Annotated in this window: 46 protein-coding genes and 1 pseudogene (2 of these 47 cut by a window edge); 22 read left to right on the top strand and 25 right to left on the bottom strand. The window is 41.0% G+C overall.

What is annotated here, in order from left to right:
* Positions 1 to 1126: the 3' portion of a glycoside hydrolase family 43 protein gene (locus tag KO530_RS19830; protein WP_216050186.1), read on the top strand. It extends 485 nt beyond the left edge of the window; only the last 1126 of its 1611 coding nucleotides appear in the window; its start codon lies beyond the left edge, outside the window; its stop codon occupies positions 1124 to 1126.
* Positions 1127 to 1155: 29 nt separating this feature from the next.
* Here KO530_RS19830 and KO530_RS19825 read toward each other — a convergent pair whose 3' ends face one another.
* Positions 1156 to 2112 carry a Gfo/Idh/MocA family protein gene (locus KO530_RS19825; protein WP_216050185.1) on the bottom strand — a complete coding sequence of 319 codons (957 nt, stop codon included), beginning with the start codon at positions 2110 to 2112 and terminating at the stop codon, positions 1156 to 1158.
* 164 nt (positions 2113 to 2276) lie between these two features.
* Between KO530_RS19825 and xylB the strand changes: the two genes are divergently transcribed.
* The 7 genes from xylB to KO530_RS22055 all read left to right on the top strand — a co-directional run bounded on the left by xylB (position 2277) and on the right by KO530_RS22055 (position 9584).
* Complete coding sequence (xylB, locus tag KO530_RS19820) at positions 2277 to 3734, top strand: xylulokinase (protein ID WP_216050184.1); 1458 nt, start codon at positions 2277 to 2279, stop codon at positions 3732 to 3734.
* A gap of 30 nt (positions 3735 to 3764) precedes the next feature.
* The gene (gene xylA, locus KO530_RS19815) at positions 3765 to 5084 is read left to right on the top strand and encodes a xylose isomerase (RefSeq protein WP_216050183.1); all 1320 of its coding nucleotides are present in this window, start codon (positions 3765 to 3767) and stop codon (positions 5082 to 5084) included.
* 39 nt (positions 5085 to 5123) lie between these two features.
* Positions 5124 to 6062: a transaldolase gene (tal, locus tag KO530_RS19810; protein ID WP_216050182.1), complete on the top strand. Its 939-nt coding sequence runs from the start codon at positions 5124 to 5126 to the stop codon at positions 6060 to 6062.
* Positions 6063 to 6120: 58 nt separating this feature from the next.
* On the top strand, positions 6121 to 8139 hold the full coding sequence (gene tkt / locus KO530_RS19805; RefSeq protein WP_216050181.1) for a transketolase: 2019 nt from the start codon (positions 6121 to 6123) through the stop codon (positions 8137 to 8139).
* Between the two features lie 78 nt (positions 8140 to 8217).
* Positions 8218 to 8601: a hypothetical protein gene (locus tag KO530_RS19800; RefSeq protein ID WP_216050180.1), complete on the top strand. Its 384-nt coding sequence runs from the start codon at positions 8218 to 8220 to the stop codon at positions 8599 to 8601.
* 15 nt (positions 8602 to 8616) lie between these two features.
* A complete protein-coding gene (locus KO530_RS22060; RefSeq protein ID WP_252729374.1) occupies positions 8617 to 8946 on the top strand; it encodes a hypothetical protein in 330 nt (109 codons plus the stop codon).
* Positions 8947 to 9098: 152 nt separating this feature from the next.
* Positions 9099 to 9584, top strand: a complete 486-nt coding sequence (locus KO530_RS22055) for a hypothetical protein (protein WP_354667887.1) — start codon at positions 9099 to 9101, stop codon at positions 9582 to 9584.
* A gap of 58 nt (positions 9585 to 9642) precedes the next feature.
* Here the strand turns inward: KO530_RS22055 and KO530_RS19790 are convergent, their stop codons facing one another.
* Positions 9643 to 10794 (bottom strand): endo-1,4-beta-xylanase, encoded by a 1152-nt coding sequence (locus KO530_RS19790; protein WP_216050179.1) that lies wholly within the window; start codon positions 10792 to 10794, stop codon positions 9643 to 9645.
* A gap of 382 nt (positions 10795 to 11176) precedes the next feature.
* On the opposite strand from KO530_RS19790, the gene KO530_RS19785 reads away from it, so the two are divergent.
* Entirely contained in the window at positions 11177 to 11620 is a 444-nt protein-coding gene (locus KO530_RS19785; RefSeq protein ID WP_216050178.1) for a cupin domain-containing protein, read from the top strand.
* Between the two features lie 179 nt (positions 11621 to 11799).
* Here the strand turns inward: KO530_RS19785 and KO530_RS19780 are convergent, their stop codons facing one another.
* From KO530_RS19780 to KO530_RS19750, 7 genes are all read right to left on the bottom strand, one after another.
* Positions 11800 to 14016 (bottom strand): endo-1,4-beta-xylanase, encoded by a 2217-nt coding sequence (locus KO530_RS19780; RefSeq protein ID WP_216050177.1) that lies wholly within the window; start codon positions 14014 to 14016, stop codon positions 11800 to 11802.
* A 734-nt stretch (positions 14017 to 14750) separates the two neighbouring features.
* Entirely contained in the window at positions 14751 to 15833 is a 1083-nt protein-coding gene (locus KO530_RS19775) for a glycoside hydrolase family 26 protein (protein ID WP_216050176.1), read from the bottom strand.
* 301 nt (positions 15834 to 16134) lie between these two features.
* The gene (locus tag KO530_RS19770; RefSeq protein ID WP_216050175.1) at positions 16135 to 16434 is read right to left on the bottom strand and encodes a fibronectin type III-like domain-contianing protein; all 300 of its coding nucleotides are present in this window, start codon (positions 16432 to 16434) and stop codon (positions 16135 to 16137) included.
* Entirely contained in the window at positions 16421 to 17893 is a 1473-nt protein-coding gene (locus KO530_RS19765) for a tryptophan halogenase family protein (protein WP_216050174.1), read from the bottom strand. The genes KO530_RS19770 and KO530_RS19765 overlap by 14 nt, the downstream gene beginning before the upstream one ends.
* Positions 17894 to 17937: 44 nt before the next feature.
* Positions 17938 to 18963 carry a cupin-like domain-containing protein gene (locus KO530_RS19760; RefSeq protein ID WP_216050173.1) on the bottom strand — a complete coding sequence of 342 codons (1026 nt, stop codon included), beginning with the start codon at positions 18961 to 18963 and terminating at the stop codon, positions 17938 to 17940.
* Between the two features lie 9 nt (positions 18964 to 18972).
* Positions 18973 to 19707: a SapC family protein gene (locus KO530_RS19755; RefSeq protein WP_216050172.1), complete on the bottom strand. Its 735-nt coding sequence runs from the start codon at positions 19705 to 19707 to the stop codon at positions 18973 to 18975.
* Positions 19708 to 19838: 131 nt separating this feature from the next.
* Complete coding sequence (locus KO530_RS19750; protein WP_216050171.1) at positions 19839 to 22949, bottom strand: TonB-dependent receptor; 3111 nt, start codon at positions 22947 to 22949, stop codon at positions 19839 to 19841.
* 430 nt (positions 22950 to 23379) lie between these two features.
* On the opposite strand from KO530_RS19750, the gene KO530_RS19745 reads away from it, so the two are divergent.
* Complete coding sequence (locus tag KO530_RS19745) at positions 23380 to 24072, top strand: GntR family transcriptional regulator (protein ID WP_216050170.1); 693 nt, start codon at positions 23380 to 23382, stop codon at positions 24070 to 24072.
* Between the two features lie 25 nt (positions 24073 to 24097).
* Here KO530_RS19745 and KO530_RS19740 read toward each other — a convergent pair whose 3' ends face one another.
* Positions 24098 to 25102 (bottom strand): substrate-binding domain-containing protein, encoded by a 1005-nt coding sequence (locus KO530_RS19740; RefSeq protein WP_216050169.1) that lies wholly within the window; start codon positions 25100 to 25102, stop codon positions 24098 to 24100.
* A 296-nt stretch (positions 25103 to 25398) separates the two neighbouring features.
* Between KO530_RS19740 and KO530_RS19735 the strand changes: the two genes are divergently transcribed.
* From KO530_RS19735 to KO530_RS19700, 8 genes are all read left to right on the top strand, one after another.
* Positions 25399 to 26229 (top strand): hypothetical protein, encoded by an 831-nt coding sequence (locus KO530_RS19735; RefSeq protein ID WP_216050168.1) that lies wholly within the window; start codon positions 25399 to 25401, stop codon positions 26227 to 26229.
* 9 nt (positions 26230 to 26238) lie between these two features.
* Entirely contained in the window at positions 26239 to 27237 is a 999-nt protein-coding gene (locus tag KO530_RS19730) for a Kelch repeat-containing protein (RefSeq protein ID WP_216050167.1), read from the top strand.
* A 390-nt stretch (positions 27238 to 27627) separates the two neighbouring features.
* Positions 27628 to 29280, top strand: a complete 1653-nt coding sequence (locus KO530_RS19725; RefSeq protein WP_216050428.1) for a glycoside hydrolase family 43 protein — start codon at positions 27628 to 27630, stop codon at positions 29278 to 29280.
* A complete protein-coding gene (locus tag KO530_RS19720; RefSeq protein WP_216050166.1) occupies positions 29267 to 31045 on the top strand; it encodes an IlvD/Edd family dehydratase in 1779 nt (592 codons plus the stop codon). The genes KO530_RS19725 and KO530_RS19720 overlap by 14 nt, the downstream gene beginning before the upstream one ends.
* Positions 31046 to 31077: 32 nt before the next feature.
* Positions 31078 to 32259, top strand: a complete 1182-nt coding sequence (locus tag KO530_RS19715) for a fumarylacetoacetate hydrolase family protein (RefSeq protein WP_216050165.1) — start codon at positions 31078 to 31080, stop codon at positions 32257 to 32259.
* Between the two features lie 10 nt (positions 32260 to 32269).
* Positions 32270 to 33859: an aldehyde dehydrogenase (NADP(+)) gene (locus KO530_RS19710; protein ID WP_216050164.1), complete on the top strand. Its 1590-nt coding sequence runs from the start codon at positions 32270 to 32272 to the stop codon at positions 33857 to 33859.
* Positions 33860 to 34110: 251 nt separating this feature from the next.
* Positions 34111 to 35439, top strand: coding sequence for an MFS transporter (locus KO530_RS19705; protein ID WP_216050163.1), 1329 nt, complete (start codon positions 34111 to 34113; stop codon positions 35437 to 35439).
* A complete protein-coding gene (locus KO530_RS19700; RefSeq protein ID WP_216050162.1) occupies positions 35436 to 36407 on the top strand; it encodes a D-2-hydroxyacid dehydrogenase in 972 nt (323 codons plus the stop codon). The genes KO530_RS19705 and KO530_RS19700 overlap by 4 nt, the downstream gene beginning before the upstream one ends.
* A gap of 29 nt (positions 36408 to 36436) precedes the next feature.
* Here KO530_RS19700 and KO530_RS19695 read toward each other — a convergent pair whose 3' ends face one another.
* The 6 genes from KO530_RS19695 to KO530_RS19670 form a co-directional block, all read right to left on the bottom strand.
* A complete protein-coding gene (locus KO530_RS19695; protein WP_216050161.1) occupies positions 36437 to 37444 on the bottom strand; it encodes an SMP-30/gluconolactonase/LRE family protein in 1008 nt (335 codons plus the stop codon).
* Positions 37441 to 38499 carry a Gfo/Idh/MocA family protein gene (locus KO530_RS19690; RefSeq protein ID WP_216050160.1) on the bottom strand — a complete coding sequence of 353 codons (1059 nt, stop codon included), beginning with the start codon at positions 38497 to 38499 and terminating at the stop codon, positions 37441 to 37443. The genes KO530_RS19695 and KO530_RS19690 overlap by 4 nt, the downstream gene beginning before the upstream one ends.
* Positions 38500 to 38529: 30 nt before the next feature.
* Positions 38530 to 40062, bottom strand: coding sequence for a tripartite tricarboxylate transporter permease (locus KO530_RS19685; RefSeq protein WP_216050159.1), 1533 nt, complete (start codon positions 40060 to 40062; stop codon positions 38530 to 38532).
* A 5-nt stretch (positions 40063 to 40067) separates the two neighbouring features.
* On the bottom strand, positions 40068 to 40871 hold the full coding sequence (locus KO530_RS19680) for a hypothetical protein (RefSeq protein WP_216050158.1): 804 nt from the start codon (positions 40869 to 40871) through the stop codon (positions 40068 to 40070).
* A 1-nt stretch (position 40872) separates the two neighbouring features.
* Positions 40873 to 41880: a tripartite tricarboxylate transporter substrate binding protein gene (locus KO530_RS19675; protein WP_216050157.1), complete on the bottom strand. Its 1008-nt coding sequence runs from the start codon at positions 41878 to 41880 to the stop codon at positions 40873 to 40875.
* 93 nt (positions 41881 to 41973) lie between these two features.
* Positions 41974 to 43080 carry an isocitrate/isopropylmalate dehydrogenase family protein gene (locus KO530_RS19670; RefSeq protein ID WP_216050156.1) on the bottom strand — a complete coding sequence of 369 codons (1107 nt, stop codon included), beginning with the start codon at positions 43078 to 43080 and terminating at the stop codon, positions 41974 to 41976.
* Positions 43081 to 43444: 364 nt separating this feature from the next.
* Here KO530_RS19670 and otnK point away from each other — a divergent pair, with 364 nt between their 5' ends.
* From otnK to KO530_RS19655, 3 genes are read left to right on the top strand one after another with little or no spacing between them, the layout of a single operon-like run.
* Positions 43445 to 44728 (top strand): 3-oxo-tetronate kinase, encoded by a 1284-nt coding sequence (gene otnK / locus KO530_RS19665; protein WP_216050155.1) that lies wholly within the window; start codon positions 43445 to 43447, stop codon positions 44726 to 44728.
* The gene (locus KO530_RS19660) at positions 44719 to 45357 is read left to right on the top strand and encodes a class II aldolase/adducin family protein (protein WP_216050154.1); all 639 of its coding nucleotides are present in this window, start codon (positions 44719 to 44721) and stop codon (positions 45355 to 45357) included. Before otnK ends, KO530_RS19660 begins: the two co-directional genes overlap by 10 nt.
* 8 nt (positions 45358 to 45365) lie before the next feature.
* Entirely contained in the window at positions 45366 to 45653 is a 288-nt protein-coding gene (locus tag KO530_RS19655; protein WP_216050153.1) for a putative quinol monooxygenase, read from the top strand.
* Positions 45654 to 45782: 129 nt separating this feature from the next.
* Here KO530_RS19655 and KO530_RS22255 read toward each other — a convergent pair.
* A pseudogene (locus tag KO530_RS22255) lies at positions 45783 to 45848 on the bottom strand (LuxR C-terminal-related transcriptional regulator); the annotation flags it as partial.
* 548 nt (positions 45849 to 46396) lie between these two features.
* The gene (locus KO530_RS19645) at positions 46397 to 47530 is read right to left on the bottom strand and encodes an endo-1,4-beta-xylanase (protein ID WP_216050152.1); all 1134 of its coding nucleotides are present in this window, start codon (positions 47528 to 47530) and stop codon (positions 46397 to 46399) included.
* Positions 47531 to 47647: 117 nt separating this feature from the next.
* Here KO530_RS19645 and KO530_RS19640 point away from each other — a divergent pair, with 117 nt between their 5' ends.
* Positions 47648 to 48622: an SMP-30/gluconolactonase/LRE family protein gene (locus tag KO530_RS19640; RefSeq protein WP_216050151.1), complete on the top strand. Its 975-nt coding sequence runs from the start codon at positions 47648 to 47650 to the stop codon at positions 48620 to 48622.
* A gap of 58 nt (positions 48623 to 48680) precedes the next feature.
* On the opposite strand, the gene KO530_RS19635 is transcribed toward KO530_RS19640, so the two are convergent.
* The 7 genes from KO530_RS19635 to KO530_RS19605 form a co-directional block, all read right to left on the bottom strand.
* On the bottom strand, positions 48681 to 49496 hold the full coding sequence (locus tag KO530_RS19635; protein WP_216050150.1) for a ThuA domain-containing protein: 816 nt from the start codon (positions 49494 to 49496) through the stop codon (positions 48681 to 48683).
* A gap of 7 nt (positions 49497 to 49503) precedes the next feature.
* Complete coding sequence (locus KO530_RS19630) at positions 49504 to 50205, bottom strand: DUF6445 family protein (protein WP_216050149.1); 702 nt, start codon at positions 50203 to 50205, stop codon at positions 49504 to 49506.
* Between the two features lie 5 nt (positions 50206 to 50210).
* Entirely contained in the window at positions 50211 to 51695 is a 1485-nt protein-coding gene (locus KO530_RS19625) for a tryptophan halogenase family protein (RefSeq protein ID WP_216050148.1), read from the bottom strand.
* A 22-nt stretch (positions 51696 to 51717) separates the two neighbouring features.
* Positions 51718 to 52728 carry a cupin-like domain-containing protein gene (locus KO530_RS19620; RefSeq protein WP_216050147.1) on the bottom strand — a complete coding sequence of 337 codons (1011 nt, stop codon included), beginning with the start codon at positions 52726 to 52728 and terminating at the stop codon, positions 51718 to 51720.
* Positions 52729 to 52740: 12 nt separating this feature from the next.
* Positions 52741 to 53484, bottom strand: coding sequence for a SapC family protein (locus KO530_RS19615; protein WP_216050146.1), 744 nt, complete (start codon positions 53482 to 53484; stop codon positions 52741 to 52743).
* Between the two features lie 178 nt (positions 53485 to 53662).
* Positions 53663 to 56692, bottom strand: a complete 3030-nt coding sequence (locus tag KO530_RS19610; protein WP_216050145.1) for a TonB-dependent receptor — start codon at positions 56690 to 56692, stop codon at positions 53663 to 53665.
* A 311-nt stretch (positions 56693 to 57003) separates the two neighbouring features.
* Positions 57004 to 57671, bottom strand: the 3' portion of a protein-coding gene (locus tag KO530_RS19605) for a glycoside hydrolase family 43 protein (RefSeq protein WP_216050144.1). The gene runs 412 nt beyond the window's last position; only the last 668 of its 1080 coding nucleotides appear in the window; its start codon lies beyond the right edge, outside the window; its stop codon occupies positions 57004 to 57006.

Raw genomic sequence — 57671 nt, 5'->3', positions numbered from 1 at the left:
TTGTTTAGAAACGAATAAATTAGTTGGCGACGTTAAGCTCATTTTTGCCGGCACAGAGCTTGGCTGTACCGAAGGTCCGCACATTTTAAAACGCGATGATTACTACTATTTGATCACTGCTGAAGGCGGCACCGGGTACGAGCACTGTATTAGCGTGGCGCGTTCTAAAAACGTATTTGGCCCATACGACGTACATCCGCATAACCCAGTTATCACAGCAGTTAATGAGCCTAGTAATCCGCTACAAAAATGTGGCCATGGCGACTTTTTTCAAACACAGAACGGTGATTGGTACACGGTATTTTTAACCTCAAGACCGCTGTCTGAGCGCGGTCGCTGTATTACAGGTCGTGAAACAGGGATTGAGCAAATAATTTGGAATGACGATGGTTGGCCCACCGCAAAACACGCAAACAAAGCCCCTAGGTTGCAGGTACCTGTTGAAGGCTTAACACTAAATCCACAGCCTCAACCTAGTAGACATATTGATTTTAGCAAAAATGAGCTTACTGTTGATTTTCAATCATTGCGCATACCCATGTGCAAGAGTTGGGTATATAAAAATGCCCAAAAATCATCGCTCACTCTAGTGGGAAAAGAATCTCTAAGCTCATTACACCAGCAAAGTTTTATTGCTCGACGTGTGCAGGCTCATCATACAATTAGCACAACGCATGTTGATTTTATGCCGACAAGTTTTCAGCAAATGGCGGGGTTGGCGTGTTATTACAACACCGCACATTACTACTATTTGCATATCTGTGGCGGCGATGTGGGCGATGAAACCTCACCGCGTTATTTAAATATAATAAGCTGCGATAAATATCAAACAAGCACACCGATTGCGCCGCTTAAACTAAACACTGATGGACCTATATATTTAAAAGCTGATTTTAATGGGGCGCAACTGCAGTTTTACTATGCCATTGAGGAAAATTGCTGGATAAAATTTGGCCCTACGCTCGATGGCAGTATTTTATCTGACGATTACGTACAGCAATCACCGCAAGGGTATCGCCCCTGCTTTACAGGGGCATTTGTAGGAATGGCATGCCAAGATTTATCGGGGCAAAATAAAGAAGCACACTTTTCATTTTTCAATTATGACGAACCTAGCGGCGAATAAATCACCGCCAGTTCAGTCTAATGACTTATTTAGAACAACGCTTTAATGCGTTCCATTTGCGATTGTAAAAGTAAACTTTGAGAGTGACTCATAATATCACTCTCTCGTTTATTTTCACTCAGTAAGCGCCCAACTTCTTGGGCTTCAAAGCTATAACCTTGGGACTGCCTGCCATCTTCAAAATGCTCAATTAAATCATCAAGCTCATACAATGAGCACTCGTAAGCTCTAAACGCATCGGGTATTTTTATATAGCCTTTATCGCCAATAATATACGCGCTATTTCCTAACCGGCATTGAAATGACGTTGCTAAGCTCACCATTACATCACCACAATTGGCGGTAATAAGTACATCATCTTCCACGCCTTTGTATCGAATATTCGCTCTTACGTGCAAATTTTCAAGGTCGCTATTTAAAAAGTAATTGGCAATCGCGAGCGGGTAAATTCCCATATCAAGTAAGCACCCGCCAGCTAATTCAGGATTATATTCACGCCCGTCGGGATTAAAAGGGACAGGGTAACCAAAGTCAGCTTTTACATGCTTAATCGTGCCAATCCTCCCTTGCTCTACCCATTGTTTTGCTTTTTGCATTGCAGGTAAAAAGTACGTCCACATGGCTTCCATTAAAAATACGTCGTGCTTTTTAGCCAATATAGACAGCTGCTTACACTCATCAACCGAAACCGTAATGGGCTTCTCGCACAATACATGTTTGCCTGCCTTAATGGCATCACTGGCATTTTCGAAATGAAAGTTATGTGGTGTCGCAATGTAAACTACATCAACATCTTTATCGTCAAATAACGTCTGATATCCTTCATAAGCATGTGTTGCCCCATACTTACTAGCAAATGCATTTGCATCATTCCCACTTCTTGCGGCAACGGCATACGCAACTCCGCTGTTGGTATGTGCTAAGTCTTCACAAAATTGTGAAGCAATTCGACCGCAGCCAATAATACCCCAGTTTATTTTTTTCATACTGTTTCCTTATGATCTTAAAAAGAAATTTAAGTTAACCTTAATAATCACACAACCATTGAAAATAAATTGTTATCGCCAGTTTAAAAAACCAGCTTGACTTAACAATACCAAATCATTAATGTTAGCGCTAACAATACAACAACATTTGAGTATAACAATTTATGTTCCTTGGTATCGATTTAGGCACTTCGGGTGTAAAAGTAATTATTTTAGACGAGCAAGACCGTTTACTTGCTCAAGCGAGCGGATCTTTGAGCGTTTCACGCCCTGCACCACTATTTTCTGAGCAAAATCCTGCGGATTGGTGGCTTGCTACATGCACCGCTATTGAGGAGCTCAAAAATACTCACTCTGCACTACTACAATCCGTAAAAGCGATTGGGCTTTCTGGTCAAATGCATGGCGCTACGTTACTTGATAAAGACAATAAAGTTATCCGCCCTGCCATTCTATGGAACGACGGACGCAGTGCATCACAATGCTTAGAACTTGAAAAACGCGAACCCAACTCTCGAAGCATTACTGGCAACATTGCAATGCCAGGTTTTACTGCGCCTAAATTGGTGTGGTTAAAAGAGTATGAGCCTGAAAACTTTGCAAAAGTCGCTAAAGTATTACTGCCAAAAGACTATCTACGCTTTTTAATGACTGGCGATTTTGCATCAGATATGTCTGACTCTGCAGGAACACTGTGGCTAGATGTTGAAAAAAGAGCATGGTCAGAAAAAATGCTTACTGCAACCGGCTTAACCGAACAACACATGCCTACTCTTTTTGAAGGCACAGAAATTACCGGCACGTTAACAGCTGACGTTGCGGCTAAATGGGGCATGCAACAAGTGCCTGTGATTGCCGGTGGTGGCGATAATGCTGCGGGTGCGGCGGGTGTAGGTGTTATTACGCCAAATAAAGCATTTCTATCATTAGGTACTTCGGGCGTTTACTTTGTCGCCAACGAAAGATATCTGCCTAACCCAGAGGGCGCAGTACATACTTTTTGCCATTGCATTGCAAACACTTGGCACCAAATGTCAGTGGTGTTAAGCGCAGCAAGCTGTTTAACCTGGGTAACTAAATTAACCAATTTTGAAAGCGAAAGCGCACTGCTTGAACAAGTTAGCAAATGTGACTTTAGCAAACCAAGTTCAGTGATATTTTTACCATATTTAGCAGGCGAGCGTACCCCCCATAATAACCCTGAAGCTAAAGGCGTGTTTTTTGGTTTAGACAGTGATACCGATGCCGCCGTCCTTGGCCGTGCAGTTTTAGAAGGCGTCGCTTTTGCCTTTGCCGATGGCCAGCAAGTACTGCTTGATGCTGGCGCACAAATTGATGATGTCACTGTCATCGGAGGTGGTGCGAAGAGCCCTCTATGGGGAAAAATCATCGCAAGCGTACTAAACCGTCCGCTAATTTACCGAGAAAGCTCAGAAGTTGGCCCAGCATTTGGCGCTGCGAGACTTGCTCGAATAGGGGTAGAACAAATCCCTGCACAACAAGTATGTGTAAATGGAAAAGTAACGAAAACCATCGAGCCAGATACAGTTATGCAAGATTTTTACACACAGCAATACAAAACATACAAAGCACTTTATCAAAGTGTAAAAGCATATTTTTAATACAATAATTTAAGATTAATGGAGCACATTATGAGCGAGCAATTTTTTACTAACGTTGAAAAAATAAAATTTGAGGGTGAAAACTCTAAAAACCCATTTGCATTTCGTTATTACGACGAAAACAAAGTCGTTCTTGGCAAAACAATGAAAGAACATTTACGTTTTGCAGCCTGTTACTGGCATAACTTTTGTTCTACGGGATTTGATATTTTTGGTGAAGGTACGTTCGATCGTCCTTGGATCCAACCTGTGGGCAATCAACTTGAACTTGCAGAACAAAAAGTAAAAGTAGCCTTTGAATTTTATGAAAAACTAGGCGTACCTTACTTTTGTTTTCATGATGTTGATATTGCCCCTGAAGGTGCAACATTGCAAGAAAGCCACGATAACGTAACGCACATAGCAAACATTATTGAAAAAGAAATGCAACGTACCGGTGTAAAACTACTTTGGGGTACTGCTAACTTATTCTCAAACAAGCGTTTTTGTGCTGGTGGAGCAACTAACCCAAACCCAGACACTTATGCATACGCAGCAGCGCAGGTGAAACATGCTATGGAAGTTACCCATCGTTTAGGCGGTGAAAACTATGTACTTTGGGGGGGGCGTGAAGGTTACGATACGCTACTAAATACAGATCTTGCACAAGAAAGCGAACAGTACGCACGCTTCTTAAAAATGGTTGTTGAGCACAAGAAAAAAATTGGTTTTAAAGGCACATTACTAATTGAACCAAAACCACAAGAACCAACTAAGCATCAGTACGATTACGATACTGCAACAGTTGCAGGATTTTTATATAAGCACGGATTACAAGACGAAATTAAAGTAAACATTGAAGCGAACCATGCAACACTCGCAGGTCATAGTTTCCACCACGAAATTGCAGTTGCATGTGCCGAAGGCATTATGGGTAGCATTGATGCTAACCGTGGCGACATGCAAAACGGTTGGGATACAGACCAATTCCCTAATGATGTAGCAGAATGTACGCTCGTTATGTACGAAATTTTAAAAATAGGTGGTTTAACGACCGGTGGCTTTAACTTTGATACTAAGCTACGTCGTCAATCATGTGAACGCGATGACTTATTTATTGGTCACATTGGCGGTATGGATACGATGGCTAAAGCATTACTCAATGCAGCAGCTATGCTTGAAGGTGGCGAACTCATTGATTTTGTTGAAAAACGCTACGCAGGTTGGAAAGACGACCTAGGTCAAAGCATTCTTAAAGGCGAACAGTCACTAGATAGCCTTGCCGCGCTAGTACACGAAAAAAATATCGATCCTAAGCAAGTTTCTGGTCGTCAGGAACTACTTGAGAATATTGTTAACCGCTACGTTTAAGGACATCGCCTTGGCTTTAAAGCCAAGGCGTACATCATTATGAATTTGTTAGAACAACTCAAAAAAGTAACCACAGTCGTTGCCGACAGTGGTGATGTAGAGTCAATCAAAGCCTTACAACCAGTTGACGCCACAACTAACCCATCATTAATTTTACAAGCTGCAAAATTACCTCAGTATAAACATTTAATTGATGATGCAATTAAAAAAGCTGGCAATGACGTTGACGCAATTTGCGACCAACTAATTGTTAATTTCGGTTGTGAAATATTAAAAGTGATACCAGGGCGTATATCAAGTGAAGTAGATGCGCGTTTATCCTTTGATACCCAAGCTAGTATAGCCAAAGGGCGTAAACTCATTTCGCTTTACGAGCATGCCGGTATTTCAAAAGACCGCGTTCTTATTAAGCTTGCTTCAACATGGGAAGGTATTAAAGCCGCTGAGGAACTAGAAAAAGAAGGTATTAAGTGTAACTTAACGCTGCTTTTTTCTATGGCTCAGGCAATCGCCTGTGCACAAGCAAATGTAACGCTTATATCACCGTTTGTTGGTCGTATTCTTGATTGGTATAAAGCCCATGAAAACAAAAACTACACCCCAAACGAAGATCCCGGTGTGCAATCGGTTACGGGTATTTATCAGTACTACAAAAAATACGATTATAAAACCGTGGTAATGGGCGCAAGCTTTAGAAACATTGAAGAAATAATCGAACTTGCTGGCTGCGATTTACTGACTATATCGCCAGCACTGTTAAATAGTTTACAAAGCCAAGAAGGTGAACTGGTTACTAAGCTTGACGCTGCAAACATTACAAAAGCACCGCGAAGTGAAATAACCGAGCTTACCCATCAGCAGTTTTTATGGCAGCACAACGAAGATGCTATGGCCAGTGAAAAGCTCGGTGAAGGTATTCGTAACTTTGCTAAAGACCAGCGTATTTTAGCTAAGTTGGTTGAAGACTTACTAAACTAAATCCCTATAAGCCTGCCCAATTACGCGCAGGCTTTTTTAATGATATTTAAGGTAATATATGACTCAGCTTTCTTCTCGTGCCCCCTTTGCAAATGCCATTCGCGCACTCAGCATGGATGCGGTCCAGCAAGCAAACTCAGGGCATCCGGGCGCACCGATGGGTATGGCCGATATAGCCGAAGTACTGTGGAACGACTTTTTAAACCACAATCCAAACGATCCAAATTGGCCAAACCGAGACCGCTTTGTACTCAGTAACGGTCACGGATCTATGCTTATTTATTCTTTATTGCATTTAAGTGGGTACGAACTACCACTAAGCGAGCTTAAACAATTTAGGCAAATGCATTCAAAAACCCCAGGTCACCCTGAATACGGTTATACCCCAGGTGTTGAAACAACAACAGGCCCGCTTGGCGCAGGTGTATCAAATGCAGTGGGCATGGCTATTGCCGAAAAAGCCCTCGCCGCACAATTTAACAAAGAGAGTTTTGATATAGTAGATCATTACACTTACTGTTTTATGGGCGATGGCTGTTTAATGGAAGGCATATCGCACGAAGCATGTTCGCTTGCAGGCACATTAGGCCTAGGTAAACTTATTGCCTTTTGGGATGATAATGGCATATCCATCGACGGTCACGTAGAAGGCTGGTTTACCGACGATACAGCGAAACGCTTTGATGCTTATGGCTGGCATGTAATAACAGATATTGACGGACACGACCCTGAGCAAATAGCTAACGCCATTTCACAAGCTAAACAAGTAAGCGATAAACCCACCCTACTTTGTTGTAAAACTGTGATTGGTTATGGCTCACCAAATAAATCAGGCTCGCACGATTGCCATGGCTCGCCACTGGGTAATGATGAAATAGCGGCTGCGCGCAAATTTTTAAATCTACCACGTGAAGCATTTAGTATCAGCGATGATATTTACGCCCATTGGGACGCAAAAAAAAGCGGTGATGAAAAACAACAGCAATGGCAGCAACTGTTTAGCGATTACGCCAGCCGCTACCCTGAGCTTGCCAAAGAATTTGAGCGCCGCGTTATTAAACGTACTCTGCCTGAAAACTTTGAAGACATTGCAAATAACTATATTGCACAATGCAATAAAGACGCGGCCAACATTGCCACCCGTAAAGCATCGCAAAACACTATTGAAGCCTTTGCCCCGTATTTACCAGAGTTACTGGGTGGCTCTGCCGATTTAGCCGGTTCTAACTTAACACTTTGGTCTGGCTCTAAAGGCATAAGCGCAGATGACGCCAGCGGTAATTACCTGTTTTATGGTGTGCGCGAATTTGGTATGAGCGGCATTATGAATGGCATATCTCTGCACTCTGGCTTTATTAATTACGGTGCAACATTTTTAATGTTTATGGAATATGCCCGTAACGCAGTAAGAATGTCGGCACTCATGGGTATTCAAAATATATTTGTGTATACTCATGACTCGATTGGCCAAGGTGAAGACGGTCCAACTCACCAACCTATTGAGCAACTAGCCAATCTGCGTATGACGCCAAACCTTGTAACATGGCGCCCATGTGATGCGGTAGAAACCGCCGTTTCGTGGAAAAACGCAATACAAAATCAGCAACAACCTACAGCACTTATTTTTAGTCGCCAAGGGCTAAACCACCAGCCACGTACAGCTCAGCAAATTAACGACATAGAAAAAGGCGGCTATATACTTAGCGATAGTAGTAAAGCGCCTGAGCTTATTTTAATTGCAACGGGATCTGAGGTTGATTTAGCAATACAAGCCGCAAAAGAGCTCACAACTCAAGGTGTTGCAGTACGTGTAGTTTCAATGCCAAGCACGACCTTGTTTGATCAGCAATCAGATGATTACAAGCAAAGTGTATTACCAAATTCGGTAGTAAACCGCATTGCAATTGAAACATCACACCAAGATTTCTGGTTTAAATATGTTGGCTTACAAGGCAAAGTGATTGGTATGAGCACCTTTGGTGAGTCGGCGCCAGGTAACGTGTTATTAGCGCACTTTGGCTTTACCACCCAAAATGTAGTGAGTACCGCGCAGGCGTTAATAAAAGCCAACACTTAATAACAAATTTTGTCCAATTAATGCGCTAAGCCTCCCAAAACTCGGCGCATTTTCATAGTTAAATAACAAAGGTGAATTATGAAATACTTACTATTAATTATGCTCTTTAGTGCTAGTACTAGTTTTAATACATGGGCAAATGACACCCAAAATGATGAATTAATGCTAACGATTTTTTTAAAGCACGACCAATCAAAAAACCTCCCTGAAATAAAACAAATACTCAACGACGCTAACTTTTACAAACACTTCCCGCCAGAGGGCGCAACGGTAGAATCTTGGAAAGTAATGATGGGCATAGGGCAAGTAGTGACATTACGTTTCCCAGCAGCGCTATTACCAAAAGTAAACTTATCAATAGAACGTTATGGTTGGAAAGCCTACAGCACTGAGTTTTATCCAACATACGACCTTTACCCAATCGTAAAAGAAGAAATAAAAAAGGCCAGAATGAATAATTAGAAAAAAGTGAAAACCATGACAACTTCAATTGTTCAATACACACTAAGTAATGAGGCAAACGACACTATTTCTATTATTAACTACGGTGCCCGGCTTACCAGCTGGGTTACCCATGTTGATAATAAAAAGCGCAATATCATACTTGGCTACGCTAATATTAATGACTATTTGAGCGATCCGTTTTACTTGGGTTCTGTAGCCGGGCCTTATGCAAACAGATTAAGTAACGCTCAAATACACATTGATAATATAGCCTATGCGCTTAATAAAAACGAAGGCACCAACCAACTCCATGGTGGTGACAAAGCATTAAGCGACTTATTTTGGCAACTCGATTACCATTAAAAAGATGCGCTAAGTTTAAGTATTACCCTACCCAATGGTTACAACGGCTACCCCGGTAAAACCACATTTAATGTGCTATATCGTTTTACAACCAATAGCAAAAATCAAAGTAACCTTGAAATTAAATTTACGATTACCAGTAATAAAAAACTATTGCGGGGCCTACATCGCACCCGTATTTTAATTTAAATGGCATTAATAACTGTGCTCAAGGCCATACGTTAAAACTGGCAGCAGCGCATTATACGCCTGTCGATGCACAGTCCATTCCTACAGGCTCAGTAACGCCGGTTGATAATGCGCCTTTTGACTACACAAGTGCGCGCATACTCAATAAAGCCGATAAAATTGATCACAACTTTGTGAGCGAACAAACACTCAACCTACAAACCATAAATCAACATGCAGAGCTTACTAGCCCCGACAATAAACTAATGCTTAACGTGCTCTCTAATTACCCTGCTATTCAGGTGTATACAGGGCATCATTTAAAAGATACTTTTAATGCCTTTGACGGTATTTGCCTTGAGCCACAGTTTTGCCCCGACAGCCCTAATAATCCACATTTCCCATTTACCTTTTTAGCCCCAGAACCCCCTCTGCAAACACATATTAATTATTGTTTAACAACACTATAAAACCAAAAAAGGATCGCTATTTAGCGATCCTTTACGGGAGATGAAATTTTATTTGCGATTATAAATCGTTTACAAAGCTTTTCAGTTTTAACTCTCGGTCGATTAATAATGGGTAATCTGTGCGTCCTTGCATTGGCCAATCATTACGCCAAGTGCGTGCATCGCTTACGCCCCAAAATGTCACGCGGCTTATTTTATCGCCATGTTTTTTGAGGATTGCAAACACCTCTTTGTAGCGCTTGCCCAACTGCTTATTTACCTCAGAAGGCAAACCATCAGGGTATGGATTAAAACGCTCTTGCAGGGCAATATCTAACGAAATATCAGCCCCTTGTTCTTCACTTTCTGGGAACGGCAATACCGAAATATCAAGTTCTGTGATCATCACATCAATCCCTGTTGCAGCGTACGCGACAATAGAATCTTCCATTAACGAAAGTTCAGGGTTATCTAACGAATAATGTGCTTGCATTCCAATACCATCTATTTGAATGCCTTTGCTTTGCAAGTTTTTAATAAGCGCTAATGCGCCAGCTCTTTTTTCTGGCTTATACAAGTTGTAATCGTTGTAATATAGCTTGGCATTAGGCGCAGCCTGCTTGGCATATGTAAATGCGTATTCTATAAAGTCATCACCTATAATGGTGCTCCATTTAGACTCGCGCAGCGTGCCGTCTTCGTTAAGGGCTTCGTTTACAACGTCCCAGGCAAAAATGCGGTCCCTATAGCGCCCTGCGACTGTAAAAATGTGGTCTTGCATACGTTTAAGTAATGCTTCCCGAGTAAGCGGCTCGCCTTGTTCATCCTCAAAAACCCAATCTGGTGTTTGTGAATGCCACACTAATGTATGTCCAACTAACTCTTGGTTATTCTCTTGTGCATATTCAACTAAGGCATCAGGGGCTTCAAAATCATACACATCAGGCTGTGGATGAATGCGCTCCCACTTCATTGAGTTTTCAGGAGTAAATGTATTAAATTGCGCCTTTGCCACATTTAAATCATCAGGCAATACACCCAAAATTTGATCACGACTAATGGCAGTACCTATTTTAAAGTGATCTTTAAATCGAGCCTTGAGTGTTGATTGCTCTGGAGCTTTTTCAACAATGGGGGTTGTTGCAGCATTCTGCTCTGTAGAGTTATTACAGCCGAGTGTAAAACTCGACACTCCAAATAAAATAGCGATAGTCAGTTTATTTTTGTGCATGTTGTACCTGTTTTCTATTTTTATGTTGCAAAAGTAAATTTAGCACCTAATTGTCAATCAGACCATTACTTTTAAACAAAAATATTTACGAAATTTTGCTATTCAAATGCACAATTTTAGATATAGTCCTTTTGACAACAATTATTTATTAAAATAGACTGAACAATCAATGCCTCCAGTTAGTTTGTTGATCAGAAAAGACATATATGAAAAACAACAATAAAGCTGTCATTAATCATTAGCGCATTTATCGTCTCATTGATATTTAGTCTTTATATCCGTGCAGAGCAAACCAGCATCCGCGTTACACCACTAAATTCGACCGATAACGACTGGGTATACCGAATAAAACTAAGCAGTAAATATAACAAGGATAATCACCATGAATCATTCAACAGTTAAACATATAGTAAACGACGTATTGCTGACATCCGTTGCTGCATTTAGTCTTGCATTACCCGTGAGTGCTACAGATAACCCCACGCAACTAACATCAGCGATTGTGAGTCAAAAAGAAGCGCACATCACTCACTACGAAGGCGCTGATTTTCATACTTACTTTTATGGGGATACGCCACTCACTAAGGGCGCTATTACCGGTGTTGCCGTTATTAAACCCCATAACGAAATACACCCCGCTCACCAGCATCCTGATGAAGAATATTTAATGATTATCGAAGGCTCAGGCACTTGGACACTCAATGGAAAAAGCCAACCAGCTAAAGCTGGAGATATTTTATTTGCAGCCCCTAATGACATGCACGGCATTTATAACGACGGCGATATACCGCTTAAATTTGTAGTCGTGAGATATCAAGCTAAGTAAATTTCGGTCGCTTTTAACTGAAATAGATCAAGAGAGTTATGTGCGAAGAGATTAAGTAACACTTCGCTTTAGAAGAAAAATAGCCTGATCTCATATCAGGCTTTTTTATACAAAAAAATAGCCTGCATAAAACAATACAGACTATTTAATCTGGGTTTAATAACTTTTATTTAGCTTAATTACTCTTCTATCAATGTTACCGATACATCATCTACATAAAAGTCTGCAGTGAGTTCATTTGATTCAATATAGAGTAAGGCTACGCTTTCTTCGGTTGTGTACGAATGAGTATAAGTGCCTGTTAGCTGTACCCAGTCACCGGCGGCAACAGTTGTCACAGGCGTTAGCTCAAGGTACTCGGTGCTAGCGTGAGCTATTTCTAGCGTTAATTTGATTCCTGGCGACACTGTAGCACTGTCATCAGATAACTTGACCCAGGCAGAGACTTTATACATTTCACCTGCTGTGAATAAGCCTTTTACATCTTTTTGAATTCCGTTCCATGTTTCTGTTCTCCCTTGCACTAAAGCACTATTATTGCCACTATGCGCCTGTGTTGTTGCGAGCGTAATATTGGCACTGCCTCGAGTTTGCCATGACGTAAGTCCGGCTTCAAAGTCACCATTGGTTAATTTATTTTCAGCCACTGGAGCGTCTACGACTTCAATTAGCTCTTCTAACGCATCTGCAACACCTTGTAATGCTGGCTTTGCCGTGTAATCATTAAAGAATAACAGCGGCCATTCGGTAGTCGGGGCTGGCCAGTTTTGTAACCAGCTATCTCCATCAATTACGCCCCAAAAAGTAATACCACCGCGCTGATCTACAGGCACTGTTTCCAGATATGTTTTAACAACATCGTAGTAATACCGCTTTTGTTCATCAGCCCTTTCACTACTTAGGTAAGTTAAGGGCGTCCCACCTTCGTTGTTCATACGAACGTCTAGTTCGGTGATTTTTACTTTGATTTTAGGGCGAATATCAACCACTTTTTGTAGCTGAGCTTGAATTGTTGCAATGTCTGGGCTATTGAGTGAAATATGAGATTGAAAACCTACACCATCAATAGGTACGCCATGAGCGTGAAAATCGTTAACCATCGCTATAACAGCATCTAATTTATCAGCATTCCAAATAAGGTTGTAATCGTTGTAGTATAAATCAGCATCGGGATCGGCTGCTCTTGCGGCTTTAAATGCTAACGGCAAAAATTCAGCGCCTATATTTTCAAACCATACAGATTCATCGGCACTATCATTCGTGGTTTTTTCACCACGGTATTTGCCATTTTCCATAAAGGCTTCGTTAACTACATCCCAACTAACAACGGTATCGTTTTCACCTGCCTCTTCAAAGTGGGTGGCGACTTGTGTTATATGCTCTTCCATCATAGTCACCCAATCGTCTCTATCACCTTCGAAGCTTTGCATCCAAGGTGCTATTTGTGAATGCCAAATAAACACATGACCGTGTACAGTGAGTGCATTATCTTTCGCATAGTTAACAAGTTCATCAGCATCATCATAAAAAAACTCGCCTTGCACTGGTTGCATATAAGTAGGCTTCATAATGTTTTCAGCAGATAACTGATTAAAATGCTGTTCAATGATAGTTTTTACTTCTGGTCTGTCTATTATACTGTTATCAAATCCACCGGCAGGAACGGCTGCCCCCAAGTTAAAGCCAGGAGCGATTGCTTTTAAGCTTTGTGCGGTAACCGGGCTATATTGAACCTCAGGTATTTCTTCAGCAGGCACATCCTCTAAAACAAAGCCGGAAAATTCGTCAATATAAATCGGTTTATTGATGTTCTCTGTTTTCGAAAAATGGATCGCTAACCTAATTAAAGAATCAGCTTCTGCCGTGCTTGCTGTCAATGTGATTTTTTGCCACTCACCAGTGAGTGTTTCCTTTACTAAACTGCGTTGACCATATGCAGGCGCGGGGGTTTGCACCCAAAAATCGGCACTGGTACCCTTTTCACCTTTGACCCAAACACTAAACTCATAGTTTGTACCACCAGTGACAAGAATATCTTCATAGGCTATTTCAATACCCCAAGGATTATCCCCTAATGCACTAACAACAACCTCAACAGCTTTTGTGCCTTTATAGCTGTTTAGCCCTTGTTCCGATTCGATTACTTCAATAGTAGAAGCCGCGTTTGGCTCTTGGTCTGGTCTGAATACCCAATTTCCTAGCGGAGACGTTTCACCAGCGGTGTCTTCCTCAAAGCCGCCATTGGCTATTTCTACTGCTACAAGTTCTGGTGTTTCAGGCACTTCGACTATAGGAGTTTCCGCTTCAGAGTCTTCCATGCTGTTATCATCTCCGCATGCCACTAATAGCAACAATAAAGTTGCAAGCCCAGTGTAACAAATGATCGATTTCTTCATTTTTTATTCCTTATACTAAAGCAATAAATGAGTTGTTTTTATCAAGGTGCAATAGTCGTCATGTAAATTCAGCGGTTATAAAAGGCTATTTTTATCGCATTACACACTAGTTTTATTCATTATGACTACAACTTAATTAGATAAAATACAGCTATTTATTCTTCTTTTTATAACATCTCTTATAAAAACAGCGTCTCTCAATAAAAAACAAAAGGGACTATTTTTTTATTGAGATACTTATAGTTAAGGCTAAAATTAAATTATTTTTATCCTTACATTTTAAATGTAAATATAAAGTTATAAATTTAACTTAAAACCAACACTGTTATAGTCTATTTAACAATAACCATCAAGATCAAAATTTGACCTATTTGTATAATCAGCATCGTGGAGTAGTAATGAAAGAATACTTTGATCGCGGCTGCTTAAGCTTGTTTGCCCTCATAAAATGAGGCATATTTAAAAGCTGTTAATATCTAATGCAATGAGATAATTATTAATTTTATCTGGATGAAATTCCCCAAACACATCGAGTAGGGTGAGGCTTTTACCTAATCCAGCTTTCAGAACTGCGTAAGTATACAAATGAAATGTAATTAAAAACGAACAGCCCTGATATCTAAATAAAAACTATGCTAGAACTCATCCATTTGTTCGAGTCTTTTACCTTTAGTTTCGCTAACAAATTTAAGAACAAATATAATTTGAAAAGCCAGCACACATAGTTAATTCGTTTATTTATCTAAAGGAATAGCATTAAAGTTCTGAGAGTGTAACCAAATAGGGTCATTCATTTCTTGAATATACGCTTCGCGAACAACATTATTTTTCTCTAATCTAGCATCTTTCCAATTGTGCCAAGGGAAATCTAGAAATTTAGCCCAATAGTCCCAATCCCAATTAATATAGCTAATAGCTTTTATTTCAGGATGTTGCTTTACCATATTAAAAAATGGCCCGTACCAAGCGTCCCAGCTTTTTTTACCGTTGTTAACACCTACATGACGAGGAGTTGTTTCGCCGATCATCACCGGTTTTCCATGTTTTGCAGATAACGCATAAAATTTACCAAGCCAAGGATTAGAGATTTCTTCTGGCGAAAATATATCGACTCCCCACCAATCAACATATTCATCTCCAGGATAATATTTCATAAGTTCGTCGAAGGTAATGAAATTTGCAGAACCGCCACCAGAGCACCAAACATAGGCTATTTTTTTAAGTCCTTGATCTCTCGCTTTATTCACTATGCGTTTAAAAGTAGCAACATAAGCATTTGGAGTATATCCATTCCAACTACCTTCAAACTCGTACCCTATTCTTAAATACGCAGGACGATTTAACTCAATAAGTGATTGTATAACTTGGTCAATAGCCTCGTCGAATTCACCACTGGCAGCATCTTCTGCAAGACCTTTTCCTTTATCATTACCACCAGTAAAACTCAAACCAATTTGCAACACGGTATTATGTTTAACTTGGCTATCTATTTCCTTTTTTAATTTACTTTTCCATTTCTCAACTTCCGCACTTCCTTTACTAATACTGACATATGTCATGTAGATAAGTGGTTTATGCTCATCAGTAAATAATGAAGAATAATGATTGAAACTTTCTACGTCCTGACCTGCCCCGTGAATAATTCCACTTTCAGGCTCTAATACTGCACCAAAATACTTGCGAGGCATATATTCAGATACGAAAGCCGCAGAGGCAATTGGTTTTTTTGCCTCAGGTGAATCTATGCCTTCTTGTAGGATCTTTTGGCAACTGGCAATAGCAACCAACACACTTAGAATAAATAATTTAATTTTCATGGTAATAATTTCTTCGCTCTTTGTTTTTCGTCGGCTTCACTAAGGAATCAGCTTCCTATTCTATTGATCCATAATCTCAGGTTGCCATTTGTACTTTCCATCAGCACAAATAGAAACCCAACCAGTTTTTAAATATTTAAATAGAGCTCCTTCTGATTTTACTGGTGCCTAACTAAAATATTTGCACCTTGCTCAAATAAACTTTTTGTTCTTGATAGATAACTCAAGTATCCCTTGACACTTTTAAAACTACACTTTGCCGGATAACCATTGATGAACTTCCCACCATTAATTCTATGTCTCAGGGTTCGACAATAAGCTGCATTTGCGCATCGTAAAACGCCAACATATTTACCGGAAAACTAAATTCGAGCTTCGCCGACTCTTCGGTTTTTAAAGTAACACTCTTAAAGCCTTTTAACTGCTTAACCGGACTGGTAACAGAGGCGAATTTGTCGTGCACAGAAAATTGCACTACTTCCTCGCCATCATGTTGCCCAGTATTAGTTATGTTTACTCTGGCTTTAATGACGCCATTGGCTTGTGCCTTGCTATCGTCGATAATCAAATTTGAATACTTGACTGGACTAAAGAACGCCATATTGATTCAAAAAGTCATCATGCATCGGCATGCCTTCAACCAATATTTTGATGTTCTTGTGTAAGTCGTTAAACGCTTGGCGTAAGTTATCGTTTGCAACTAAGCGACCCATTTGATGATAGCCTTCAACTTTAGCCCCTTGACCCATCATTACTTGGTTCCAAGAATCCACACGAAATAGATCTGCATCATTTTGATACGCGATTGAGGTTTTAGTGTATAGCTCCATCCTATGTCGAAGTGAGTCCGGAATTGCCATAGTTGCAACATGTTGCCAAAAAGGCTCAGGCCGTTGGTTCAAGTTATAATGCAAAATAATGAAGTCTCTTATGCTATTTACCTCACCATCAACGCTATTGTTGTAATGGGTTTGGAGGCTTTCATCCATGCCATTAAAAGGAAACATCTGTACTAATCTTGTTGCTGCTATTTGACTAAGATGAATGCTAGTTGATTCAAGAGGCTCGAGAAAGCCACTAGCAAGGCCCATAGCCACACAATTTTTAAACCAGGCTTTTTTACGTTTACCTGTTTTGAACTTTAACAAACGAGGCTCGGTGATCATATTACCCTCAATGTTATCTGTGAGTAACTGTAGCGCATCTTGTTCAGAATTATATGCACTGCAGAAAACCAAGCCGTTTCCCACTCTGTTTTGCAGAGGGATCCGCCATTGCCAACTAGCATCGTGAGCAATCGATTTTGTGTACGGTGGGATTGGCTGCATTCCTTGGGTTTGCACAGCCCATGCACTATCCATAGGTAACCAATGTGACCAGTCTTCAAACCCCACTCCCAAGGCACCGTTAATGAGTAGTCCTTTGAAGCCAGTACAATCTATAAATAAATCCCCCGCAACACTAGTACCATTACTTAAGACAAGGTGGCTAATATGGTCATTTTTACTATCCATTGTTACGTGCTCAATTGTGCCTTCAATTCGCTTAACGCCCCGCTGTTGACTAAATTCACATAAAAAAGATGCGTATAAACCTGCATCTAAATGATAGGCATAGTTAATGTTGGTTTTATTGTCTATGCCAAATTTGCCTGCTTTAGCCGCTTGAAGTTCGACGCAATAATCTTGTAAGTCGCCAGCCCAACCTAGTGTCTTGGCGTGTTGCCACAAGTGTTGAAAGTCGCCCATCCATGTAGAACGTCCAATCTGACCAAAGGTATGAAAGTAACTATCACCTATATTGCCCCAATTACTAAATTCAATACCTAATTTGAAGGTCGCTTGGGTTTTTTGCAAAAATTTTTGCTCGTCAACGCCAATAAGACGGTGAAAGGCTTTATGTGTCGGTATGGTTGCTTCGCCCACGCCAACGGTTCCAATATCGGCAGATTCAATGAGGGTGATATCAATTAGACTACCCAATTGACTTGATAGGGTCGCTGCTGCTATCCATCCCGCTGTACCGCCACCCGCGATGACCACTTTTTGTACCTTTTTCATTTGAAACTTCCTATGAGCTAAGCAATAAATACTTGCCAAAATCTTTAGCGATTAATCTTTTTCAACACTTTATTACGCAATACCCGAGAACCTAATTCATCTAAATCGCGTAAGGCTCCCCATGTATGCTGAGGTAAATGTTGTCGTGCCTGCTGCTTGTCTTCAAAAATGTAATATTGAAATAATGCCTGCCATGCGTCTTTTTCACTTTGTGGCCGATCACGCAAACTCAGCATGCCATGTAATAAGGTAGCCATTGGGTCATCAACATAATCAGGAGTGCTATTCCACCAGTAGTTGAACATCACGTTAAAGTCATCTAATGCTTCAACTTGATGCCACCACAATGCAGGATAAACTAACAAGTCGCCTGGCTCTAAGTCTACAATGATTGCATGTTTAAGAGCCTCGCGTGCCTTGGGGTAACGTTCAAAGTCAGGTGCTGAAATATCTACCATACTTAATACTTGTCCACCGGGTGTTGGTTCTAAAGGTCCTGGATATAAGTTGCCACTTTGGGTCGGTGGAAACAAAGTAAATCTGCGCCGACCAAGCATACAGGCCGCAATATTATTTGAAGTATCAAAGTGAGTAACCGCTGTAGTTTTATTACCAAGCCAAATTCCAGCTTGGGCTGAATGCCCAGAAAGGTTGTTATGATCGATGGGTAAATTAGTCTTCAGTAGTTCTGGAAAATAGTCATTCAGTCTGGCTGAGCCGATATAAAAAGCCTTGTTACTATGAGTCTGCTGTTCCTGTTCTATATCGTTAAAAAAATCTGTTAATTGCGCAAAGTTTGTTGTGAAGTTCATTCCATCAAATTGTGCGTTATAGAAAAATCGACCTTTTGCCTCAGCTTCGCATTGATAAACCAACATAGGTTTTTGCGTATAAAAAGCTTTTAAATACTCTTGTGCCAAGCTTAATGAGTGTTTGCCTTTAAGTACTAAAGGAGAGTCAGCAATCGCACCTTTTATTAAACATGGTCGCCCTAATTCAGTCAGGGCATTAAAGTCTATTTCATTAAACTGACACGCTTTAATTGTATGGAGGGTATTATCATAGTTCATTGTCTTTACCTATGATTTGGACGATACAGAGCTACGTATTTTCATATTCACTAGGTGCGACATGTTGCCAGCAGACGATACCACAGAAAAACAATGTTCGAGTAATCCCAAACTATTTAATTCATGCAATTCATCAGAACATAATTCTGCTAAGCGCTCACGGCTTATCGTGAACAGATCGGCTATGTTATAGGTACCTTTCTCTGCCATATCGACCTTTATTTCAATAGGCTCTATCAGTTTAAATTTATCTAAAATGGCAAAGAAAGATTCTGTACTTTGATTACCCACATGGATCTTACGCATGGCTTGAAGTATCTCCTTAAAATATGGAGTATAACCGCCATGAGCTTGAAATATTGACTCTCCAACATCTGGATTTATGCGTGCGTTATCAAGGTCAACCATTACTATAGGCTCAGCCTCTGTCTGGAGCGCATTTTCATTATGTGTGAGTTGCAGTGCAAATGGCCCTCGCATAAACATAGCGGGGATAGAGCGTGCAGCCCAATTCCCATTCTCTAGAAAAAGGTTTTCATTTTTATCAAATCCTAAAATACAGATAGCGTAATAACCTGAAGTTTCCTTACGACGGAAAAAAATCGGATATTCTCTGTGTAGGACTTCAAATTCGGTAGGAAAAACGAGTGCATGATTGGTGTTACCCCCAAATACCTCATCGTATTGAGTACATACTTTCAGGTTTTGGTGAGCCACACAATCTAGTGCTATATAATTCGACATTTAACACCTATTTACTTTTTATTACATCAAATAAGATACTTAAATAATATTTATTGCACTCAAAAACATGATATGCATCGTTTTAATAAAATAGTCAAACCGCTAATAATAGCGGTTTGACTGATCATTTATTAAAACTTGTATCTTACGCCTAAGTAATAACGCGCTGCATTTTCGCGAATAAAGTGTAAATCTGTTTTCGAACGCGAAAACGATCTCGATCTTTCTTCATTTAAATTAATTGCATCAAAAGATACTGCTAATTGATCATTAAACGAATAACTAAGGTTGAAATCTAACTGACCATAATCTTCAACAAAGACAGGATTGTTAAATCCGCTGCCATCATTGGCTGAAGCAAGGAATTCATCTCTCCAGTTGTAGGCTAAGCGACTTGACCAACCATTCTTTTCGTAAATCAAGGTAACGTTTGCAGTATCACTCAAGCCTTGTAATGCAAATTGAGATACATTAGGAGCTCCAGAGATATCGTATCCAACATCTCCGTTAACTACAGTATAACTACCCACAATGCCAAATCCTGATTCACCAAAAAAGTGCTGAGCTTGAAGCTCTAGCCCGTTAATTTCAGCTGAATTATTGTTGATAGGTTGATTCAAAGCAAAGTTGAATAAGGGATCATCACTGTTTGGTACTATCTCAAAGCTACCTTCGAGACGATCATATTCTGCATCCTCTATATTCCCATCAGCATCTTGATTAGCCATAAACAACGCCATTGCTTCGGCCATACTTTCTGATTGGTCAACGTATACAGCTGCAGCAAATAGATTAATTTCGTTTGCTAGCACCCCTAAGTTGTCAAGTATTTCCAGTGCCATACCTGAACGAGTACCTGGTGCGCCAGACGAAGCATCACGTAAACCAAACAAGTTACCATTAACCGTTTCACGACCAACAAAGTTACTTACACGCTTAGAAAACAAGCCTGCTGAAACATAACTAGTTTCATCGAAGTACCATTCTACAGACACATCATAGTTATCTGATTCTAATGGTTTTAACCCTGGATTACCTTTACTGCCCGTTACCACGTTTCCTAAAGCCGTAGGACCTGAAGGGGAATTTGCATTGTCGCTAGCGTATAAATTGTTATATGTCGCTCTTGCAAGTGTTTTACTGTATGACGCTCGTACTTTAACTTCATCAGTTAGGTTAATCGCAAGATCAATGTTTGGTAACAAGTTACTGTAAGATGAATCTGAAGAAAATCCAGAACTCGATGCAGCCGCAGACTTAGCAAAATCATTATCGCCTTGCCAAATAATGGCAGATGTTGGAGATGATTCAGTTGTTGCAGTAACATCGGTTTGTTCATATCTAAGCCCCACGTTCAAATATGCGTCTAAGCCGCCAATTTGAAATTCATTTGTAAGCTGAACAAAAATAGATGTAACATCTTCTTCAATAACATCATAAGCGCTACTTGTAACGCGAAGAGGTCTAGAAGATGCACTTGAGTATCCGGCTTCATAAGCTGGCGAAAGTGCAGCAAAAATATCCGCAGCATTTCCTCGAACAGCATATACTTCATTGTTAGTTGCTCCACCAACAGAAGTCGTGCCACCACCTATTGTGTGATCATTAAATTTACAAGATAGGCAAAAAGTTTCAAGCGAACCAGGAGCTAAATTTTCTACGTCTCCAGGGTATTCAGACCCCCAATTTCCTAAAATTTGTTGGTAATCAGTTCTATCGGCAACATTCTTCTGGGTTCGGTAATTAGCACCAACCGTTAAGTTTGCTCCATCCTCTAACACCCAATCAGCACGAAAATCGTATTGATCAATTTCGTTAATTTGTGTGACCTTACGTAAACTAGCAACTTGACTTGCAACTATTTCAGGACGAATAACTGTCGCTCCTGATATTGTTTCAACTGTACGCACGGGAATTGCACCACTATAATCAACCGATTGAAATGCTGAATCTGTTGGTGAGTTACCGTATTTATGATCTAAACCAACATTAATTTCTGTATACCCCATTGGAGAGTCAGGCGTTACTTCAGCCTTCGAAGAGTGACCATCGAACGTTAACGTAACTGAATCATTTAAATAGTATTCAGCGTTGAAACCAAAAGAACTTAACTCATCTTTTGTTGCACGCATAACCTGAGGCATTCCGCCGCCTTTATTGATTGCTCTTTCTTTTATGAAAATAGTAGTTGGCACCGGACTATCGTCAAATACCACCTCAGTGAAGGGACGATTGAACCAATTATAAAATTCTACTTTTTCTTCCACTCCTTTATTCACAGCAAAAGTGTAATCTGCTGTCATTGACAAATTTTCGCTCGGTGCAAACTGTAACACTAACTGACCATTACTACGCTCGCGTTCAAATTCTGAAAATTGGTAGCGACTATCTCTTGGTAAAGTCACATATTGGTCTAAAGAAGCAGGTGCATTAGTAATAATAGTATCTTCGGTAGTTAGCCCTAAAAACTCAGAATATGGGATCACATTCCACGATGACGATGTAGCTCCTGCTGCAGCACTATCTCGATTTGATATCCCACCAAAAAAACCAATACCAAACGTATTATCTTCATTTGCCCAACTAAAAGAACCACCAATTTCAGGAGTAATACTGCTTCCTCCATCTACCGATGTATCATGTATTGCTTTAGCACTTATTGAGCCTTGCAGACCCGCAGTTCCCAGTGGACGTCGTGTCACAACATTAACAGTTGCCCCAATACCACCTGAAGAAATATCTGCACGGCCGGTTTTAAATACTTCTAGTATCTGCACCCCATCAGAGGATAAATTTGAAAAATCAAACGCTCGTCCTGAAGCACCTGAAGCACTGCCACTACTACCTGCACCGACTATTGGCACATTCGCGGTGGGCATGGTACGACCATTCAGTGTTACCTGATTAAAGTCAGCACCAAAACCACGTACTGTAACCTGTGATCCTTCTCCGTTTACTCGGTCGATCGATACACCAGGAATACGTTGTAATGATTCAGCTAAATTCGTAGAGGGGAATTTACCAATATCTTCCGAAGAAATAGCGTCAACTACTCCTTCTGAATCTCTTTTAAGATTCATCGAGTTAAACAAACTACCGCGAATCCCAGTAACGGCAATGACTTCAGTTCCGTCATTGGGTGGAGACTCTTGTGCAATGGTCGGCATGATGACTGATGACGTCAACAACAGCGATATACTCTTTGTCAGCACTGACTTTTTAAACTTATTGTGTGTGTTCATATTTTAAGCCTTTTGCTCTTCTTCCTGTTAATTAGATTATGTGTGACGGTAGACGAAAGAGCCTGCACACCACAGTGTATACATTATCATTCATCTATGTATACATTAATCACAAATAGTTAACATGTCAACGCCAAAAATTAACACCCAACTTACAATCGATAAAAAATTACCACCCTTTTAAATAATTCCGTACTATATGTCCCCGACATTAAGAAATGTGGAGTTCATAAACTCATAGTAAAACAAGCTATATTAAGTTTTTAATAAGGATCAGATGAGTTAAAATATATTCAAATATTCTTTAGTGAAAATAGCCAATAAATGGATGACGAAAATTGAAAGCAAGGATAATCCCCCTAATATTTTCACCCAGAAAAACACCTATCTATTTAAAACGATCATCTGCAACTAGTAAAAGAAGACATGTATGAATATACCAATGAAAACCAGTGCATTATCCCTTTCTGAAAAGGCCTATCAGACTATCCGTGCTTTGATTTTGGAAAATGAGTTCAGAGCAGGCGATCAAATACTAGAGAAAGTATTGGTAGAAAAACTCAACATTAGTCGAACACCCATTCGTGAAGCGTGTGTACAGCTTGAAAAAGAAGGTTTGATAGAAATCAGACCTAGACGAGGTATATTTATTAAGCCTATATCCGCTACTGACATGAACGAAATTTATGACATCATGACCGCATTAGAGGCTCAGGCCGCTAAGATACTAGCTGAAAAGGTCGCAAAAAAGACTATTACAGAACAAGAGCTTAAGCAGCTTGAACTGCCTACATTGCGGATGGAAAAGGCATTACAACAAGACAATTTGAAAGAGTGGGCCGAAGCTGATGAAGAGTTTCATCTGTGTTTATTAGAATTATGCGGAAATGTTCGCTTGAAGCAGGCGGTTCTTCAGTTCTGGGGGCAAGCCCATAGAGTTCGCTACTTTACACTTGAACTACGTAATAAACCCACAGATTCGACAGCTGATCATAAAGCAGTTGTAGAGGCTATTCGAGCTGGGAATGCAAAAAAAGCAGCGGAAATACATAGCTTACATCGTCAGAAAGGTAAGCAAAACTTACTCAATATCATCGAAAAGTATAGGTTTGATAATCTATAGAGCCGAAATGCTGTATAATCATATTTTAAATACTCTCACCATCGTTAATTTCGAATCCGAGATCGATGCACTCATCGATAACTTGCACACCATCAATACGAGACAGCAGTTGCTCTGCAGCGACTTTACCAATATTAAACCTCGGCGTAATGACACTTGCCAGCTTGGGAGAATATAGCTGCCCCATCTCATGCCCATGCATGCCAGAAACCGCAAGTTCATCAGGGATCAGAATCCCCTTTTTCTTACAGCTCAATAACACTCCCATGGCCACATCGTCATTGGTACAAATTGCCGCATCTACTTTAGGACGTACCCTAAGAATGCTATCCAGTATTTCTGATCCTAAACGAATCGACGATACATCCGGAGAACGAAATATCAAAGGCTTAAGTGCATGCTCTGCAATGGCTGCTTCATAACCTCTTTGCCGCAATATATCCCGTACATCCCCTTTCGCGCCAATATAAGCGATATTCTTGTATCCTTTTTGAATAAGCTTTTCCGTCATTTTTTGTGACGCTTGCATATTATTGAACCCAACAGCCTGTTGGATCGGGGGAGTACAGGTATCCATTATTTCTGTCACCGGAACACCAGATGAACTGATCATCCGTAATGTATTTGCAGTATGTACATTCTCAGACAAGATAAGGCCGTCCACATGATATCCAAGTAAGGAGCCTATACGTTTTTCTTCGAGTTCTTTTGAATAGCTGTAATGAGCAATCATAATTTGATAACCCGCGGGCTCAGTAACCGACTCAATACCACGCAATACTTCATCAAAAACATGATTAGATATTGATGGAAAAAGTACACCAATTGCGTGGCTCTTCCCCTTCGATAAGATATTTGGGGCTCGATTAGGAATGTAGCCTAATTTGTTTATCGCTGACTCAATCTGAATACGGGAAGAAACTTTGACCAAATTGGGATTCTTCATATAGCGACTGACGGTCATTTTTGTCATGCCAACTACGTCTGCAATGTCTTGTAATGTCGTTCTTTTTGCTTTGTTTTTACTCATCTATCTCAATCACAAATATTTTTAGCATTATTTACTCACAATAATCTATTAAATAAGCACTGTCAGGAAAAGTCTCTTATGAAAATAAACTATTGAACATAGTTTATGTTACTGGTAACTTATTAATGTATACATTAATATCGCTAAATTGAGACTACCCGCTCAACTTAGTTATTGAAGTGACTCAATATAAAGTAAAAGGTGAGTCAGGCTTTCAAAACCATGTTGGCTGTTAAGTCATGTATATGATGACTTAAATACAATAAATCTAACCCGTTTCTTTAAGGAATTTTAAAATGAAAAGGCTTTACTTACTTACCCTCTTTACAGTGTCTGTTTTATTCTCACTATTGAGCCACGCCGCTAACGATGTCCCCCAGTTCGATAAAACTAAAGACTTACTATTGCTAAATTTTGACCTCAAAACTGACGTGGATGATATACATACCATCGCCGCTCTGGATCTTATTATAAAAGCTAAAGCTTTTGAAAATATTAACTATTTTGCTGTTAGTGGCACCTATGGTGTGCAAGGTGGTTTATATGTGCCAGCAGATTCGCTATTTGATTTAGTGTTTAAAAACAATTGGACCGATGCCCATATGCAACGTAAACAGGCACTTGCTGCCACCGCACAACGCATTACGCAAACTATCGCATCAGGTGGACGTGTATGGGTTGCAGAAGCCGGTCAAAGTGATTTTACTCAAGAACTACTTCACAACTTGGCGCAAATGAATAAACCGCTAACGAAAGACCAAATTATTGTAGTTCAACACAGTACATGGAATGAAAATGAAACCAGTAAGGATGCCCTAGCCTTTGTTAAAGCCCACACTACTTATGTCAAAGTACCTGATGGCAATGTCGCAGCAAATGGCTCCCCGGGCTTTAATAACACTTCTTTTTCAGTGAAAAAACTTGAAGCGGACAATTTACCATCATCACAGGTATGGAAAATAGCTAACGCAATTAGTACCCAATATAACGGTGTAAATGAGCGATACCAGAATGATAGTATTCACTATGGCGGCGCTGATTTTTCAGATTTAGTAGAAGTAATCTGGATTTTAGGTATTACAGAGGTCGACACCGTTGAGCAATTTTTTGCTAAATTCAACAGGTAGCCGTAGACAATGTTGACTCTTTTCAATCCAAAACGACTCATTGTAGGTTTGCTGTATGCATGCAGTGTGATGGCTTTTGCGGCACAACAAACCTGGGACCAAGTAGAAACTAATGGCACATTTTCAGTGCGCCATGAAGCTGGATTTGTACAATTAAACAACAAGGGGTATTTAATTGGTGGGCGAGGTATTAAGTCAGTTGATGAGCTTGAACCTAGTAACCTAAATTGGCGAAACCTATCACCTTCACCTCTTGAACTACATCATTTTCAACCTGTTGTGTGGCAAGACCAAATCCTTATTGCCGGCGCGCTGACGGGTCAATACCCTGATGAAAAGCCAGTAGCACACATTTACTTTTTTTCACCCCATAAAAATGCTTGGCAACAGGGCACGGCCATTCCCAAAGAGAGACTAAGGGGTAGTGCTATTGCAGTGGTAAACCAAGACATACTTTATTTGATTGGTGGAATTACAAATGGTCACCTCGACGGTAACGTAAGCTGGGTTGACAGCCTAGATTTACGCACCCAAAAGTGGTCTATCTTACCCAACGCCCCCCATTCTCGCGATCACGCTCAAGGGGTATTGATAGACAATAAAATCTATGTGATTGGTGGGCGGCGAACGTTGGGTGCGCAAAATAAAGTATTTGAATTAGTTGAAGAAAAGGTCGATGTATTCGATATAGCTAGTCAAACATGGTCGACCCTCCCTCAGGAGCTACCAATACCTAGAGCAGGTCTTTCAGTGTACGCTGAGCATAACAGCTTCATCGCGGTAGGCGGAGAAAGTGCCAACCCAAATAAAGCCCATGAAGAAGTTCACCGTTACGATATATTGCAAGGTCAGTGGTCATCTGCCCCATCTTTGATACAAGGAAGACATGGTAGTGGTGTCATAAAGATGAACGGCTACCTTTGGATAGCATCAGGCTCGGGTATGCAAGGCGGCTCTCCTGAACTCGATTCAGTTGAACGGATATTGGCCGACGATATGTTTAAATAACACTAAGTGATAGGTAGAAGCTCATAAACTAAGACCCGTTTATGAGCTCTTCGTAGCAACTACTAAAAAGTCAGCTTTATCGCGCCTAGCAAAACACTATCTGCCTAATAAGCTGATTAAACCTACAAGCAATAATTGTCTTCAAGATAAAATGCCACACTGCTCCCCATCTTATCTGCAATGTTAGATAGGGGAACAGAGTCAGATAGTAAATGCATTATGGAAAGGCATTTAATCTTTACGTTAGTTACTCATAGTGACATGACGCCTTGAAATGTTACCGGGAACATTTTAGATTGGTTAACAAATTAGTAACGTAAAGCGTTTGTATCTCCATCACCTATTGGCTGAACAAAACGAAACATAAATAGAGAGACTGCTCTGGTGCAAATGATTAGCAACCCTATTATTAAAGGCTTCAATCCCGACCCCGTCATCTGCCGTCAAGGTGACAACTACTACTTAGCCACTTCCACATTCGAATGGTTTCCTGGGGTTCGCATTTATCACAGCAAGAACTTGCAAGATTGGCAATTGGTTGCATATCCACTCGATCGGGTAAGCCAACTAGATATGCGAGGTATCCCTAACTCTGGCGGAGTTTGGGCTCCCTGCTTAACTCATCATGATGGTCTTTTTTGGTTAGTGTATTCAAACGTAAAAAGTGTAGAAAGCCCATGGAAATGCGGTGATAACTTTTTGGTAACCGCGTCTAACATAGAGGGACCATGGAGCGAGCCTATTCAGCTACCATTTGCAGGGTTTGACCCCTCGTTGTTTCATGATGCATCAGGCAAAAAATATATTACCTATCGAGAATGGGGTCCTCGTCATCATAGCAACCCTCACAATCACATTGTATTACAAGAGTATTTTCATGATACGCGTAGCCTGTCTGAAAAAAGCAGCATTATATTCACCGGTACTGAGCGAAAACTAACAGAGGCGCCACACATTTATCAGGTAGGAGGCTACTACTATCTATTCGTCGCAGAGGGCGGTACAGCTTACGATCATGCAGTTATTGTACTGCGAAGTCGTGAACTAACAGGACCTTTTGAGTTACATCCCGACGAGACGATTTTAACCAGTGCTCACATGCCCGAACATGCATTGCAAAAAGCCGGGCACGGGGCAATGTTGCAAACCCATAATAGCCAATGGTACATGGTGTTTTTAGTAGGCCGTCCGTTAAATACTAATACTCAATCCGCGCCAGAACAAACAAAGGGCTATTGTCCCTTAGGTCGTGAAACCGCAATTGATCAAATTGAGTGGCGAGATAATTGGCCCTATGTAGTCGGTGGCCAACATGCAAAATCAGCGATAACCGCTCCTGACTTTTCAAGCTCAAACGATGCTCCTGATGAAATCTTTATTGATCGGTTTGACTCAGAGAAGTTAGATGCAGAATGGCAGACACTGCGCGTGCCATTTAGTGAAGAGTTAGGCGAGATATGCTCTGACAATAAGTGCTTAAGACTATTTGGTCGTGATCCTCTTATCTCACAATTTACCCAAGCGACCGTTGGCCACAGATGGAAACATTTTCAGTTTGACGCCTTAACCACTTTGTCGTTCAAACCTGTCAATCCACAACAAAATGCGGGGCTCGTTTGTTACTACAATACCCAAAATTGGATTTATTGTTTCATCGATTTTGATAGTGCTCTTGGCTCGCGCAGCCTAAAAATAATCCAACTTGATAACAACGATGCCAAATATTTTCTATACGACTGCCCCATAGCACTACCCGCATGGCAAGAGTCGGTAGCACTCAAAGTAAGCGTTAGAGCGCAAACACTATCCTTTAGCTACGCCTTAGAAAAAGACAACTGGAGTCCTATCGATTTGACTTTCGAGGCGTGGAAATTATCCGATGATTATGTCAAAGGCAAAGGCTTTTTCACCGGGGCATTCGTCTGTTTACATTGCAGTGATTTAAGCAACAGAGGTATTCATGCCGATTTCCAACAGTTTGAATATCGCCCCATTCCCTCTAGTAACAATTTAACGAAAGATGTAGACCATGACCGCACATAAAAAAACGCGTTTTCGCTCTCAAGATTGGTTCGACAACAAAGAACACATTGACCTCACTGCTTTATATTTAGAGCGCTTTATGAATTATGGCATTACACCAGAAGAGCTACGCTCCGGTAAACCTATTATAGGTATTGCCCAATCAGGCAGTGATCTTGCGCCTTGTAATCGTATACATATAGAGCTTGCTGCCCGGGTAAAAGACGGTATTCAAGCAGCCGGTGGCATACCCATCGAATTTCCAAGTCATCCGATTTTTGAAAACTGCCGCCGCCCTACCGCCGCTTTAGACAGAAATCTGGCCTATCTAGGCTTGGTCGAAATATTGTACGGCTATCCCATTGACGGCGTCGTATTTACCACCGGCTGCGACAAAACCACACCTTCAAGCCTTATGGCGGCGTCTACTGTTGATATACCATCCATCGTTTTGTCTGGAGGTCCAATGTTAGATGGTTGGCATAATAATGAACTAGTCGGTTCTGGGACCGTGATCTGGCGTTCAAGAAAGCGACTCGCAGCGGGTGAAATAGACGAAGAAGAATTTCTCAATTTAGCCATGAGTTCAGCGCCTTCAGCGGGACACTGCAATACGATGGGCACCGCCTTAACTATGAATTCGGTAGCAGAAGCACTGGGCATGTCTCTAACCGGATGTGCTGCGATTCCTGCTCCTTATCGAGAGCGAGGTCAAATCGCCTATCGTACCGGTGAGCGTATTGTGAAAATGGTCTACGAAGACTTAGTGCCATCACGTATTCTCACACGCGCGGCTTTTATCAACGCAATGAAACTTATTGCCGCTATAGGTGGTTCTACCAATGCACAGCCTCATCTTATGGCGATGGCAAAACATGCGGGCGTCGAAATAAGCGCCCAAGATTGGAATGAACTAGCCAGACCCATTCCACTGTTAGTCAATGTACAACCTAGTGGGGAATTTTTAGGCGAACGCTTTCATCGTGCTGGCGGTGTGCCAGCCGTATTATGGGAGCTACTAGAAGCCGGTGAATTAGACGGAGATGTGCTGACCGTATCTGGTCATTTATTGAAAGACAATATACAAGGTAAACAAACCAGCGATAGAGCGGTTATAAAACCCTTCAACGCCCCCATGTTAGACAATGCTGGGTTCGCGGTACTCTCGGGAAATTTCTTCGATTTCGCGATAATGAAAACCAGTGTTATATCTCCTGATTTCAAACAGCGTTTTCTATCGCAACCCGGTAGTGAGGGCGTGTTTAACGCTAGGGCTGTGGTGTTTGAAAATGCTGAGGACTACCATAAAAACATCAATAATCCTGCCTTAAACATTGACGCATCTTGCATACTTGTATTGCGCGGTGCAGGCCCCGTAGGCTGGCCTGGCTCTGCTGAGGTAGTCAACATGCAACCCCCAAACTACCTTATAGAGAAAGGGATCACGAGTTTACCCACACTGGGGGACGGCAGGCAGTCGGGAACCTCTGACAGCCCCTCGATCTTGCACGTTTCCCCTGAAAGCTCCACCGGTGGAGGACTCGCCTATATCGAAAGCGGCGATATGCTGCGCATCGATTTGATTAACGGAAAATGTGATGTGGCTTTAAGCCAGGAAGAAATGGCAAAGCGTAAACAAAATAAGACTCTCTCGACACCGGTATCTGACACGCCCTGGCAAGAAATCTATCGCAGCACGGTTAGCGATCTGTCTCAAGGCGGGATTATCGAATTGGCAACAAAGTACCATAAAATTTCACACAAACTACCTCGTCACAACCATTAGTGTGACTTACATTATTTAATAGGTTTACTTAAATGAACATAGAAAAATATCTACCCGAAGACGGGTTTGCAGGCACATTGATTGCGAGGGCATGGCTACCAACTTCGTCTAACAATGCTGTTGCTGGTCCAGCGCCGGTTTGGTTATCACAATCGGGCGTTTATGACTTGTCAAATTTAGCCCCCACCTGTTCCGCATTAATAGAAAAAAGCATAACTAAAGCTGACTTAGAAGATATGGCTTTGCCCTATCTGGGTAGTGTTGAAGCACTCTTTAACAACTCACTAGACAAACCATTAGATAAAAGCTACCTGCACTTGCTATCACCTTTTGATTTACAAGCGATTAAAGCATGCGGTGTGACATTTGTGGGCTCCATGCTTGAACGCGTAATAGAAGAAAAAGCCGGAGGCGATCCACATGTAGCAAAAACAATACGCGATAAAATCACTCATACTCTAGGTACGTCGGTTGATAATTTAGTACCTGGTTCAGTAGCCGCAGAAGAGTTAAAACGAGTACTGATAAAAGAAAATATGTGGTCACAATACCTTGAGGTTGGCATTGGCCCTTATGCTGAGGTTTTCACTAAAGCACAACCGCTTTCTTCCGTTGGTTTTGGCGCAGAAATAGGTATTCACCCCATATCAACTTGGAATAATCCGGAGCCGGAAATTGTTTTAGCGATAAACAGCCGAGGAAAAATAGTCGGTGCCACCCTAGGGAATGATGTTAACCTGCGCGATATTGAAGGTCGTAGCGCTTTGTTATTAGGTAAAGCAAAGGACAACAATGCTTCCTGCGCAATTGGCCCCATCATTAGATTATTTGATAACACTTTTACCCTCACCCAGCTTAAATCCGCTCAGGTAAAACTTAGTGTTAGTGGAATACAAGATGACTATCAACTTAATGCGACTAATGACATGACAAAAATCAGTCGCGACATTGAAGATTTAGTTTCTCAAACGATTTCTGATTGCCATCAATATCCCGATGGATTGGCCTTGTTCACAGGCACGTTGTTTACTCCTACACAAGACAGAGACGAAAAAGACAAAGGTTTCACCCATAAGCCCGGCGACATCGTTAGCATTTCAGCACAAAAGCTCGGCTCTTTGGTCAACACGGTGCACTTTTCAAATGAAATTCCGCCTTGGGAATTTGGTATCAGTGTCTTAATGAATAACCTCGCACAACGCAACTTAATATAGGAGTCGAACTATGACCCAAGTCAATCAACAGTCTTACATAGCCGGTGAATGGGTTTCCCCAACTGGGCCAGCTTTTTGCGCACAAAACCCAGTTACTTCAGAGCTTTTAAGCCCATTTTACAACTGTCAAACACAGGAAGTAACTACAGCAACTCATGCCGCATGGTCGGCGTTTTTGCAATTCTCACGTATAAGCCCTATAAAACGCAGTGAATTTTTAAGCACCATTGCTGAAGAAATCCAAGCTTTAGGCGACGATTTACTTACCTTGTGCAACGAAGAATGTGGCCTAGGTATACCAAGATTAACCGGTGAGCGAGCTCGTACTCTCAACCAAATTAACGCATTTGCTAAAATCGTAAAAGACAGCAGTTGGGTTCAAGCTAGCATTGATACGGCTGAGCCACAAAGGCAACCACTACCCAAACCAGACCTGCGTAAGATGCTAAAGCCCATAGGACCTATTGCGGTGTTTGGTGCATCTAATTTCCCTTTTGCATTTGGCGCACTTGGTGGTGATACCATATCAGCATTAGCGGCTGGTAACACCGTGGTATTAAAAGGGCACCCTACTCATCCAACAACAAACGCCCTTTTAGCCCGTGCAATTGACAAGGCCATCACTAAATGTGGCATGCCCAATGGTGTATTTTCCTTGCTGCAAGGCAACGAGATTTCGCTGTCTGAGCAATTAGTCACAGATCCTTTGATCCAAGGCGTTGGTTTTACCGGCTCTTTGCAAGGTGGCCGTGCCATCATGAACGCGGCGGCTAAACGGGATACGCCTATTCCCGTATTTGCAGAAATGGGTAGCACTAACCCAATGTTTTTCACCCACAAGGTGCTGCAACAAGACGCAAATAACTTAGCAACTAAACTTGCCGCGTCAGTATGCATGGGCACAGGCCAATTCTGCACATCACCAGGAATCATTGTAATTGAAAAGCACCCCGACTTTATTGAGGCTTTCACTCAAGGACTTAATAGTCAACCCAAAACTCCGATGTTGAATAAAAACATCGGCACTGCCTTTGTTGCAGGAGTAAAAGATTTCATCGCTTACAATGATGTTCAATGGCTCAATAAAAAAGATAATGCCTTGCTCGAGCCTCTAATGCCCGCAAGTATATTGCTTAGTACATCCGCTACCGCATTCTTAAATAATGAGGCTATGCAAAACGAAATATTTGGCCCCGCAACTTTGCTTGTCGAATGTGACAATGAACAGCAAATGTTAGCAGTGGCCAATGTACTAAAAGGAAACCTTACCTCTTCAATCCATGCCACCGAACAAGACCAAGGGCTTATTGCGGAGCTACTGCCGGTATTAGAGCAAAAAGCCGGCAGAATTATATTTAATGGTTTTCCTACTGGCGTTGAAGTTTGTGGTTCACAGCATCATGGTGGTCCCTATCCCGCTTCGTCAAATGGGGCATCAACCAGTGTCGGCATTGACGCAATTCATCGATTTGCTAAATTTGTTGCCTACCAAGATACGCCTGCTTACTTGTTACCCCCAGAATTAGCAGACGAAAATCCGCGCAAAATAGTCCGTCGAATTAACGGTTGTTTTACCGCTTCGCCAGTGAAGCAATCTTAGTTTGCGATCATTATGTCTAACCCCCTGCTGAACTATCAGTGGGTTAGACAGCTTATTTATAACCAGCGGAGTGTCAGCAAGTGGAATACTTGATAGCCCAGCAGTAACTGGGAGCCTGTTTTCCCTAAGGACATAGTCACATGGATAGACCAAGAATAGATTTTCAATAATATAACTGGCCACGCCAACCAACTAAACGAGCGGTACAGATACGTGCCAATAATAATTATTCACGTAAAGGAAAAGGTGACATGGGATCCAAAGTTAAACTAACAACAAAAGAAAAGTTAGCTTACGGACTTGGAGATACAGGTAGCAATATCGTTTTTCAAGTAGTAATCATTTATATGATGTTTTTTTACACCGATGTTTTTGGTATATCTGCCGCTGCTGCTGGCACATTGATGTTGGTAGTTAGAGTATTTGACGCTATTACCGATCCGTTAATGGGTGCGTTAGCTGACAGAACCAAATCTCGTTGGGGACGTTATCGCCCTTATCTTTTATGGATGGCTATTCCCTATGGAATTCTAGCAGTGTTAGCCTTCACAACACCTGATACGAATGAGTCAAATAAGTTAATTTATGCTTATATTACTTACGCATTAATGATGACAGCTTACACCGCTATTAACATTCCATATTCGGCACTTGGAGGGATCTTAACGCGAGACACACAAGAGCGAGCATCAGTTCAAGCTTGGCGTTTTGCAATGGCTAAAGTAGGCGGCGTTATCGTTGCGGCTTTAACATTACCAATGGTTTCTTATTTTGGTGAAGGTAATAAACAGCTAGGGTTCTCGCTAGCCATGGTTGTACTTTCAATTATTGCAATTTTATGTTTTATAGCATGCTTTTCCTATACAAAAGAGCGTGTAATAGAAGTCACCAAAAAAGTAACCATTAAAAGTGATATATTCGCCGTTTTACGTAATGACCAATGGTGGGTTATGGCTACAGTGACATTTTCCTTATTAGTAACCGTGGCCATGCGTGGTGGTGTTATGCCGTATTATGTTACTTATTATCTTGGCCAAGAATCGCTCGTATCAACCTTTGTAACAACCAGTATGATTGGTGGTATATGTGGTGCCATGTTTACTAGTTGGGTAACCAAAAAAATATGTAAAGTTAAGCTCATGAAATTTGCATGTTTGGGCGTTGCGGCAACAAATTTCATTCTACTCAATGTGCCGACGGATATGATATACGTTGCGTTTATGATTAATTTTATGACTCAGTTTTTTCATATGATTTTTATCCCTATATTGTTTTCTACTATCCCTGATACTGTCGATTATGGTAGAGAGAAAAAGGGCAATGGGCCGATGGCAATGAGTATATCTGGACATTTATTAAGCTTGAAATTTGGTATTGCAATTGGCGGTGCGTTAACTGGTTGGTTATTAAGTTCTTATGGTTACCAAGCTAATATTATACAAACTGAGGCAGCCAAGAATGGTATTGTGACTATTTTTGCAGCAAGTCCTGCCATAGGTGCTTTAGTTGCTTTTGGTTTGTTGCATTTTTACAAATTAAATCGTGCATGGTTTTCAAATAAAGAAGGTAGAAATTTATGAGCAAAATAATCATGTGGATTGAAGATCGATTTATGGATGCACAATCTCATAATACATTGATGAAGTATGCTGGCAAGAGAGAAGTATTAGTGACTACCGACATAGAAAAAATACACAAGCATATTAATGAAATAGAGATTGTACTTGGTGATTTCCCCCGTGAATATTTGTCGCTATTACCTAATTTAAAATGGTTTCAACAATTTGGTACCGGTGTAGAATGGCTACAAAACCAGCCTGATTTAGTGCATAGACCTTTTTTGCTGACCAATTGTTCTGATGGCCATTTTGATGTAGTTGCAGACCATCTAATGGCCTTGTTGTTGGGGGTATTACGCGGCATTCCAACCGCTGTGAGAAATCAACAAAAGGCTTCTTGGCAGCAGATTAGTTTGGCTGAGTGTGACTCTTTATTCCAAATTCGAGGTAAAACGGTACTACTTGTTGGGCTTGGCTCGGTTGGAATAGCCATCGCGACGCGCCTAAAAGCATTTGGTGCCTATGTTATTGGCATAAGACGAGATCCAAGCAAAACCAACGTCAATGTGGATGAAGTTTACCCCTTAGCTGATTTAAACCAGGTAGCCCTAAAAGCCAACATTGTAGTTTCATGCCTACCCAGAACGACACAAACTAATCACCTATTTGACAGCCGTTTTTTTGCCTGTATGAAAAAACCTGCTTTCTTTTTTAATATTGGAAGAGGTAATGCAGTAAATGAAGATGAACTCGCAAACGCGCTAACAACAGGTGTGCTTTTTGGGGCAGGCATAGACGTGTGTACCCAAGAGCCACTAAGCAAAGACTCGCCTTTATGGACTCTTGACAACTTATTGATCACACCTCACCTAGGAGGGACATACGATCAGGTGATTGAGGCTTGGCGGGACGTAGCATTGGAAAACTTGCAACGTTATACCACTGAACAGCCGCTGAGAAACCAAGTTACAAAGATCTCTGGTTATTAATATATTCTGAAGCTTAGTTAACCAATTATCTAAACTTTTTTAGCTATAGTGTACTCAGTATCTGAGTCAAAATTCCAATGTGCTGGAGCCACCCCTGTCACAGCTCCGTATAAAACGGCGACGGCTTCCCCCAACAAACACCCAAGATACAGAGTGCGGCGATCCAAACCACCAAATGCTAAGGAGCTAATATTCTTAAAAACCTTACTTTGTGCAGTACTCAGATGGCTACTGTTCATTGCCCCCTGAATGAAGGCGTCTTCAACCCAGTTGACATGACGTTCTTCTACATCTTGCATCATAAGATCCACTTGAGACGTTTTTGGATCGACCCTTAGAATACTATTGCTGACAATACTGGTTATCCATAGAAAGCCACTTTCATCCATCGTCAGCCCATCGGGGAAAATTCCCTTTTGGTACTGGGCAACGATACGTCGATTACCAAGATTATTATTTTCATCTATATCAAAGGCGAGCGTTTGACGAGCAAAGGTCGCATTTGCATAAAGGGTTTTACCATCTGGCGTGACGCAGACCTCATTTGTATAACCAATGTTATCAGCCACAATTCGCGGCCCATAGCCATCCACCAACACGATGAAACCGTCAGCCACATCACGCCTATAACCTTTTGCTCTCGGTGACTGACGTGTGCTAACAGTTATCCAAAGACGTTCTTGATGATCAAGTAAAATAAAATTGGTAGGGGGCAGGGCTTGCCCCTCAACTTCGGTTAAAAAGGGTTCTATCTTGTTATCACGATAGACACGATAAATGCCACCGCTATCATCTCCAAGGTGAGCCACCAAAAAACTACCATCTGCTAACATGCAAATGCCATTGGGTTTGAGTTTGCCGAGCCCCTCTACGTCTTCTCCCCCAATAAATTGCACCTGTCCAGTCGATGAGATTTTGGTGACACCGCCACGAAAATCAGATACATATAAATTCCCAGCTTTGGTTGCTAGCACACATTCAGGTCGCACCAGCCCCGAACCGATAAACTGCGCGTCATTTATCGACATAGTGCTCATGGTGTTACCTCAATACTCGCCTGCAGCGGCAAATCAATGCAGCTACGCTGCTCATGAGACTGATAAATAGCCTGTTCAACTAAAATATTGTGTAAGTATTCGAATCCTTGATTTTCCAATGGCGTGTCTTGGAGGTAGTGCTGCACAATATGCTTTATCGTTTGGTAAACACAGTCCCCACCAAAATTTGCGTCTTGCCACATGTAAGGTAATTCGTTACTTATTTTCTCGTTTATTTTTCGCAGCCATATTCGCCCTTCCCCATCAATGTTTAAGGTCCCCTGTGTTCCTTCGACTTGGCACTCTCCCATTGTACGACGAGTATTAGAACTGCTATGATCTAATAACCGATTACCATCTAAGACAGCTTGCAAGTTGTGGGCGAATTGAAAAATAACTATACCCGCGTCTTCCCCTTTTATCACAGGATTACAACGACGAAGTTGGGCATAAACAGAGTGAGGTTCACCAAAAAAATAGCGGAAAACGTCCACTATGTGTATACCCGTTTCGTGGATCAAAAACTTAGGCATTTCTTGAAAATAAGCCTGTCGTGCTAAGTAGGCATCTTTCCCCTGACCATCGCCCGGTCGAAGATTAAATTGCACATTTAATATCTGTCCTAAAACTCCACTATCAATCACCTCTTTGGCTTTACGGATCCAAGGCATAAAACGAAAATTCTCGTGAATAACTAGTTTAATCCCCGCGTCTTTTGCTATTGTCACCATTTGCTTAGCCTGCTCGAAGTTTTCACCAAATGGCTTTTGACAACATACATCTATCCCCAACTTGGCAGCTACAGTCACAGCCTCAAGATGGGTTACGGGGGGGGTAATAATATCCAAAAAATCTGGTTTCAGTTCGCGCAGCATCACTTCTAAGTTCTGATAATAATGCTCAATTTTGTAAGTCTGAGCGAAATGCTTGGCTTTCTCTAGGTCTCGGTTACATAGCCCCACAAGTTTGACCTTATCCAGCCGATTCCATGCTTCATAATGAAATTGACTAAAATACCCTGTGCCTGAACAGGCTACTCGCAATACGTTATTCATCTTTTACAACACCTTGAGTTTGTATGTCGCCTACTGACGAGCGGTACGTCTAAAAAAGCGGTTCATAAATGCATTGCCACCACGTCGAATCAAAGGGATCTGAATTATGCAAAAAGACACAATGATAAGCAGTAAAATTACGGCAACGGGTCGCTCAAATAAAGGCCAAAAGGATCCCTCAGATAACATCAAAGCGCGCCTAAGGCTCTCATCTGCCATGCTACCCAGCACCAACCCGATCACTAGAGGAGCTAAGGGAAACTTCATTTCACTTAAAAAGTAGGCACAAATACCCACCGGCAGCATTATGTAAAGATTAAAAATATTAATACCTAAGGAATAGGCGCCCAGCACACAAAGCGCACCTACCACAGGAATAAATAAGGGGGGGGGCACCTGCAATAGCTTTAGTACTTGTTTTGCTAGTAACATACCATTGGCCCACATCGCCAAAGACGCCAGTACAAGGATGGCCGTTACCTCTAATAGAAAATTGGGATGATCAATCTCAATGGTTGGCCCTGGGGTAATGCCATGCAATAGTAAAGCCCCCAATAACATGGCTGCTGGCGGGCTACCAGGTATGCCCAAGGTTAGCAGAGGGATCAATGCCCCACCTACACAGGCGTTATTAGCGGTCTCAGATGAAACGATGGCTGCTTCGGACCCATGGCCAAATTTCTTTTGCTCTTCAGGAGTTGATGTTTTTTTAGCCGCACTATAACTCACCCACCCTGCAATATCTTCTCCAATGCCAGGCACTGAACCAATACCAACACCGACACCAGCTGAGCGAAATATATGCTTAATATTACGCTTGATGGCAGCAAGCTCGGGTAACACTCTGGATAATTTCGAGGGCTTACCCAATGTATCTCTATCACTCAAGACACGGATAACTTGAGGTATACCAAATACGCCAATCAATACAGGTACTATTTCAAGTCCACTGTCGAGCTGACTTTGCTCGAAGGTATAGCGCGGAAAGTACTGCAGTGAATCACGCCCTATGGTGGATAATAACAACCCCAAGAAACCTGTTATCCAGCCTTTTATAACAAGATCTTGACTAGTAATAGAGCCACTAATAATAATACCGAACAAAGCCAATAAGAAAAATTCCCAAGATGTGAACTGCAGGGCGACAGTAGCAATAGCGGGAGATAAAACCACTAAGAAGACCAGCCCAATAAGTGTACCAATCAGCGATGCGGTAGTGGTTAAACCTAATGCTTTTGCCCCTTCGCCGCGTTTAGCCATAGGGTATCCGTCTAGCGCTGTAGCAGCAGCAGCGGGGGTGCCTGGAATATTTAATAGAATAGCTGGGTAAGACCCTCCGTAAACCGCTCCCACGTACATGCCCAACAACGAAATAAGAGCGGTATCTGTGTTGAGACTATAGGTCAGCGTTGTCAGCAATGCGATACCTAAGGTGGCCGTTAATCCAGGCATCGCACCAAACAAAATCCCGATAAAACTAGAAGCAAAAAGTATGAGTAAATTACTGGGCTGTGAGACTAAGTTAAAAAGAATACTAAAGAACTGTAAAAACTGGTCAATCATAGCTGTCAAATCCCTAGAACATCGTAAACGAGATAATTCAGAAAACTCGAAACACTGCCATATTCAACAGGCATTGGTACATAGAGTAAAAAACTAAAAACACAGATTAGTATCAGGGGAATCAATAAGCTGTATATCCACACTCTCAGCACCTTAGCTGGCTCAGGCTTTAAACGAATCACACTGGCGAATAGCTGCAAACCTAAGGCCGCAGCACAACATAAGTCGTTAATCAAAATATGCTGCTCATCAACAATACTACTAACTAAAAACCAACTAAAAACATCGCTATGTATACTGCGAACACTAAGCAGGACGATAGCTAGCGGGATGTGCACATATAATACACCACGCCACAATCCAGTAAGCTTCAGGTAAAACCTCAGCATGAGCGATAACAGGAACAGACAGGTTACTAAGTAAAAATCCGCCGAGGGAATGTAGACGTAAATATACACACACAAAAGCGTGATGACGTACCATTTATCTTGAGTTTTACTATCCATGCTAGCTGCATTGACACTTTGCACGGTTAGTGAACTGAAATAATCACACTCCTTCCACACCTTGATGATCATTATCCCGCTCAATAGGATCAATATACTCAGCACCGATAGTGGAAATAAGGCGGGAGACACATACCACTGATTTTCTACACCACCGTACGAGCCTGTCATCGGAAAGGATAAAGTATGCACAAAAAATACAACACAAATGATAAAAACCACTAACCCTACTTTAAAATTTGCACGAGCTAATGTACGACTCTTCTCGTCCATTTCCGTGCTAATCTGAATTTCCTGCTTCATATCAATTAGGTCGCGGAATATTGAGTGTTTCGGGTGACACCTTGCTGGCATTTAGGGCTTCTAATGACCAAGCAAAAAGCGACTCTAAGCGAGCAAACTCTTGCTGTGCAGCCTCACCATACACACCGCTTAACTCATAGTAGTTCTGCCGTGCCCAGTCTTTGAGTACAGGTGAAGCCATCGCCTTTTTAAAGGCTGAAGCGAGTTGACTTTTAACCTCTGCTGAAGCCTGATTATTCACTGCAAAACCAATGGCTTGACTAATAGGTAGATGTTTAGACAACTCAGGAAAATCCACAAAGGCACTAGGAATTTTCTTGCCATCATGCATCTCAAAGGCTTCTGGATGCAGCATAGCTAGGGGTCTTAATTTGTTGCCTCGTATTAATTGGGATTGTTCTGCCATGGAGGTTATGACGAAATCAACCTCGCCGGTTATCACCGCAGTTTGCGATGGAGCTGAACCCGGATAAGGGATAAAACTGATATCTATGTCTGCAATTTTACTGAGTTCCAGTAAATGTAGATGATGATTACTACCCAAGCCACCGGCGCCTGCACTGAAACTGCCGGGAGCGGATTTAGCCGCTGCGATCAACTCGGCAAGTGAATGGTAAGGAGAATCCATTTTAACGGATATAACATCTGGAGAACTACCCACTATAAAGGGATACCACACCTCGAATTTCTCTCCCCATCCACCATTAACCGCTGCAGATACATTTGAGCTTGCTAGGCCAACCAAATTATATCCATCAGGGCGTTTCCTTAAAGTAGAACTCATGCCTATTGAACCTGAGATGCCACCCGTCATATTCGTCACATTGATCCGCACACCGAGTTCTTTCGACATTTCAGCCATAATCACTCGATTTGCCGCGTCAGTGCCGCCACCAGCAGACCAAACGACAGTCGTTGTAATCGGTCGTTTTGGATAGCGCTGTTTTGCATCTGCCCCTGCGCTAACAAATAAAAAAGAAAATAAAGATATGAGTAAGGTTCTTAACATATTAATTCCCCGTGTCGTTCCCTAAGTGAATACTTTGCGATGTCAATGGCTAGTGATGTTTGTGAACAATCAATCATTAGTCTTAGCTGCGGTTTATAGCTTATCTAACTCATCCATAATACTGCGCGTGATCGTATCAGTTCCACAGGCACCACCTAGTTCATAAGGCAAAATATTCGAACTTGCGTAGGCATTTTCAACGGCTGTATTTATTAAGAGACCAGCCTGAATTGCTGCCGCGTTATCATATTGAGTCCCCAACCAATCCAGCATTAACGCGCCGGACAAAAACATTGCAGTAGGGTTCGCTTTACCCTGGCCAATAATGTCTGGGGCACTGCCATGACATGGTTGAAAAACAGCATTGTTTTCACCAATATCAGCAGACGGGGCCATGCCCATACCGCCCATCAGCCCAGCACCGAGATCAGATAGAATGTCACCAAACATATTTTCAGTTACCATGACATCGAAAATCCATGGTTTGCTAACCATCTGCAGCGCTGCTGCATCGACATATACATGGTCTGCTTCTATATCAGAATGCTTACTGGCCATTTCATCGAAAATTTGCCGCATAAAATAAAACGAACCTAACACATTTGCTTTATCCACACAGGTCACATTCCCTGTATAGCCTTTACGTTTTCTCTCTTTTGCAAAATTAAACGCAAAATCGAACAAGCGCTCGCACCCTTTACGGCTTATTTTTTGTGTATCAAAAGCAGCTTCATCGGCTCCTTCACCTTTAATGATAAAGTTTGTCCGACTCGCAAAAAGCCCTTCGGTACTTTCGCGGATTAATACAAAATCTAGATTTTTAGCTCGCGCGTCTTGCAGAGGTAAAGGTAAGCCAGGTAACGTTTTAACGGGCCGAACACCTGCGAAGAGATCAAGCTTTTCGCGTAACTCTAACTGCGGGGCAATTTCCCTACCATCTGGATAGCGAATACTTGGCATCCCCATACAAGCTAATAATGTCGCATCCGATTGTTTAGCATGTTCAAGAGCTTCTTCGGGAAGAGATACACCCGTTTTTTTATAGTATGCGGCTCCAGCTTCGAAAGAGATGAAATTTAAAGAAAATCCTCCCACTTTTTCCGCTACTTTGTTCAGTAAATCGAGACACGGAGGCGTGACCTCATGGCCAATACCGTCACCTGGAAATACTGTTATTGTAAATTGTTTTTTACCGCTCATGTTAGCCCCAATCATCCTAAGTTACTAAATGTAAGTGTTTTCTAATCGACACGCTTTAATCATCACAACTACACAATTAGAAGTTCATCATCATTTGACAATGTGTTTTCAAGTTTTTCTGTCGCTTTCACTGCTCAATTTAATCTCCACTACCTTGCCAAATAGCTATACCTATAGATCGCTAGTATGGGTAACCATATGCGTTTCTAACCTGATTTAAGTGCAATTTTAGTAGAGATAAGTATTGCAAAAGAAACAATGTATAAGTTAATCTAACTCCAATGTATACATTAATTTAAATTTACTGACGTTACGATGTCAATATATTTTTTTGGTAATCGTCATTTAGATGGAACAATGCGTTATGAATAATTACCTGCAGAAACCCATTCTCGGTTGTATTGCTGATGACTTTACGGGGGCTTCGGACTTAGCCAGCTTTCTGGTTAATAGTGGTTTAAAAACCGTACAGATCAACCGTTTCCCCCTTGATTCTGAACTTGAGCTAGAGGGTTATGACGCCATAGTCGTCGCTCTGAAAACACGTACTGTAGACGCTAGTGATGCAGTTGAAACATCGCTCGCCGCCTTATACTGGCTGCAAGGATTGGGCTGTCGCAAGTACTACTTTAAATACTGCTCAACATTTGACTCAACACCTAAAGGTAATATTGGCCCAGTAATAGATGCGCTGCTTGATGCATTAAAATTATCAAGTACGATTATTTGTCCTGCACTACCTGTTAATGACAGAACGGTATACATGGGCCACCTTTTTGTTGGTGATGCTCCCTTAAATGAGAGTCCCTTAAAAGATCACCCTTTAACGCCTATGCAAGACTCCTCGGTGGTGCGGCTCATTGAAGCTCAGGGGCGAGGTAAAGCGGTAAACATTCCCTATCACTGTATCGAAGGAGATGAGGTCTATTTTAAAGCAGCGTTACGTGCAGCGGCGAAAAATTATCGATATATCGTACTGGATACCTTAAGTACCGAGCATTTAGAACGCATTGGTCGAAATGTAGATGCATTCCCCCTCATCACTGGCGGTTCAGGTTTAGCTACCAATCTCACTCATGAATTTGCTCAATATGGCTGGGTAGCTAATTCAGTAAAAAACACAACGCAACAGACGGATGGGCCGACACTAATACTCAGTGGTAGCTGTTCTGCCATGACCCAGCGGCAAGTGGCTGATTACAAACAAGCACACCCAGCACTTTATATTGACCCTTTTAAACTGTTAAATCAAAGCCAAACCTATGAGCAGATACTCGCATGGGCCCTGCAAAACAAATCTGCAGCCCCCTTAATTTACACCACATCCTCGAAAGAAGTGGTCGATAAGGTACAAAGTGAAATAGGCTTTGAAAAATCCCAAGTGTTACTAGAAGGAACCTTAGCTAAACTGGCTGAAGACTGTATTAAGGCTGGTTTTAAAAATATTATTGTTGCTGGCGGTGAAACCTCAGGGGCCATTGTAAAGCGTTTAGATATACCTGCTTTCGAAATTGGCCAGAGTGTCAGCCCCGGTGTTCCCATATTGCATTCCATAACACCACCAATCATCAATCTTGCATTGAAGTCAGGTAATTTTGGTGATCAAACCTTTTTTCAATCTGCGCTGGAGAAACTCACATGTCGATAGACGAAAAAACCGCAAAACAAAAAATCGTCCAGTACGCCCGCTCTATTTTCGAGCGCGGCTTAACCTCTGGCGCCTCAGCGAATATGAGTGTTCGCATTGACAGTGGCTGGGTCATCACCCCGACCAATACGTGTTTTGGTTTTTTACAAGAAGACGAGCTGTCTGTTATCGATCAACAAGGTAATTTGATCCGCGGCAGTAAGGCTTCTAAAGAATTTAGCTTACACAAGGCCATGTACGATAAACGCCCCCAAGACAACTGCATAATTCATTTGCATTCCTCTTATGCAACAGCCTGGTCATGTTTGCCTGTAGATAATGTAGCTGACTGTGTTCCCACTTATACGCCGTATCTTACAATGCGCTTAGGGGCGATTGCTTGTGTGCCCTATTTTGCTCCTGGCGATGCAGGTTTGGCAGTCGCCGTAGGCGAGGTCGCAACAAAGCATGCGGGCGTCATCATGGCTAACCATGGACCGATTGTATCTGCCCAAACTATTGATGCCTGTGTCTATGGGATGGAAGAATTGGAAGAAAGCTGTAAGTTGGCCTTTATGCTTAGTAACAAACAGCCTCGTCTACTGACCGACAGCCAAATAAGTCACCTAAAACAGAACACTAAACCTTAAGGAAATTTATGTTTGTAGTTACCGTAAAATTCATTGTTAAAGACACTTTCCAAGCTCAATTTATGGAAGCCGTAAATAAACAAGCGAAAGATTCTTTAGATCTAGAATCTGAATGTCATTACTTTGATGTGTGCACGAGCAAAGAAAACAACAATGAAGTATTTTTGTATGAAATCTACGAGTCAGCCAAAGCATTTGAGCAACATTTAATGACGAGTCACTTCAAAAGTTTTAATCAGAAAACAACTGACTGGATAGAGTCAAAAAAGGTAGAAACGTTCAAACTGGCAAAGTAAAAACTCACAACCACTAGCGATCATAAAATGACAAAAAAGCCCCTGCACAAAAAGAAAAGGAATTACCCTCTAACCGGTTTAGGTAGATTAAATCAATTTTGTACTGAGGGCTTTAAGCGCTGCACGGGTTCAATCTCGGATATTCAGTTTAGCCAGTATATTCGAAACATGGTTTTTAACCGTACCTTCAGCTAAAAAACTGTTTCAGCCATTTTCTTGTTTGAATATCCACCAACGATCAACTTTGAGATTGCCCGCTCCCTTTTACTTAATGACTCAATATCAGGATCAGCAAAGGTATTAAGCTGTTCATGACTTAATTAATTGGTTTAACAATACAGGTGCGACTAACATGCCCCCATTGAACATAATGTCAATGGCCGTTTCAAGCTTCCCTGCATCAAATTCTTTTAGTAAAAAACCATTTGCACCGGCATACATTGTTTGGATAAATAAAGTGGGCTCTAAGTGGTTAATATAATCGCTTCAGCAGGCTTACTTTCCACTGGTTATTTTCTTGCTCAACAGCTAGCTCGCCGATTATAAGGTTACCATTGATGTTAAACCATAGATGCAGATGGCTCGCTTACCAAAAAAACTGAATCGCCACTTCATCACTTTCTTACTTTTATGAAGCAATAAAATCATTAGGCACTTCTGATTCATTTCTCTTTGTGACAAACCGACCAAACACAAAAAAGCCGAGCATGAAAAACATACTCGGCTTTAACCTACACAGAGATTTAGCGACTAACATCGATAATCGTTTTAATAATCGGCTTAGGGCTTAAATTACGGTCCCAGAGTAATGGGTAGTTTGTTCTGTTTGGGATAGGGTAATCGTTTTTCCATGACATGCCATCGTGTAGGCCCCAAAAAGTCACGCGGTCAATCTTGTCGCGTTTTGCGTAAAACAGTTCAAATAACGATTTATAACGGTCGTTTAATTGCGCTGCTACGTCGCTGGGTAAACCTTTTTTGTATGGGTCGAGGTAAGTTTCAAATTCTTCTAGCTGAAACTGTGGCTTCATCATATCGCTGCCAGTAATTTGCCCTTCTTTTGTTAAAGGCAGCACGTCTATATCAAGCTCGGTGATCATCACTTTTATACCCAGTGCAGCGTATGCCTCAATGGCTTGTTCAATGTATTCCATTTTTGGGAAGTTAAGTCCCCAGTGTGCTTGTATGCCAACGCCATCAATACGAATACCTTCTTTTTGCAGCATTTTGATCATCCGAATAATGCCGTCTCTTTTTTCTGGTCGCCATGCATTAAAGTCGTTGTAGTAAAGCTCAGTATTCGGTGAATACTGCTGGGCGTATTTAAACGCGGCTTTTACCATAGTATCGCCATCGCCTACGCGGTTAACCCACACAGTTGGGCGATAAGAGCCGTCATCAGCGATGACTTCGTTTACTACATCCCACGCATCTACTTTGTTTTTGTAGCGCCCTGCTACCAACTCTATATGTTTACGCATTTGCTCTAACTGCTGTGCTGGAGTATTTGGCTCGTTTTTGCTATTTGTAAAAAACCAATCAGGTGTTTGGTTATGCCACACTAAGGTGTGGCCTACGGTAAACATATTATTTTGCTTGGCAAAATCTATAAACGCATCCGCACCACTAAAATCTACTTGCCCTTTTTCTGGATAAATTACTTCTGCTTTCATGGCATTTTCAAGGGTAACGGTATTAAATTGCTTGGCAATAATAGACTGTGCGGCAGCGTTTTTACCTGTCACTATGTCTTGGTTTACGGCAACACCTATTTTAAACGCGTCGGCAAAGGCCTTTTTAAGTTCAACATCTGTTTGGGCGTTTACGCACCAAGGCCCGATAAGCAAAAGTAGTGGGAGTATGAGTTTCTTATACATATGAGTGCTCCGTTGATTCGTTATTACTTTCGATAAATATCATACAACGAAAAAAATAAATGTTATAGTCAAAAGGACTATTTTAGTTATACGTTAAGCAACAGCGAGTTATCATCTATGCTAAAAATACCAAAAAAAGAACTAAGCTTCGTCGTTTTAATGCTCTCTTTTCATCAAGCTGCATTAGCCCAACAACCTCATGATTCACCTGTACTAAATACATCGCAATGCCAAACAAATGGACAGTCACCCATAATAACTGACTCAAGGCCAACTCTTGTTAGTGACAAGTTTCTGTTTTTAGAGGGACCAACGTGGTCAAGCCAAGATAATGCGTTTTATTTTTCAGAAATGAACTTTGCCAGCTCGCAAGCATTTGGCCCGGACTCGACCATTTATAAATTAGTTTTGCCTAATACCATTACCACTTATTTAAAGCACAGTGGTAGCAATGGCCTATACGCCAAGGGCGAGATTTTATATAACCTTAATCACAACTCGCAGTCGCTTGCTAAAATCAATATAAAAACTAAAACAAATACGGTGGTAGTTAATAAGTTTAATGGCTTGAGTTTTAACTCCCCTAACGATATGACCATGCATAAAAATGGTGATATTTATTTTACTGATCCTAATTGGCAATTAGGTGAACGCACACAACAAATGCCTTACACAGGTGTTTATAAACTAAGCAGTACTGGTGAAATTAGTTTAGTTGACGCAAGCCTTGAAAAACCCAACGGAGTTGCACTCTCCCCCGATCAACAAACCTTGTATATCGGCGATTTTAGTAACCGAGTAAGTAAATACACAATTAATGAACACAGTGAGATTTCGCCGCGGGAAGACTTTATAAAAGTAACCTCTCCCGATGGTATAAAAGTAGATTGCGCTGGTAATATTTACGTAAGCAGCCACAGTAAAGGCGTTATTAATATTTACTCACCCAGCGGCAGCTGGATCGATAAGATTGAAATTGGCCCGAATGTGACTAACCTTGCATTTGGTGGTACAGATCGCAAAACTTTACTAATCACCACAGCTAAGGGGTTGTTTACACTGGATGTAAAAATACCTGGGTTAAACAATTAAACTACCATGTAAATGCGATAATAGTTAATTTCAGTTAGGGAGTGAATACTCCCTATTTTTAGTTACTTGTTTTCACCCCCTTACCGGTTGCAGCCCAATAAATACCGCCATAAATATGCTCGGTTAAAAACTCACTTTTATACACTGCATTGGTATGCCCAAGGGCTGTATAAAATGAGCGACCGCCATCGTAATTGTGATACCATGAGATGGGGTGTCTACCCCCCATACCCGAACCTGTTTTGTCATTACCCCAATCGGCATTTGGGTTGTAACTTTGCTCATCAACCGTAAGTAAATAGTTTAACTTAGTTAGCTCTGGGCCAAACTCATACCACTCGTCAGTCCATAACATTTTTTGCGGCATGTGGTTTAAGCCAATAAAGTTATTATTAGGTACTTTGCTTAACACAGCGGTTTGCACAACTGGATGAATATTAAAGGTGCGTCCCACCAGCTTTTGATACCACTGCCAATCGTATTCAGTATCTGACGCGCTATGAATACCAACAAAGCCTTTACCTGCTCTTATAAATCGCTCAAACGCGGCTTGCTCTTTTAGGTTTAAAATATCGCCCGTGGTTGATAAAAAGACCACTACATCCACATTGTTTAAGTAGTCATCATTAAAATAATGGCTTTCTTCATGCCATATTAAATTAAAAAAGTGCTTATCGGCTAAACGTTCAAGCGCCTGAACCCCTTGAGTTTGTGATTTATGGTGCCAACCAGTCGTTTTGGTAAACAAGAGTACGTTAAATTGTTTTTTAGGGAGATTATCAAAACCGGTAGCAAAGCTATTTTGCGCCGTTACAACACTCTGAGCTAACAAAACAAAGCTTAATAGCCCAAGTTTATATACATGACTAAACATAGAATTCCTATTTAAAGTGCACAAACATATTGGCAGTTAAGCGGCCTGTTTGTGGGCATGATGAAATATCGGTCGTGTTATCGAGCAAACTTGAATGCAACAAGTAACCCGGAAATACAATAAGACGGTTAGGTTTATAAGGTATGCTCTTATAACACTCAAATTCACTGTGCTGTGCGGTGCAATACGCTGGTTTGGCATGACTGTTGTTTATAAGGTAATTTTGCGCATGGGTTAAATAGATGTGTTTTCGGTGCGAGTTTATTGTTTCAAACTCGGTTTTTTTATGCCTGAAAAAACCTGTGCCGCCATGCGCTCCTTCACCAAGGTAGTGAATTATCGCAATTAAGTTAGGGTCATTGGTATCAAAATGTGGCAAGGTTTGTACTGCTGATAACTGTTCTGGTGTTTTGGTAATTAACGACAAGCAGTTGTCTTTTGGACGTGGCATTAGTGTTTGCCCAATTTTAAATACTTTATAAAACCCTTGTATAAGGGGTTTTAAGTAATCAACCACATATTGCTTTGGCAGTGGCATACGCAAACCAGGATACTGAGTCACTGTATCAGGTTTAAACTCACTGTGGTTTTGCGCTAAATTTATAACTAACTGCGGCTCACTTAAGTAATTGTCAATAATAATAATGGGGGTTTGTTCTTGCCCTATAAACTCATATTGAGGCTGAATATAATTGCCAAGCGCTAACATAATACTTACCTAGATTTGCAATAATGATTAATAAAATCAATATGATTTGGTAGGCTATTTGCTTTTTTAGCAACGTGATTTTTAATTGATTGTAAAAAGTGTTTTAGCTCCTCATCACTCATACTATCAACTATTGGGTGATAATTTTGTGGCATTAAACCTTGTCCTAACATCACTTGTAACCACGATGCCTCACCAAAGAGTTCTTGCTCGGCTTTATAGACATGCCCACTTTGTAAAAATAGTTCAATACGTTTAGCAAGTGACTCAGGGATTGACATATTCTTACAGTAACGCCAAAAGTCACTGTCGTTGCGTTGCGTGACATGGTAATGCAGCACGATAAAATCACGAATATTCTCAGCTTCAAAACGCATTTTGTTGTTGAAGTCATCTTGATAGCTTGATTCTATTGCTTTGGTGGGCATGTTTTGCATTAATCTAACAATACTTTGTTGAATTAAATGAATACTGGTTGACTCTAGTGGCTCTATAAATCCGCTGGATAAACCAATAGCAACACAGTTTTTGTTCCAATGCTTACGCCGTGTTCCCGTACGATATTTTATAACACGAGGTTCATTGATTAGGTTACCTTCAACATTGTTTAGTAATGCTGTTTTTGCCTCTTCATCGCTCATGTATTTACTGCAAAAAACCAAGCCATTACCACGGCGATTTTGTAGCGGTATTTGCCACTGCCAGCCGCACTTATGCGCCATAGCTCGTGTATATGGTACTGGATGGTTTACTAATTCTGTTTGCACAGCAACGGCGCTATCGCTCGGTAACCAGTGGCCCCAATCTTCGTATCCGGTATGCAATGCTTGCTCTATTAGTAACCCTTTAAAACCGGTGCAATCAATAAACAAATCACCCTCAATGACGTTTCCATCACCTAACGTTAGCGATTTAATAAAGCCATTACTAGGCTCTAAGTTAACTGAGTTGATCATGCCTTCTATACGTTTAGCACCGTGTTGCTCAGCAAAATTGCGTAAAAACTTAGCGTATAGTCCAGCATCTAGCTGATAAGCGTGCTTACGATCTTGATTAGGCACAACGGCAAATTTCCCCAAACGGCTTGCTAAGTGCTCAGTGCAATAGTCGCCAATGTCTGCTGCAACCCCTTGTTGCATTCCCTTTAGCCAAAAGTGCTGAAAACCGGCAGCCCAGCATCCTTGTCCTACATAACCAAATGAATGAAAATAGTTTTGCTGCTCTTGCTTCCAGCCTTCAAACGAAATACCTAACTTAAATGTAGCATTGGTGGCTGCCATGAATTCTGATTCACTAATTTTTAGTAAGTCATGAAAGATATGCAAAGTCGGAATGGTTGACTCACCAACTCCAACGGTGGGAATTAAATCAGACTCAATTAAGCTGACTTCAATATTTTTACCCAACAATTTTGCTATTGCAGCACAACACATCCAACCAGCGGTCCCTCCCCCGGCTATGACTATTTTTTTTATCGCATTTTGATTCATGATTCTGTACCTACCTACTCGCTTAACGTCTTAATTTATTTTGTAATTCAGCTCTTAATTTTCGCGCAGTCAGCTCATCCATCGGGCTTGCTAACAAGGTTTGTGCATGCTCTGGAATATGTGTAAATTCGTTTTCAGAAAATACGTAATAATTAAACAACTGCTGCCATGCGGTGCGTTCATGTTTAGGTAAATTACGTATACTTAAAATGGCATGATGTAATGCGTTTCTGGGTTGGCCATAAAAAGCAGGGGTATTTTTAAACCAATAATTAAACAGTATATTTAATGTGCCAAGTCCTTCTACTTGATGCCACCACATACTAGGTAGAATAAGTGCATCACCCGGTTCAAGGTCGACTATATATGCGGTTTTTAGTGCATCTTTAAATTTTGGAAATTGCGTATCATCAAGATTCTTTGTTGTCGTTAAACTAATAGGTTGACCACCAGGGGCTCTATCCAATGGGCCAATATATAAGTTCTCAATTTGCTCTGGTGCGAATAACGTAAAACGTCTTTTACCGGTAACGCAGCATGCTAAATTTTGCGCTACATCATAATGCGCAGGCACAGTTACTTTGCCACCAGCCCATAAATTAAATAAGCAGCCTTGATTTAATGGCGCGACAGAACATAAATCAACGAGTTTAGGTAAACACTGGGCAATACTGGTGGAGCCTATATATATAGTTTCGGCTACAGGCTGATTTGCAGTATCAACTATTTGCTTAAGAACATCGATGAATGCAGCCTGCTTATTAGCAAAGTTAAAACTTGTCATATCGCTGTTATACGAAATCACACCATGTTGATCCGCTGGGATCGTACAAGTGTTTACTAAAAAACCCTGATAAAACTGCTGTAAATAATCAATTGCAGTGTTATCTGATATCTGCCCTGCTCTCACTAAAGGCCACTCACTGACAAAGCCTTTTAACACGATTGGCACTGCGGAGTTTAATAACTTTGCGGGTAAGGTATCAGGTGTTAGGCCCGAGATTGTTTGAAAGCTTTCTACACAATTTGCCATAGCAATACACTTCTATACGGCGATCTTTTGTGATACCAGCTGCGCATTTTTAAGTGCCACTAAATCACGAATATGCACTTGTGAAGCGATTACCATATAAATTTGTGCTAAATAACCTTGTGAATGCAGCTGGGCAATTACATCATGACTTAGCTGCTCAAGCGTATCTTCGTTTATGGTATAAAAACCCAATAAGCTATGTTTTACACCATTGACTAAATCAAGTTCTAAGGTAACTGATTCAAGTAGACCATGTTTAATCAGCGTTTTAATAAATGGTTGGTTTTCTTGTAAGCCATGATGAAGGTTATCAAGCACAGTGACCACTTTTTCGAGGTATTCGCTATTACCTCCATGCTCTAAGAATAAATCAATGCCCTGTTCTGTCGATATTTTTGGCGAGTCGAGATCAATACTGATCACATACTCTTGAGTAGCTACACCGTCTTGCGTGGTATTTTGAGTGGCAATGTAAAAAGGCAAACGTTGCATAGTTAAAGGAATATAGTTCGCTTGCCACTGTTGATTTACCAAGAATAAATTTTCATCCTTGTTAATACCGTATAAACATACTGGCGAAAACGTATTTGTTGCATCATCTTTACTGAAAAAAATAGGATAATGTGCTTGAACGGCTTTAAACTCACTTGGGAATGTTTCGCTATACCAGTATCCGTCACCTAGTTCTGCACTGCGCTGAGGATTTATTTTTAAATGCTGGTGCTCAACATTGTTTAATAGGGCATGGTTGCTCATGAATTGAGGCTCCAATTATTGTGGCCACAGTATGCACATGTAACCGAGATAAATGTAAAAAACAAGTTAAAGTTAAATTGACTATAACAGTTAGTGTAACATTTTACTAGAGAGCCATTAGCAAAAAAAAAGCTGCAAATGCAGCTTTTTAAAGAGGTTCAGTTTCAGAATTTATATGTTAAAAATTATAACGAACACCCAAACCATAACGAGATCCAGTTTGCGTCATTTTATAGATAAGTTCTTTAGTACGACCATATTCAGTGACGTATTCATCTGTGATATTAATACCTTCAATAAATACGGTTAGGCCTTCAACAGCAGGCACTTCATAACTAATATTAAAATCTATTTGATAATATTCATCAGTATAAATAGGCGCTGTTAAGTCACCATTTACACGACGTTCATTAAGAAATGCATCACGCCAGTTGTAAGCAATACGCGCTTGTAAGCCCTCTTTATCATAGAAGAACACAACATTCGCTGTATCACTTAAACCAACTAATGCCTCAGTATCATCCAATGAACTATTATCATACTCAAGTCCTGAATCAACCATAGTATAGTTAACAATGCCACCAAAGCCTGATTCACCAAATAGGTGTTGAATGTTAAATTCAAAGCCATCAATTGTATGCTCAGTATCACCATTAACAGGCACATTCAATCTAAAGATAGCTGTTTCATCGGTTGCAGGATCTCCAATGATACTACCGCCGATTAGCACACCATTTTCGTCGAATTTAGGTTGTACATTTGGATCATCAGCAAAGTTTTCAAAAATATAATTTCTGATCTCCTCATTTGATGGATTTTCACCTAGTGCATTAACCGCGGCCTTAAACTTCTCGCCATTTAATGGATCGGCTAAGTTAAAGATAGTTGAATCGACAGTACCCGTTGTAATCCAATTACTAACATTTTTTCTAAAGTAACCAAATGAAACATAGCTGCCTTCTGAGTAATACCATTCACTCGTAATATCAAAGTTTATTGACTCTAAAGGCTCTAAGGCTGGATTACCTGAGTTTCCTGAATAACCGCTTAGACTACCGCCGGTGTTAACTGATGTACCACCTAACAATGCGTTGTATCCTGCACGTGAAATTGTTTTACTTGCCGCAGCTCGCACCATTACATCGTCAACAACTTCAATATTAAAGTTTATATTTGGTAAGATCTGATCGTAATCGGCAGATTGGCTTAGCGTTTCAATACCTGTTAGACCTGTAACAGAGGTGGCAGTATCTTCATTCCATTCTATGCGGCTATAACCTGGTGCTGATGCTTTAGAAAAGACATCGGTTTTTTCATAACGCAGGCCCACATGTAAGTCAAAGAACATATCATTAAAGTCCCCCTTATAATTTACTTGTAAGAATGCAGCTTTGGTTTTTTCTTCAGTAAAGCGGTTAGTGTCTGCATCCCAATTAGTTGATGCACAGAATTGACCTTCACCATTGGGACCTGCAGCAGCACCGGCTGCTGCTTTACAATCCCCCCAAACACCATCTACGTTAGCAGTTGGATCGGCAAATTCTGCGGCATTAACAATTGCATCAAAGTCTGCAAAGAAAATTGTATCAAATAAATCGTAGTCGGCTTGTGTTGCTGTGCCTTCGAAGTTACCTGCTTTAGCTTGAAACTTATCTAATATTGTATCTTGACGCCAATCGATATCAGCAAAATCACCTTCAACTCCTACACCACCCCAGTCAGGACGCTGTACTTGAGTATGGCGATAGTGGTTATTTACTGTATTAACAGAAGCTCCAAAATCAATACTTAAATTATCATCAATAAAATATTCACCTGAAATTTGGGTTTGATCGATTTCAGAATCATATTTATCATTTGCAAACCAACTTCCCGATAAGCGCAATGTATCTGGGTTAAAGTTTTCAATATTACCTGTTGCAATGCCTGGTAACTCACCCGTTAAGTCTAAGCCTGCACGTGTGCGTGAATATGACGGTAGTTGAATATTATTACGTGTACCATGGCGGGGATCTGATGCTTTCATTTGCGCTTTAGAGCTATGGTGATCAAACTCTAAATTAAGCTGGTCTGAGACAATCCATTCAAGGTTAAAACCAATTGAATCGGTTGATTCGTCGCGCCCCCAAGCACCTACAGTTAATGACGTATCAGCGTACTCCGTAGGGTTGTTTATTTCATATATTTCGGAATAAATCAGTGGATATGAATTCGGCTCTCCGGCCCAAACCGACTCACTTCGATCGCCAGCATAGTTAAACCACACAGAAGCATCTGAGTGTTGCTCTTCAACGTTTGTTCTAAATGTTGTGTAATCTAAAGTAGCCGTTACATTTTCGACAGGTTGGTATTGTAGTACCAATTGACCATTAATACGCTTACGTTGACGTTCTTCAAAAACATAACGTGGTTGTTGTGGATTTGAATATATACCTGTAGTCGGACGGTTGGTTCCGCCATCAGCACCAGCAGGCACACCGCCCCAACCAGTATTTGACGCATCTGATGCTCTATACCCTTGGTCTTGTAAAAACTGCTGCATACCGCTTTCGCGTTCTTGATAACTACCTGAAATTGAAATACCAAACTTGTCATCAGCGAACGTTTGAGAATATAAGCCACTCAATTCTGGAGTTACATTTCCTTGCTCTGTTGATTGATCATCAACAGCTTTTACGCCAAACGTTGCTTTAATGCCAGGGGAGCTTAAAGGTTTATGGGTAGTTAAGTTAATTGTCGCACCAATACCACCTGAGGTAACACTAGCATCAGATGATTTATACACTTCTACACCCGATACACTTTCAGATGCAACGTTTGCAAAATCAAATGTTCTATTACCCGTTGTATTAGGTAATTGACGACCATTTAAAGTAATTAAGTTATTCGCAGGACCAAAACCACGCACGGTTACGCGGCTTCCTTCACCACTTGCTCTATCAACGGAAACACCAGTGATGCGCTGTAATGACTCAGCTAAATTTGTATCTGGAAATTTCCCCATATCTTCCGCAGATATCGCATCAACAATCCCACTAGAATCGCGTTTAATATCCATTGAACGCTGCAATGAACCTCGGATCCCTTTTACTAGAATTAATTCCACGTCTTCATCAGCATCATTTTCCGCTGCATAAGTTAGGTTTGAAACGCCGACTGTACTCAATGCAGCAAGTATGGCTGTTGAAATAACTTTTTTCTTAAACATATTGGTGCCCTTATCTTTAATTTATTATTGGCATTCGTCAATATGCTATGCGTTGATTAAAGTGCATAGAAAACCATTTAGTTATGTTTTGACGGCCAATAAATAATTTATTGTGTGTTAAACGTATACAAAGAATACAATTAGTCATGAATAAGCCTCACTCATTTATTTTGTGAGTAATAATTCTTTCTAATTCTTTGTTTTAATTTCTATTTAATTGTTTCCTAAAATATATTTTGTCACCTCCTTTAGTTACCCACCCAAGTAATAGTCTTTTAGACTACATCTATTCAGATTAAAAAAATCACTTTTTATGCACAAAATGAAGTGTTCCCATAGGGGTAAATTGTCGTTATTTTACCGCTTTCATCATGTTCAAGTTCGGCCATTTTGATACTACGTAAATGGGTTTGACCGCCGGACAACGAGCTATCGTGATAAAACAAGTACCAACTAGCATTATGCTTCACTATTGAATGGTGAGTCGTCCAGCCCAGTACAGGGGCTAAAATAACGCCTTGGTAGGTAAACGGCCCATAGGGATTATCACCCGTAGCATAAACAATTTTATGCGTATCGCCCGTTGAATACGAAAAGTAATAAACGCCATCATGTTTATGAACCCAAGGGCCTTCAAAAAAACGGCGGTTGTTATCGCAAACGGTAATTGGTTTGCCGTTTTCGTCTAAAACAATCACCTCTTTTACATCTTCGCTTAGGCTTATCATATCGTCCGCAAGCTTTGCTACACGCGCCGGTATTGCTGGTGTTTCATTTTTTGGGTAGTTATTTTCTTTATTAAATTTACCCGTTTGCCAGTTTTGTAACTGCCCCCCCCACAAGCCGCCAAAATACAAGTAATAACTAGAATCATCATCTTCAAATACAGCAGGATCGATACTAAATGTACCTTGAATGTAATTATCTTCAGCTTTAAATGGCCCAGTTGGTCTATCACTTTTGGCAACACCGATCCTAA

Source organism: Aliiglaciecola lipolytica (assembly GCF_018860635.1).
GTDB lineage: Bacteria > Pseudomonadota > Gammaproteobacteria > Enterobacterales > Alteromonadaceae > Aliiglaciecola > Aliiglaciecola lipolytica_A.
The sequence above is the reverse complement of the archived record's forward strand: the minus strand, read 5'-3'. Positions and strand labels throughout refer to the sequence as shown.

Bases quoted from the DNA above. Each gene is read 5' to 3' on its own strand.
- KO530_RS19635 (WP_216050150.1), bottom strand. From the start codon at position 49,496: ATGTTTAGTCATGTATATAAACTTGGGCTATTAAGCTTTGTTTTGTTA.
- KO530_RS19620 (WP_216050147.1), bottom strand. From the start codon at position 52,728: ATGGCAAATTGTGTAGAAAGCTTTCAAACAATCTCGGGCCTAACACCT.
- KO530_RS19785 (WP_216050178.1), top strand. From the start codon at position 11,177: ATGAATCATTCAACAGTTAAACATATAGTAAACGACGTATTGCTGACA.
- KO530_RS19640 (WP_216050151.1), top strand. From the start codon at position 47,648: ATGCTAAAAATACCAAAAAAAGAACTAAGCTTCGTCGTTTTAATGCTC.
- KO530_RS19680 (WP_216050158.1), bottom strand. From the start codon at position 40,871: ATGAAGCAGGAAATTCAGATTAGCACGGAAATGGACGAGAAGAGTCGT.
- KO530_RS19685 (WP_216050159.1), bottom strand. From the start codon at position 40,062: ATGATTGACCAGTTTTTACAGTTCTTTAGTATTCTTTTTAACTTAGTC.
- KO530_RS19720 (WP_216050166.1), top strand. From the start codon at position 29,267: ATGACCGCACATAAAAAAACGCGTTTTCGCTCTCAAGATTGGTTCGAC.
- KO530_RS19690 (WP_216050160.1), bottom strand. From the start codon at position 38,499: ATGAATAACGTATTGCGAGTAGCCTGTTCAGGCACAGGGTATTTTAGT.
- KO530_RS19780 (WP_216050177.1), bottom strand. From the start codon at position 14,016: ATGAAGAAATCGATCATTTGTTACACTGGGCTTGCAACTTTATTGTTG.
- KO530_RS19670 (WP_216050156.1), bottom strand. From the start codon at position 43,080: ATGAGCGGTAAAAAACAATTTACAATAACAGTATTTCCAGGTGACGGT.
- KO530_RS19660 (WP_216050154.1), top strand. From the start codon at position 44,719: ATGTCGATAGACGAAAAAACCGCAAAACAAAAAATCGTCCAGTACGCC.
- KO530_RS19630 (WP_216050149.1), bottom strand. From the start codon at position 50,205: ATGTTAGCGCTTGGCAATTATATTCAGCCTCAATATGAGTTTATAGGG.
- xylB (WP_216050184.1), top strand. From the start codon at position 2,277: ATGTTCCTTGGTATCGATTTAGGCACTTCGGGTGTAAAAGTAATTATT.
- KO530_RS19800 (WP_216050180.1), top strand. From the start codon at position 8,218: ATGAAATACTTACTATTAATTATGCTCTTTAGTGCTAGTACTAGTTTT.
- KO530_RS19710 (WP_216050164.1), top strand. From the start codon at position 32,270: ATGACCCAAGTCAATCAACAGTCTTACATAGCCGGTGAATGGGTTTCC.
- KO530_RS19770 (WP_216050175.1), bottom strand. From the start codon at position 16,434: ATGGCGTTCTTTAGTCCAGTCAAGTATTCAAATTTGATTATCGACGAT.
- KO530_RS19825 (WP_216050185.1), bottom strand. From the start codon at position 2,112: ATGAAAAAAATAAACTGGGGTATTATTGGCTGCGGTCGAATTGCTTCA.
- KO530_RS19645 (WP_216050152.1), bottom strand. From the start codon at position 47,530: ATGTATAAGAAACTCATACTCCCACTACTTTTGCTTATCGGGCCTTGG.
- KO530_RS22060 (WP_252729374.1), top strand. From the start codon at position 8,617: ATGACAACTTCAATTGTTCAATACACACTAAGTAATGAGGCAAACGAC.
- otnK (WP_216050155.1), top strand. From the start codon at position 43,445: ATGAATAATTACCTGCAGAAACCCATTCTCGGTTGTATTGCTGATGAC.
- KO530_RS19625 (WP_216050148.1), bottom strand. From the start codon at position 51,695: ATGAATCAAAATGCGATAAAAAAAATAGTCATAGCCGGGGGAGGGACC.
- tal (WP_216050182.1), top strand. From the start codon at position 5,124: ATGAATTTGTTAGAACAACTCAAAAAAGTAACCACAGTCGTTGCCGAC.
- KO530_RS19725 (WP_216050428.1), top strand. From the start codon at position 27,628: ATGATTAGCAACCCTATTATTAAAGGCTTCAATCCCGACCCCGTCATC.
- KO530_RS19755 (WP_216050172.1), bottom strand. From the start codon at position 19,707: ATGTCGAATTATATAGCACTAGATTGTGTGGCTCACCAAAACCTGAAA.
- KO530_RS19610 (WP_216050145.1), bottom strand. From the start codon at position 56,692: ATGTTTAAGAAAAAAGTTATTTCAACAGCCATACTTGCTGCATTGAGT.
- KO530_RS19675 (WP_216050157.1), bottom strand. From the start codon at position 41,880: ATGTTAAGAACCTTACTCATATCTTTATTTTCTTTTTTATTTGTTAGC.
- KO530_RS19790 (WP_216050179.1), bottom strand. From the start codon at position 10,794: ATGCACAAAAATAAACTGACTATCGCTATTTTATTTGGAGTGTCGAGT.
- KO530_RS19775 (WP_216050176.1), bottom strand. From the start codon at position 15,833: ATGAAAATTAAATTATTTATTCTAAGTGTGTTGGTTGCTATTGCCAGT.
- KO530_RS19740 (WP_216050169.1), bottom strand. From the start codon at position 25,102: ATGAGTAAAAACAAAGCAAAAAGAACGACATTACAAGACATTGCAGAC.
- KO530_RS19730 (WP_216050167.1), top strand. From the start codon at position 26,239: ATGTTGACTCTTTTCAATCCAAAACGACTCATTGTAGGTTTGCTGTAT.
- KO530_RS19745 (WP_216050170.1), top strand. From the start codon at position 23,380: ATGAATATACCAATGAAAACCAGTGCATTATCCCTTTCTGAAAAGGCC.
- KO530_RS19695 (WP_216050161.1), bottom strand. From the start codon at position 37,444: ATGAGCACTATGTCGATAAATGACGCGCAGTTTATCGGTTCGGGGCTG.
- KO530_RS19735 (WP_216050168.1), top strand. From the start codon at position 25,399: ATGAAAAGGCTTTACTTACTTACCCTCTTTACAGTGTCTGTTTTATTC.
- KO530_RS19715 (WP_216050165.1), top strand. From the start codon at position 31,078: ATGAACATAGAAAAATATCTACCCGAAGACGGGTTTGCAGGCACATTG.
- KO530_RS19765 (WP_216050174.1), bottom strand. From the start codon at position 17,893: ATGAAAAAGGTACAAAAAGTGGTCATCGCGGGTGGCGGTACAGCGGGA.
- KO530_RS19615 (WP_216050146.1), bottom strand. From the start codon at position 53,484: ATGAGCAACCATGCCCTATTAAACAATGTTGAGCACCAGCATTTAAAA.
- tkt (WP_216050181.1), top strand. From the start codon at position 6,121: ATGACTCAGCTTTCTTCTCGTGCCCCCTTTGCAAATGCCATTCGCGCA.
- xylA (WP_216050183.1), top strand. From the start codon at position 3,765: ATGAGCGAGCAATTTTTTACTAACGTTGAAAAAATAAAATTTGAGGGT.
- KO530_RS19655 (WP_216050153.1), top strand. From the start codon at position 45,366: ATGTTTGTAGTTACCGTAAAATTCATTGTTAAAGACACTTTCCAAGCT.
- KO530_RS19760 (WP_216050173.1), bottom strand. From the start codon at position 18,963: ATGAACTATGATAATACCCTCCATACAATTAAAGCGTGTCAGTTTAAT.
- KO530_RS19700 (WP_216050162.1), top strand. From the start codon at position 35,436: ATGAGCAAAATAATCATGTGGATTGAAGATCGATTTATGGATGCACAA.
- KO530_RS19705 (WP_216050163.1), top strand. From the start codon at position 34,111: ATGGGATCCAAAGTTAAACTAACAACAAAAGAAAAGTTAGCTTACGGA.
- KO530_RS19750 (WP_216050171.1), bottom strand. From the start codon at position 22,949: ATGAACACACACAATAAGTTTAAAAAGTCAGTGCTGACAAAGAGTATA.